Raw genomic sequence first — 56,885 nt, 5'->3', positions numbered from 1 at the left:
CTGGCATTGGGGTTCTCGATCACGAAGCGCGCGCCGATCAGCTCTTCGGTGAAGTCGATCACCGCGTTTTGCAGGAAGGGCAGGGACACCGCATCGACCAGAACCCGCTGGCCGTCTTTTTCGAGCACCAGATCATCCGCCGCCGGATCATCCAGCTTGATTTCATACTGAAACCCCGAACATCCGCCGCCTTCGACGGCCACGCGCAGCGATTTCTGCTCCCCGGTCATCTGGGCAATTTCGGCCAGCCGGGCAAAGGCACGGTCGGTGACGCGCGGATGCAGGGCATCGGGGGGCAGGGTCAGGTCCATGATTTTTCACATATCCTTGGGGTTCATGGTGCAATATAAGGGCGATAGAAGATTTCAACAAGAACGGGCAGTTCCATGCTTGCGCCTTTTGCCTGCCAACCCGATGCCTCCCGCGGTCGCCTGCATGAAGAACGGATGTCGTCCTTTCGCTCGCCCTATCAGCGCGACCGCGACCGGATCATCCATTCATCCGCCTTCCGGCGGCTTAAACACAAGACGCAGGTGTTTGTCGAGCATGAGGGCGATTACTATCGCACCCGCCTGACCCATTCGATCGAGGTGGCGCAGGTCGCCCGCACGATTGCGGGGGTGCTGGGGCTGAACACCGATCTGGCCGAGTGTATTGCCCTTGCCCATGACCTTGGCCACACGCCCTTTGGCCACACCGGTGAGGATGCGCTGGGGGCGCTGATGGCACCCTATGGCGGGTTTGACCACAACGCGCAGGCGCTGCGCATCGTGGCCCGGCTGGAACGGCATTACGCCGATTTTGACGGGCTGAACCTCACATGGGAGTCGCTGGAGGGTATCGCCAAGCACAACGGCCCGGTCATCGGCGAAAATGCCAGTGAAAAGCATGCGGGCCCCTTGCCCTATGCTCTGGCGGAGGTGAATGCCCAATGGGATCTGCATCTGCACACCCATGCGTCGGCCGAGGCACAGGTGGCGGCGATTGCCGATGATGTGGCCTATTCCCACCATGATCTCCATGATGGCTTGCGCTCGGGTCTGTTCGATGCCGCCGATCTGATGGAGCTGCCCGTCACCGGCCCCGCCTTCGCCGAGGTGGATGCGCTTTACCCGGGGTTGGACCCGATGCGGCGGCGCCACGAAGCGTTGCGCCGGGTGTTCGGCCGCATGGTGGAGGATGTGATTGCGGTGGCGCAGGGCCGGCTGGAGGCGGCGCAACCACAATCGGTCGATGATATCCGCCAGATGGGCACCACCATCATCCGCTTTTCCAAACCGCTGTACCAGGAGCTGAAGGCGATCCGCAGCTTTCTGTTCCACCGCATGTACCGCGCGCCTTCGGTGATGGAGGTGCGGGCCAAGGTCACACAGGTGGTGCAGGATCTGTTCGCGGCCTATCTGGCCGACCCGGGCCTGCTGCCCGCCGAATGGGAACATGCGGTACAGGCCTGTAACGATCAGACCGAACTGGCGCGCACGGTGGCCGATTATGTGGCGGGCATGACCGACCGTTTTGCCATTCTCGAACATGGCCGCTTGTGCGGCGGGGTCCTGGTCGAAACCCACACCGGCCCGTCTTTCCCGTCCTAGATTTCAGGCGCGCCGGGCTGCCATCAGCCAGATCCCGGCCAGGCCCAGCGACAGGATCATGTTCCATCCGGCCATCGAAATCCCGGCCAGCGACCAGGCCACCTGATCGCAGCGGGCCGGGGTACCGACGCTTGCAGCCGGGTTGAGCAGATCATCGACGCTGATGCCGGTGATGGCACTGCCGCCACAGGTGGCCAACCCCTCCCACCAGCCATATTCGACGCCCATGTGAAAGCCGCCGATGGCCGCCGTGGTCAGCGCGGCCAAGGCCCCCAACAGCCGAAGGCCGCGATGCGGCACCATGAGCGCCAGAGCCATGATCACCACCGCCGCCGCATGCGGCCAGCGTTGCCACAGGCACAGGGCACAAGGGGCCAGACCGCCGATATGCTGGAACGCAAAGGCCCCGGCCAGCACGGCCGCAGATCCTGCACCCGCAAGAGCAACCAAAGCGCGCGATGACAACCGGACCAGCATCACAAGACCTTCAGCACAACAAACCCGCCGACCAGCAGCAGCATGAACAGCGTGAACATGAGGCCCAGGCGCCGTTCGATGAAATCACGAATGGGTGCGCCATATTTCCACAGCAGGGCCGCCACCACGAAAAACCGGAACCCCCGCGCCACAATCGATGCAATCGTGAACACCACCAGATCCAGCCCGGTCGTGCCCGACAGGATGGTGACAACCTTGTACGGAAAGGGGGTCACGCCTGCGATCAGCACCGACCATGCGCCCCATTCATTGTAGCGGTCGCTGAAGACCTCGAAGTTGTCCGTCTTGCCATAGAATTCCAGCACCGGCAGCCCGACGCTTTCATACAGCACCGCCCCGATCCAATAGCCGAACATGCCGCCCAGCACCGACATGACTGTGGCGACGGTGGCAATCAGGAAGGCGCGGCGCGGCGCGGCCAGAATCATCGGGATCATCAGAATATCGGGCGGGATCGGAAACACCGAACTTTCGACAAAAGCCACAAAGGCCAGGGCCCAGAGCGCACGCGGGTGTTCCGCCAGCCGGATCGTCCAGTCATACAAGGCGCGGATCATCTGGACTTCCCGTTGCTGTCGCGAGGCTTGCATCATGACGGTAGACAAAGGTCAAGAACGCTTTCCGTTCCGCCAGCATCTCGCTACTGTGGGTGTGGAAAATGAGTCAAGGGGGCACGGGAGATGCAGTGGCGTGGGCGGCGGGGCAGCCGCAATATCGAGGACCGTCGCCGCAGCTCTGGCGCAAAAGCAGGCGGTATCGGCGGCGTCGGGGTCATCGCCGTTCTGGTGATCGGCTATTTCCTTGGCATCGACGTCACCCCCTTGTTGCAGCAGACCGGCACCCAATCCTCGGCCCCTGCGGATCTGACGCAAGCCGATATCGCGGCGGGCGAGTTTGTTTCGGTCACCCTTGCCGATACCGAAGAGGTCTGGGCCGAGCTGTTCCGGGCGCAGTTGGGGCGGGACTACCAGCCTGCCACGCTGGTCCTGTTCAAAGGGGCCACTCAAAGCCCCTGTGGTGGGGCCTCGGGGGCCAGCGGGCCATTCTACTGCCCGGGCGACAAAAAGGCCTATCTGGATACGGAATTTTTCACCGTCATGGAAGAAAGGCTGGGGGCAGGGGGGGAGTTTGCCGCCGCCTATGTGGTGGCCCATGAAATTGCCCATCATGTGCAGAACGAGCTGGGCATTCTGGGCCAGGCCAACCAGCTGCGCCAACAGGTCAGCCAGGCCGACAGCAATGCCATCTCGGTGCGCATCGAATTGCAGGCCGATTGTCTATCGGGGGTCTGGGCCCGCACGGCGGCGCGCAATTTTGGCACGATTGACCGCGATGACATTGAAGAGGCGGTAAATGCCGCGCGGCAGATTGGCGACGACACATTGCAACGCGCCGCCGGTCGACGCCCGATGCCGCATACCTTTACCCATGGCACGGCCGAGCAGCGGTCGCGCTGGTTTGTCACCGGGCTGCAATCGGGCCAGATTGCCGCCTGCGATACCTTTGCCACCGACGATCTTTAGCCCGCGCACAGCCTGTTGACGCCGCCCGGCAGGGCGGCTAAACGATGTGCCGAGTGGCCCGAGTGGTGGAATTGGTAGACGCAGCGGATTCAAAATCCGCCGCCGCAAGGCTTGTCGGTTCGAGTCCGACCTCGGGCACCATCCTGTTTTAGTGAGACGATAGCACAGCAACCGCAGGTGCAAGGCGGCACATGCCGGGCCATGCCCTATTGGTGCCGCACGGACGATTCGCGTCAAACCGCTAAAAAAGTGTTAATTGTTGCCATTCGGGAAACCCGCGCTTTGGCGCTAAAGCTGCGGAATGGCAAAAATGCGGCGCGGCGATGCGCGACTTTTTCAGTCGTAAGATTGTTTCTACCTTCTGGGCAAAGCCGCAGTTTGGCGGGTCAGTTCCCTGTGCTGGGCCGGGAAATGGCGCATAATGCGGGCCCAAGCCGGGCCATGCCGTTTCACATCCGGAAACAGGCAGTCTGCGCACGAACGTGCCCGACCCGTGGTTTCTGAGCGCGCGTCGCGTTTTATGCCCTTTTGCGGGCGCATCGTCGCCCCGGAAGTCGCGCATTTTTGCCTTTTTTACTTCCCGTTAGCCTTAATGGATTGTAGGTATTTGATTGTCTTGCTGGGCAGGACAACTGACCGTGGGGGCGGTCGTCTGGTGACAGTGTGCTGCCAAGCATTCTGGACAATGGATCGGATGTCGGGCCGTGGGCAATCGCGGGTCGAAATGCGGAATCATGGCAGTCTCGGAAGGCAGATGCCTTGCGGGGATGCGCATGGTGAACCGGACGTCAGGTCGCGTGGTGAATGCGCAGGGGGGCCTGTGCAGAACGCCAAGGTGCCGGCCCTGTGACAGGGGACGGTGCAAAGTGATCTGTGCGGCGGGATGTCCCGTCCGCTGTAAGGAAACGTACAATGACGATTATCGCACTTTACAACCTGAACGATCCCGCAACCACCGCCACGGACAGCGCAGCAGATGATGGCGCACAGCTTGGCGAATATATCAACGGCGCCTTGTCAGTTGGTGGCCGCGCGGTGTTGGATGGCGTGGACGATATCGTCAAGATTTACGTGGACCCAGCGTTTCAGCTGACCCGCGGCACCTTGGACATTGAGTTCAGCCTGGCAGGCGGCACCACCCTGACCGAACCGCGTACCATTTTGTCGCGCGACAGCGCAGGCGAAACTGCGGGCGGGTTCCGGGTCGAGACCTTGCCCGATGGGGCGGTGCGGATCAGCCATGAAAGCCCCACAGGCACCACGATCTTTGAAACCGCCGCCGGATTTCAGGCCCCGGGTGACACCATCCGCCTGAGCTATTCCTGGGATGCCGCAGGATCGGGCGGCCGGGTGCAGATCGACAACCTGACCACCAGCGGCAGCTTTGCCGATGATGTGCCCGCTGGCCTGACCATGGATATGGGGCCGATCAACCAGAACTGGATCATCGGGGCCGGGCAGTCCACCTCGCCTGCAGGCACCGTGCAGAATGTCGATCAGCACTATGCCGGGGCGGTCGAATTCTTCTCGATCTCGGATTCGGTCGACAACCTGCCGCCAGCGGGTGACCGCGATGGCATCGTGCGCGGCACCGCCGGCAACGACCTGATCGACGTGGCCTATGTCGATCCGTTCGATGGCGATGTGGTCGATGGCAATGATGCGATCCTTGCCGGAGACGGGCCAAATGATGATCGGATCGTCGCCGGCGACGGTGATGACACCATTTTTGCCGGTCTGGGCAATGACCTTGTCTATGCCGGGCCAGGTGATGATGTGGTGTACGGCGAAGACGGCGCTGACATGATTTTCGGCGGTGGCGGCCGCGATGAGGTTTATGGCGGCGAGGGCGACGACCTGATCGACACACGGGCGGATTTTCCGCAGCCCGATATCGACTATCCCGGCCTGTATCCCGCCGACGCCGACCCCTTCAACAACCGAGACTCCGTCTACGGCGGTGCGGGCAACGATACCATCTTCACCGGCGATGATGCCGACCTGATCTATGGCGGCACCGGTAACGACTACATCGACGCCGGTGTCGACAATGACACCGTCTATGGCGGGGACGGCGATGACACCATCATCGGGTCAGAGGGCAATGACAGCATTGACGGCGGGCTGGGCGACGACCTGGTCTATGGCGGCCTCGATTTGTCTTTCCCCGATGCCATCAACATTCCGAACGATGCGGGCGACCTGCGTCCGATGAACAACGCCGATATCATTACCGGCGGCGCGGGCAATGACACCCTCTATGGCATGGATGACAACGACACCCTGTTTGGCGGTGATGGCAATGATCTGCTGTACGGCGGAGTCGACAACGATCTGATCTATGGCGACGCCGGCGATGACACGCTGTACGGCGAGCATGGCAATGACACCCTCTATGGCGGTATTGGCAATGACGGCCTGTTCGGTGGCATCGGCGCTGATCTGCTGGACGGGGGCGCGGGCAATGATCTGCTGGATGGTGGCGAAGGCAACGACATCCTGCTGGGCGGCGATGGCCAGGACACGCTGCTTGGCGCTGCGGGCGATGACACGCTGGAAGGCGGCGCCGGTGATGATCTTATGGATGGCGGCAGTGGCAATGATCTGCTGGTCGGCGCCGAAGGCGCAGACACGCTGATCGGGGGCGACGGTGCCGATGTCCTGTTTGGCGGCGCAGGCAATGATGTCTTCGACCTGGCCGATCCTGCGACCGGCGCGCCCGATGATTTTGCCGATTTGGCCTTTGGCGGCGCGGATCGTGACATCTTTACCGGCGTGGGCATCGGCGACGCGGTGTTCGGCGGGTCCGAAGGGGATGATTTCGACACCCTCGACCTGACGGGCACCGGCCCGCGCAACGTGGTGCGCACCAATGTCGACAGCGACGGCAACGGCTTTGACGGCTATGTCGACTACCTCGACGCAGACGGCAACGTTATTGGCAGATCAACCTTCACAAATATCGAGAGCATCGTGTGTTTTACCCCTGGAACCCTGATCGCCACCCCGAAGGGGGAAATTGCGGTCGAAAATCTGCGGGTCGGTGACAAGGTCATCACCCGTGACAATGGCATTCAAGACATCCGATGGATGGGGGCCAAGCAGATGGGCTGGCATGATTTTGCCGCCAATCCGCATCTGCGGCCGGTGATGGTCAAGGCTGGCAGTCTGGGCAATGGCCTGCCAGAGCGCGACATGATGCTGTCGCCCAACCACCGCGTGCTGGTGGCCAACGACCGGACCGCCCTGTATTTTGACGAGCATGAAGTGCTGGTCGCGGCCAAGCATCTGGTCGGCGGCAAGGGCATTCAGCAGGTCGACTCGGTGGGCACCACCTATGTCCATTTCATGTTCGATCAGCATGAGGTGGTGTTGTCGAACGGGGCCTGGACCGAAAGCTTCCAGCCCGGCGATTACACGCTGCGGGGTCTTGGCAACTCACAGCGCAGCGAGCTGATGGAGCTGTTCCCCGAGCTGAAAGCCCCTGCCGGGGTCGAGGCCTATCAAGCCGCCCGCAAGACGTTGAAAAAGCATGAGGCGCGCCTTCTGGTGCGGTGACACGGCGCTGTAAAGCACGCGTCCTCACCACAGGGTCCGACCGGCAATAGGGCTCTGACTCGGCTCCTTTTACATTGGCGCAGCGGTTGATCCTGATTGTGTCGTTGGCCGCAACAAACCTGGCCTCAGCCACCTTTTGGCCATGTTTTGCCAAAGTCGCGCCGCCTTCCACCTGTATCCACAAATTGAGTAAAATTAAGTGGATACGCCCGAATGGCCAACATCACCGGGACGGGTGGCAACAACACGCTGAATGGCAGCAGTGATGCCGACACGATCAGCGGATTTGGCGGCAATGATGTGGTCAATGCCGGGGGCGGCAATGACACCGTCTTTGGCGGCACGGGCAATGATACGCTCAACGGCCAGGACGGCGACGACAGTCTGCTGGGCGAGGCGGGGGCAGACCGTCTGTTCGGCGGCGCGGGCAACGACTCGCTGTTCGGCGGCAGCGGGGCCGACAGCCTGGAGGGCGGCGCGGGCGATGACCTGCTCGATGGCGGTGCAGGGGATGACACCCTGATCGGGGGCGGCGGCACTGACACCGTCACCTATGCGTCCGAAACCGCTGCGGTGGCCGTGAACCTCAACACCGGAACCGCAACCGGCACCTCTTCCGGCACCGACAGCCTGAGCTCCCTCGAAAATGTCATCGGCACCGGGTTCAACGACACGATCACTGGCAGCAATGAGGCCAATCTGATCGAGGGCGGTGCAGGTGATGACCTGATCGACGCAGGCGCAGGCAAGGACACGGTGTTTGGCGGTGCGGGCAATGACACCCTCATCGGTGGCAATGACTCGGGCGCGCATTACGCCAGCAACGCGCCCTCCTTGACCTACAACCTGATTTCCCTTGGCACCGTTGCGGATATCGATCCGGATGAAGCCAACGGCAGTTCGGAAAATGCCGCAAACCTGCTGACCACCTTCGGCAGCGCCGCCACGCCTTTGTCCGGGGCGATCGTGCGCGCCACCGCCGTCGATCTGAACGGCGACGGCATTCTGGCCGACAATGATGCCAATGCCGCGGGCAATACCGAGCATTTCCTGATCGATGGCGTGCAGGCCTATCTGGATTCCACCCAAGTCTATAACGCGACCGTCACCTTTGCCGATGGCAGCAGCGGTCAGATCACCGCCGTTGTGATCCAGCTTACCGATGGCCGGGTGTTTCTGGCCCCCGAGTTCGAGATCAACGACGACTCGGCCCTGTTGACCAGCGGGCCGATCACCGCGATTCAGCTGACCTCGGTGAACACTGCCGACACCGGGCTTTATGCGGCCCGGTTGGATACCGGCTATCTTGGCACCGGCGATGACGACCTGCTGTATGGTGGCGACGGCGATGACTCGCTCAGGGGCGGCACTGGCGCCGACACCCTTTACGGCGACGCCGGCAATGACACGCTGGAGGGCGGTGCCGGCGATGACCTGCTTTTCGGCGGGGACGGCAATGACACCATCCTGTTCGGCGCGGGCAATGACACCGTCTTTGGCGGCGCAGGCGATGACACGATCGACGATGTCAGTGGCGGGCAATTGTCGGGCGACAACCTGCTGTCTGGCGGCGACGGCAATGACACGATCTGGGCCGGGGGCGGCACAGATACCATCTATGGCGACGGCGGCAATGATCTGCTCTGGGGCGAGGGCGATGACGACCGGATCTATGGCGGGGCAGGCGACGACAGCCTCTATGGCGGCGCGGGCAATGACACGCTTGATGGCGGCGACGGGGCCGACCTGCTTGATGGCGGCGACGGGCGCGATCTGTTCTTTGGCGGCCCGGGCGACACGATCTTTGGCGGCGATGGCGGCGACAACTATGACACGCTGGATCTGTCGTCCTGGGGCAAGAATGCGACAAACATCGTATTCGATGCGGCCAACGGTCAGAATGGCAGGGTCGAATTCCTTGACTCCGATGGCAAGGTTTCTGGCACTCTGTTCTTTTCGGGCATTGAAAATGTGGTGCCCTGTTTCACACCCGGAACCCTGATTACCACGCCGCTGGGGTTGCGCCGCGTCGAGGCTCTGCAGCCCGGTGACCGGCTTCTGACCCGCGACTCCGGGTTTCAGGACATCGTCTGGGTCGGACGGCGCGATCTTGGCGCGGCGGATCTTCTGGGAAATCCGGCGTTGGCCCCGGTGCGGATCGCAGCCGGCGCGCTTGGCGGCGGCTTGCCCCGGCGCGACATGGTGGTGTCACCGCAGCATCGCATGCTGATGGAAGGCGTGCGGGCCGAACTGCTGTTCGGAGAGTCCGAGGTGCTGGTGGCGGCGATCAACCTGATTGGCCTGCCGGGCATTGCCCGGATCGCCGTGCGGCGTGTGAGCTATCTTCATGTGATGTGCAGCCAGCACGAAATCATCCAGGCCGACGGAGCCTGGACCGAAAGCTTTCAGCCTGGCATCGCCACGCTGCGGTCGATGGACCAGGGCCAGCGGGACGAGATGCTGGCCCTGTTCCCGGAACTGGCCGAAGGGACACAGGCCTATCCGGCGGCACGGGCCACGCTGCGCGCGCATGAAGCACGGGTTCTACTCGCGGCCTGACCGCCAGGTGGCCCAGTCTTCGGGCGTATCAAGGTCGGTGGTGGCGTGCCGGTCGGGCAGGGCGATCAGGCGCAGCAGGCCGGCATGGCGGCGCAGCAGGGCGCGCGCGCCGTCATCGCCCGACAGCTGCATCAGCTCGGCCCGAAGAGAGGCGGGAAAGATCACCGGATGGCCGGGCTGGCCGCTGGCATCGGTGGCGCGCAGGATCTGATCCGGCGCATCGGCATAAGCGCGGGCCATCTGCATCAGGTCTGCGGTCGTGATCTCGGGCAGGTCGGCCAGCAGGACCATCACCGCTTGCTGCGGCGGCAGGCTGGCCAGCCCGGCGCGCAGGCTTTGGGCCAGGCCGTCTTGCGCATCGGCGACAGGGATGTGCCGGATCGGCAGGCCGCTCAGCGCTGCAGCGCGGGCGGGGCGGTCAGGGGGAAGGGTGACGGTGACGGCCAGACCAGTGGCAAGCGCCTGACCAGCGATGTGGCGCAAGAGCGGCTGACCTGCCACTGGTTGCAACAGCTTGTCCGTCCCCCGCATCCGGCGCGATGCCCCGGCGGCAAGGATCAGGATCTGCAGGTCGGGCGTGGAGATTGGCATGGATGCTCCGCTGCGACGCAAGCCGGGCTGCGCCTGATGTGGCAAGGGGGGCGGCCTCCTCGATATTTCACGCCACAGCGGGGTCAGGCGCGCATGCGCCCGCCGTCGTCCCACAGCGGTGCAAGCGTCACACGGGCCGGGCGGCGGTGGCCGAGGATTTCGATTTCCACCGCCAGGCCATCGGTGATGCTGCCTTCGGGCAAAAAGCCCATGGCGACCGACTGGCCGGTGGTATGGCTGTAGCCCCCCGAGGTACAATAGCCCTGCACGGTGCCATCCAGCCAGATCGGTTCCCATGCCACCACATCGGCATCGGTGGCGTCAACGATGAACTGGGTAAGCCGGCGTTTGGGGCCACTGGCTTTCTCTGACATCGCAGCAGCCTTGCCGATCCAAGCGGAGGGTTTGTTCCACTGGATGAAGCGGTCAAGGCCGGTCTCTGCCGGTGTGTAATCGGGGCTGAATTCGCGCCCCCAGGAGCCGAACCATTTGTCAAGCCGCAGGCTCATCATGGCGCGCATCCCGAACGGGCGCAGGCCAAGGTCTGCCCCATGGTCATTCAGAACATCCCACAGGTGGCGGACCGACATCTGGTCGGTGTAGATCTCATAGCCCAGATCGGCGGTATAGCTGACGCGCTGCACCAGACAATTGGCCATGCCGATGGTCAGGCGTTTTGCGTCCATGAACCGGAACGCCTCTGCCGAGACATCGGCGCGGGTGACGCGGGACAAAAGCGTGCGGGCGTTCGGCCCCGCGATCTGGAAGCCGGACCGGCTGTCGGAGATGTTCTCGACCGTGACGCCCGGTTCGGCGTTCTGGTCGAACCAGCGGCTGTGCCAGCCTTGCGCGCCATAGCTGGCGGTCAGCTGGAACTCGGTGTCCGACAGGCAGGTGACGGTGAAATCGCCGATGATCTTGCCGGAATGGGCCAGCATCGGCGTCAGTGACAGCCGCCCCGGTTTGGGGATGCGGCCCGCCATGATGCGGTCAAGCCAGTCGCGGGCATTCGCGCCGGTGACCCGGTATTTGCCAAAGTTCTGCAATTCATTGATGCCGACGCCCGTGCGGACGGCCATGACCTCCTGGCGCGTTGCCTCCCAGGCGTTGGAGCGTTTGAAGCTGGGCACTTCATGGCGCGGCTCGTCGGGCAGGGCGTGGTAATTCACCACCTCCAGCCCATATTGCTGGCCCCAGACCGCATTCATCTGGTCAAAGACCGGGTACATCGGCGTGGTGCGGAAGGGCCTTGCTGCGGGGCGTTCCTCATTGGGGTACGACACGTTGAAGCGCATCTGGTAGTTTTCGATCACCTTGGGCACGGTGTAGCCGGGGCTGGTCCAGGTGCCAAAGCGCGCGACGTCAAAACCGCGCGGGTCGCGTTCGACCTCACCCTCGATCATCCATTGCGCCAGGGCCAGACCCATGCCGCCGCCCTGGCTGAACCCGGCCATGACCGCGCAGGCCGACCAGTAGTTGCGCAAGCCCGGCACCGGGCCGATCAGCGGGTTGCCGTCGGGCGCAAAGGTAAAGGGGCCATGGATCACGCGCTTGACGCCAGAACGTTCGAGCACCGGAAAACGGCGGTAGGCGAAGGTCACCGAGTCTTCGATCTTGTCGAACTGTTCGTTCAGCAACTCATGGCCAAAGTCCCATGGGGTGCCGTCTACCGCCCAGGGCTCGCAGGGCTTTTCATAAAACCCGATGCACAGCCCCCGGCCTTCCTGCCGCAGATAGGATTCGCCGCCCGGGTCCATCACATGCGGGAATTCGCGGCCTGATTTCAGGATCTCCATGATTTCGGGAATGTCATCGGTCACCAGATACTGATGCGCCATCGGCAAGAGCGGCAGATAGACGCCGGCCATCGCGCCGATTTCCCGCGCCCAGAGGCCACCGGCATTGACCAGATGCTCGCAAGTGATGGTGCCTTTTTCGGTGACCACTTCCCAGCCGTCGCGGGTGGGGTTCGTCTCCAGCACCCGGTTGTGCAGGATGATTTCGGCCCCGCCCATGCGGGCGGCCTTGGCATAGGCATGGGTGGTGCCCGACGGGTCCAGATGGCCGTCCAGCGGATCATACAGCGCGCCGAGGATGCCTTCGAGGTTGACCATGCCATCGGTCAGCTTGTGGATCTCCTCTGGCCCCAGGATTTCGGTGTCCAGCCCCATGTAGCGGTGCTTGGCGCGTTCGGCCTTGAGCTGTTCAAACCGCGCTTCGTTATCGGCCAGCGTGATGCCGCCCACATGATGCAACCCGCAGGACATGCCGGTGATCTGCTCCAGCTCCTTGTAGAGCCGGATGGTATAGCCCTGCAGCGCCGCCATGTTGGTATCGCCGTTGAGCGTATGGAACCCCCCCGCCGCGTGCCAGGTGCTGCCGGATGTCAGCTCGGACCGTTCGATCAGCGTCACATCGGACCAGCCCAGCTTGGTCAGGTGATACAGGACCGAACAGCCGACGACGCCGCCGCCGATCACCACCACGCGGGTATGGGTTTTCATCTGGGTCCTCCGTTGCCTTTGCCCGCCAGAGTGGCGGGGCCGGACCCGGCTGGCATGTCAGACCGCGACAGGAAATGTCGCGGATGGCTGGTGCGGGCAGAGGTGCTCGCGCGTCTGCGCGCTTGCAGCACAGCTGTGATTGCCCCAGGGGGGCGTGTTTCAGAAAGGCGCAACCCCGACAGGGACTTGCCTCTGTGAAACATACGCCCGCCTAAGACCACCAAGGCGGCTGCGGGTTCAGGCAGGGCGTCGCGCCTATCTCTCCGGCAACAGCCCCTTGGGCGCAAAGCGCAGCACCAGAAGCAGGATCACCCCCATGGTCAGCAGGCGCATATGCGCCGCGGAGTTGATCAGATGGGCTTTGAGCCAGCCATCGGCCATGCCAGAGGTGATCACCACCATCAGCCAGTTGCCGATCGGTTCCACCATCACCCAAAGCCACCAGATCAGGAAGCCGCCCAGCACCGAGCCCCAGTTGTTGCCCGACCCACCCACAATCACCATCACCCAGACCAGAAAGGTAAAGCGCAGCGGTGAGTAAGAGCCGGGGGTCAGCTGCCCGTCGAGCGTGGTCATCATCGCGCCCGCAATGCCGATGACAGCGCTGCCCAGGATAAAGACCTGCAGGTGGCGGCGCGTCACATCCTTGCCCATCGCTTCGGCCGACACTTCATTGTCGCGGATGGCGCGCATCATCCGGCCCCAGGGGCTGTGCAGCGCCGCCTGTGACAGGGCTATCAGCGCCAGCAGCACCACGGCAAACAACCCGGTATACATCAGCCGCACCACGATGGAGGAAGCGGTGACCGGGTCAAACCCCCAGCTCAGCGCCCAGTCAACAAAGCCTTGGCTGCGTTGCAGATCCACCTCATAGGGCACCGGGCGGGGCAGCGAGATGACGTTCTTCACGCCCCGCGCCATCCAGTCTTCGTTTTTCAACACCGCCAGGATGATCTCGGCAATGCCCAGCGTGGCGATGGCCAGATAATCCGAGCGCAGGCCAAGTGCGGCCTTGCCAATGGCCCAGGCGGCGGCGGCGGCCAGCAGGCCCCCTACCGGCCAGGCCAGCAGCACCGGCAGGCCCAGACCGCCAAGGTTGCCATCGGTGGCGGGGTTGTTCGCCTCGACCGCCTGCACCGCGGGGTCAAACACGGCGCGGAACAGGAAAAAACCGATGATCAGGATGGCAGCCACCACCACGGTGCGCCTGCGCCCCGGGCCCATCTTGCTGGCCGCCATGACGGCCGCGGCGATGGTGGCCGCCCCCATTGCCAGACCCAGCACGATACCCGCGCCGCCCGCCGCCCAGCCGCCGGGCGCAGGCGCCGAAGAGATCAGCACCACCGACAAGCCGCCAAGCGCCACAAACCCCATGGTGCCAACCGAAAACAGCCCGGCATAGCCCCATTGGATGTTCACCCCCAGCGCCATGATGGAGGAGATCAGCGCCATGTTCACGATCAACAGCGCCAATGTCCAGCTTTGGAACAGCCCGGTCGCAATGAAGAGCGCCGCCACAAAAGCAGCCAGAAGCAGCCCGCGCCCGGGGCCGGTGCTTGTGGCCTGTGAGGTCATCTGTGCGCCGCTCATATCGATTTTCCCTTGAACAGACCGGTGGGCATCACCAGAAGCACGATGATCAGGATCACGAAGCTGACGGCGAATTTGTAATCGGTGGACATCAGCTGCAACAGCCCGCTGGGGGCCATCTCTTCCGGTACAAGATAGGTCACTACCTTCTTCCAGGCATAGGTCACCATCACCTCGGAAAAGGCGATGACAAAGCCACCCGCAATCGCGCCGATCGGGCTGCCAAGGCCGCCGACGATGGCCGCAGCAAAGATCGGCAGCAAGAGCTGGAAATAGGTGAAGGGGCTGAATCCCTTGTCCAGACCATAAAGCGTGCCTGCCGTGGTGGCCAGTGCGGCCGCCACGATCCAGGTCACCGCCACCACCCGGTCGGGGTTGATGCCCGACAGCAGCGCCAGATCCTCATTGTCGGAAAACGCCCGCATCGACTTGCCGGTCCGGGTCTTCTGCAGGAACCAGAACAAGGCCGCCACCGCGATGATGGCCACCACCAGGGTCACGCCCTGGGTCGTGCGGATCGCCAGCCCCTCGGCCAGACCAGACCATGTGCGGAAATCGCCTGCGGTCAGGATGAAGCGTTCGCCATCAGTGAAACTGATGTCGCTGGTGCCGATGATGAAGCGGGTCACACCGTTCAGGATGAACATCACCCCCAGCGAGGCCATGACAAGGATCACCGGCGCCGCCTTGACGCGGCGGTAATAGCGGTAGACCACGCGGTCTGTCGCCAGCAGCAGCATCGCGGTCAGCGCGATGCCGAAGGGCAGGGCGAGCAGGGCGGTCGGCAACGGGCCAAAGCTGACGCCTGCGCCTTGCATCCCCCAGGTCAGCAGGATCACGAACACGGTGCCGATAGCCATGGTGTCACCATGGGCAAAGTTGGAAAACCGCAGGATCGAATAGATCAGCGTCGCCCCCAGCGCACCAAGCGCCAGCTGCGCGCCATAAGCCACGCCGGGAATGAAGACAAAGTTGAGAAAGGCCACAAGGGCGTTGAGGATATCCATGGCTCAGCCCCCGAGGAATGATTTGCGCACATCCGGGTCGGCCAGCAGGGCCTGTCCCGTGTCGGTAAAGCGGTTGGCACCCTGCACCAGAACATACCCTTTGTCGGCAATCTCCAGCGCCTGACGGGCGTTCTGTTCCACCATCAGGATGGAGATGCCGGTGCGCGCCACTTCGATGATGCGGTCAAACAGCTCATCCATCACGATGGGGCTGACCCCGGCGGTGGGTTCGTCCAGCATCAGCACGCTTGGCTGCGTCATCAGCGCGCGCCCCACCGCCACCTGCTGGCGCTGCCCGCCGGAAAGTTCGCCGGCCGCCTGATGGCGCTTGTCGCGCAGGATCGGGAACAGGGTATAGACCTGCTCCATCGTGGCACGGATGTCATCGCGGCGCAGGAAGGCCCCCATTTCCAGGTTCTCCTCCACCGTCATCGAGGTGAAGATGTTCGAGGTCTGTGGCACGAAGGCCATGCCCTTGGCCACCCGCGCCTGCGGGGTCAGCGCGGTAATGTCCTCGCCCTTCAGGCGGACCGACCCCGCGCGCAGGGTGAGCATGCCGAACACCGCCTTCATCGCGGTGGATTTGCCCGCCCCGTTGGGGCCCACGATCACGGCAATCTGGCCCGGGTCCACCGCAATGGTGCAGGCGTGCAGGATATCCGCGCCACCATAACCGCCGGTCATCGCCTCGCCAATCAGAAAGGGCTCAGCCATGATCTTGCTCATTATCTGTTCCCAAATATCCCGGGGTCCGGGGCAGAGCCCCGGGTGTCTGCCCAGCAGAACGCGGCTCACCCATGCGCGGCTTCCTTCATCTTGTTCTTCAATCCGGTGCCCAGATAGGCCTCGATCACGCGCTCATCATTCTTGACCTCTTCGACCGTGCCTTGCGCCAGAACCTTGCCCTCGGCCATGCAGATCACCGGGTTGCACAGCCGCCCGATGAAATCCATGTCATGCTCGATCACGCAGAACGTATAGCCACGTTCGGCGTTCAGCCGCAGGATCGCATCGCCGATGGTGTTCAGCAGGGTGCGGTTCACCCCGGCACCCACCTCGTCGAGAAACACGATTTTCGCATCCACCATCATGGTGCGGCCCAGTTCCAGCAGCTTTTTCTGTCCGCCCGAGATCTGGCTGGCCTTCTGATCGGCCAGGTGGTCGATGGTCAGGAAGTTCAGCACCTCATGCGCCTTGGCGCGCAGCCGCTCTTCCTCGGCCCGCACCGCGCCGCGGCGGAACCAGGCGTTCCACAGGGTCTCCCCCATTTGCGCGCCGGGCACCATCATCAGGTTTTCCACGCAAGACATCGAGCCGAATTCATGCGCGATCTGAAAGGTGCGCAGCAGGCCCTTGTGAAACAAGTCATGCGGCGGCAGGCCGGTGATGTCTTCTCCCGCCATTTCAACCCTGCCGCTGGTCGGTTTCAACCGTCCGGCGATCACGTTGAACAGCGTGGTCTTGCCCGCGCCGTTCGGACCGATCAGCCCGGTGACAGAGCCGGTGGCGATCGACAAGGATGCGCCGTCCACTGCCCGGAAGCCGCCGAAATGGCGGTGCAGGTTTTCAACCTTGATCATCTGTTATCCCCTGAACCTTCCGTCGCAGGTCCGGATTTTCCGGGCGCGGAGGCTTTGTCTTATGGCAACGGCCCGGATTGCTCCGGGCCGTGCTTGGATGGGTCTGGCTGCGATCAGCGGAACCGCACGGTTTCGATCTTGCCGTCCTTGATCTCGATCTCGCGGTAGTTGCCCGCACTTTCGCCCGGCCCGATCAGTTCCACGGCGGTGGCCCCGATATAGTCGATGTCAGTGCCTGCTGCGATCAGGTCCAGCGCCTTGCCCAGCTCGCCCGGCAGGATCGGCTCGCCCGGCCCATTGGCCAGATCCATCACCTTCGGGGCCCAGTCCTTGGAGTCGGTCGAACCCGCAGCGGCCATGGCCAGCATGATCAGCGCGGCCGCATCATAGGATTCCGGCGCAAAGGCCGAGGTTCCGTCAAAGCCGCCAGCGGTCGCCAGCGTCTGGAACATTTCGGCCCCCTGGCTGTCGGTGCCCGGGTATTGGCCAAAGGAACCGGTCAGCCCGTCGCCGAGGTCATCGACCAGCTTTTGGCCAACCATGCCATCGGGCAGCACGAAGGTCGAGAACGCGCCGGAATCGAGCGAAGCCTGGATGATCGACTTGCCGCCCTTGTCGGTATAGCCCGCCACGACCAGCACTTCACCGCCAGCCGAAGCCAGCGATGCGACCTCTGCCGAATAGTCAGCCTTGTCATCTTCATGCGGGGCATTGATGGTCACGGTGCCACCGGCCTCGGTGAACGCGGCCGAGAAGCTGTCAGCCAGACCTTTGCCGTAATCATTGTTGGTATAGGTCAGCGCAACCGTCTTGATGCCCTTGTCCATCAGGATCTCGGTCATCACCACGCCCTGACGCGCATCGGATGGGGCGGTGCGGAAGAACAGCCCGTCATCTTCGGCGGTGGACAGGGCAGGCGAGGTGGCGGATGGCGAGATCATGCCAACGCCATTGGTGCGGGCGGCGTTCTGCAGGATGGCCCCGGTCACGCCCGAGCAGTCAGCCCCCATGATCGCGGAAATGCCTTCGGCGGTGATCAGACGGTCGGCAGCGGCGGTGGCGGCAGCGGCATCGATGCAGGTGCTGTCGGCCCGGACCGGCACAACGGTGCCAAGGGCGAACTTGCCGGTGGCGTTGACTTCGGCAATGGCCAGCTCGGCCGCGGTCGCCATGTTCGGCGTGATCGATTCCAGCGGCCCGGTGAAGCCAAGGATGATCCCAATTTTCACATCCTGAGCCTGCGCGGCCCCGGCGATCAGCGCGGTGGCGGCACTGGCAAGAAGCAGTTTCTTCATATTTTGTCTCCCATGTCGGACTGTTATCCTGCGCGGCAGGTTAGTTGGCCGTTTGGTAAAAGAAAAGTGCCTTCTGACCGGCAATTTTCCCGGATGACGTTGCGTGAAGCGGGCCGCCTTGCCGCTGGCCCTGCATCACGCCGCATCACGCTTGCGCGACCGGGCCGAAACCCGAAGCAGGCGCTCTATGTTGAGGTGGCCAATGCAAAGCAACAGGAGAGTTCATGTCACGCACGCGCTGCTTCCCCCGTTTGTCCGCCCCCCGTCTGTTCCTGCTTGCCGCGCCGGCGTCTGCCCTCGCGCTGCTGGCAGGCCAGGGCTTTGCGCAGACAAGGCTGGACACCTCTGCCGGTGCGATGCAGATCACGCCGGTCGCAACCGGGTTCGAAGAGCCATGGGCCATCGGCTTTCTCCCCGAGGGCGGGGTGATCGTGACCGAGCTTGCCGGGCGGCTGCTGCGCGTTGATGGGGGGGAGATCACCGAGATCCGTGGCGTGCCAGAGGTTTTTGCCCAGGGGCAGGGCGGGTTGCTGGATGTGATGGTGCCGCGCGATTTTGCGCAGACCCGTGAGATCTGGCTGTCATACGCGGCCCCCGTCGCGGGCGGGGCAGCCACGGCGGTTGGCAAGGGGCGCCTGTCAGACGATGGCACGGCCCTGGAAGGGTTCGAACAGCTTTATGTGGGTGACGGCTCCTCGGGCGGGCGCCATTTCGGCAGCCGGATTGTCGAGGCGCAGGATGGCACCGTGTTCATTACCGCGGGCGACCGGGGCACCGGGCCCGGCGGAATGGAAGCTCAGGATCTGTCGCGGGTTGAAGGATCGGTGATCCACCTGAACCGCGACGGCACGCCCGCCACAAGCATCGACGGCTGGCGGCCGGGGATCTATTCCAAGGGCCACCGCAACGCACAAGGGGCCACACTTGGCGCGGACGGGGCGCTGTGGCTGGTGGAACATGGCGCGCGGGGCGGAGATGAGGTCAACCGGGTGGAGATGGGCCGCAACTACGGCTGGCCGGTGATCAGCTATGGCGTGAATTACAACGGCAACAGCATCGGTGAGGGCACGGCACAAGAGGGGATGGAGCAGCCCGCGCATTACTGGGACCCGTCCATCGCGCCTTCGGGCATGATGGTCTATTCCGGGGCCTTGGTGCCGGAATGGGAAGGTGATATTTTCACCGGGTCGCTGAACACCAGTTTTCTGTCCCGGCTGGACCCGGACACCGCCGCCGAAACCGGCTTTGCCGAAGAGCGGATCGAGGCCGAGGAAACGGGAAGGGTCCGGGATGTGCGCGAAGCGCCGGACGGCTCGATCTGGTTTGTCTCGGTGCTGGAAGGCGCGATCTTCCGCCTCGCCCCGGCCGAGGCCAGCTGACCTGAGCCCTCGCCCGGTTGTCAGATCGACAGCCGGGTGGGGGGCGTCGGCCCTTGCGACCCACGCTCGCGGTAGGGTGTGGTGTTGTAATGGCTGCGGTAGCATTTGGAAAAATGCGACGGGCTGGCAAAGCCGCAGGCCAGCGCCACGTTGATCACGCTCATATCCGTCTGCATCAGCAGATTGCGCGCCTTGCCCAAGCGAAGTTCCATGTAATAGCGCTTGGGGCTGCGGTTGAGATAGCGGCGGAACAGCCGCTCCAGCTGGCGCGTGGACATGTCGACCTGATCGGCCAGATCGGCGGGCGACAGCGGGTCTTCGATATTGGCCTCCATCATCTGGATGACCTGTGACAGTTTGGGATGCCGCACCCCGATCCGGGTTGGGATCGACAGGCGCTGCGTGTCCTGATCGGTGCGGATCGCGGAATAGATCAGCAGGTCGGCCACGGTATTGGCCAGATCCTGCCCGTGATCGGCGGCGATGATCTTGAGCACCAGATCGATCGACGAAATCCCGCCCGCCGTGGTCAGCCGGTTGCCATCCATCACAAAGACCGATTTGGTCAGCTTGACCTGCTCGAATTCCTCCAGAAAGCCATCCTGATTTTCCCAGTGGATGGTGGCCTTCTTGCCGTCCAGCAGCCCGGCTTTGGCCAGTGCATAGGCCCCGGTACACATGCCCCCGATGGTGTTGCCGCGCCGCGCCTCGCGCCGCAGCCAGTTCAGCACCGGTTTGGTGGTGGCGCGCTGGATGTCGATGCCGCCGCAGACCAGAATGGTGTCGTCGCGGTCCACATCGTCCAACCCGATGTCCAGCTTGAAGGTGGCGCCGTTGGAACAGGTCGCCTCCACCCCGCCTTCGCCCGCCAGGATCCAGTCATACAGCGGCTTGCCCGCCACGTAATTGGCCAGCCGCAGCGGCTCGATCGCGCAGGAAAACGACATCATCGTGAAACGGTCCAGCAGCACGAAAACGAAGCGCTTTGTCGCGGGCGTCGCATCGGTTTTCTGGGCGCGGGTGGAGGACGTGGACATCTTGCGACCTGTTCGTGTCGGATATGGACGCATGAGACAGGATTTGTGGCGTTTCGCAAGGGGTCAGATGGGGCGTTTGGGCCTTTGCATCTGAGCCGCCAGACCGTATACAACGGCGCGATACCGCTAACGACCCACAGGTGGGCCCGAATATGGGTAAGGAGAAGGCCATGACCAAAGGCTGGCAAAAATCAGACTGGCGCGCGAAACCGCGGGTGCAGATGCCTGATTATATGGACAGCGCCGCGCTGAATGCCGTCGAGGCGCAGCTGGCCAAGTATCCGCCGCTGGTCTTTGCAGGCGAGGCACGGCGGCTGAAAAAGCAGTTGGCTCTGGCCTCCGAGGGCAAGGCCTTCTTGCTGCAGGGTGGTGATTGCGCGGAAAGTTTTTCCGAATTCAGCGCCGATAACATTCGCGACACCTTCCGCGTGATGCTGCAGATGGCGGTCGTGCTGACCTATGGCGCCAAAGTGCCGGTGATCAAGGTGGGCCGCATGGCGGGGCAGTTTGCCAAGCCGCGCTCGGCCCCGACCGAAGTGATCGGCGGGGTGGAATACCCCAGCTACCGCGGTGACATCATCAACGGGTTCGAAGCCACGCCCGAAGCGCGCCAGCCCGACCCGCAGCGCATGCTGCAGGCCTATACGCAGGCGGCGGCCAGCCTGAACCTGTTGCGCGCGTTTTCCACCGGTGGCTTTGCCGATATTCACCGGGTGCACAGCTGGACGCTGGGCTTTGCCGAGCATGACAAGGCCGATCGCTACCGCGAGCTGTCGAACCGCATTTCCGACGCGCTGGATTTCATGACGGCCGCCGGCGTGAATGCCGACACCGCCCATATGCTGACCACGGTCGATTTCTACACCAGCCACGAAGCCTTGCTGCTGGAATATGAAGAGGCGCTGTGCCGGGTGGACAGCATCTCGGGCCAGAACGTGGCCGGGTCGGGGCATATGATCTGGATCGGCGACCGCACGCGGCAGCCCGATGGCGCGCATGTGGAATTCTGCCGCGGCGTGCTGAACCCGATCGGGCTGAAATGCGGGCCGACCACCACCGCCGAAGACCTCAAGGTGCTGATGGCCAAGCTCAATCCGCAGAACGAGGCGGGCCGGTTGACCCTGATCGCGCGCTTTGGCGCGGGCAAGGTGGCCGAACACCTGCCGCGTCTGGTCAAGGCGGTCAAGGAAGAGGGGGCTAACGTCGTCTGGTCCTGCGACCCGATGCACGGCAACACCATCAAATCACCCTCGGGCTACAAGACGCGGCCGTTCAATGCGGTGCTGTCTGAAGTGCGCGAATTCTTTGCGGTGCACAAATCCGAAGGCACGATTCCAGGCGGCGTGCATTTCGAGATGACCGGCAAGGATGTGACCGAATGCACCGGGGGCCTGCGCGCGGTGACGGATGAGGATCTGTCAGACCGCTACCACACCGCCTGCGACCCCCGCCTGAACGCCAGCCAGTCGCTGGAACTGGCGTTTCTGGTGGCCGAAGAGCTGCTGGCCTTCCGCGATGTCGGCCACCGCGTCGCGCTGTAAGGGCAAGACTTGATTGTAAAGATTTGGGGGGTGGCAGATTGTGCCGCCCCCTTTTTTCTGTACCGTCGCTGGCTCAGGCCTTCACCAGCCGCAGATGCGGCACGCCGGGCCTGGCCCGTGGGGGCGGCGGCGTGGCTGCGCTGTAATCCTGAACCGGCACGCCGCTGCTCAGCGGTTCTTGCGCGCCTTGGGTGATCTCGAACCGGCGTGGCGCCCGGCCGATGGTGCCCACAAGGTCCAGACAGCCGATGGCAAGCGTTGCCTCGCCCTTCTGATCCAGCATTGGCAGAATCTGCATCCGGCCGGACAAGGGGGACCGCATCAGGGTGGATTCGGCCCGCAGTTCCAGCGTCAGGATCGAGGGCGTGCGGAACACGCGTTCCAGATCCAGCGGCAGCCGGTCCCGAGACTGGCCCAGAAACAGGCAAGACAGCGGCATCCCGCGCACATCGAGGCCCATTAGATCGTTGTAGATCATGCCGGCGATGCGGAACCGCGCAATGCCCGATGCGATGCGCTCGACCAGAAAGCTGTGTTCCAGCGCGTCGGACAGGCCGCGCGGATCCACCCGGTCGCGGCGCGGCGGGTCATCGCCGGTGCGCAGCGCCTCCCAATAGGCGCGCAGCTGCGCGATCTTGCCGGGGCCACGGTGATCTGACCCGTTTGAGGTGCGGTCGTTCCAGCCAGATGTCATGTTCCGTTTCCTTGTCCCTGCGTGGGCCGCTCTGGCTGCCCGGTTGCCCCGACCTTTCTGGCCATGCTATGCGGTCCGGACCGTCTGCCGCACGGCGGGGTGACGGTCTGGATGCCGACTCGCTATCCTTACTCAAGTGTTAAGCTACACCAGAAGCCGGTGGCGATGCGCGGGATTCTAGACAAATGGTAAATATCGCCCCCGGGGCGAGGGAGAGCAGATGACCGTTTCCATGACCGGATTTGCGGCCCGCAAGGGCCAGGATGCAGGTTATGTCTGGGTTTGGGACATCCGGTCGGTCAATGGCAAGGGGCTGGATCTGCGGCTGCGGCTGCCCGATTGGGTGGAGGCGCTGGAACTGGCGGTGCGCACCCAGGTGCAACAGGCGCTGTCACGTGGCAATGTCAGCCTGTCGCTGAAAGTCGCGGCAGAAGCCGCCGAGGCGGGGCCGGGCTTGCAGGTGAACGCCGCGGTGCTGGCGGCGGTTCTGGCCGCTGTGCAACAGGTGGAGAACGCCGCGATGCAGGCGGGGGTGACGCTGGCGCAGGCCACGGCCGCCGATGTGCTGGCGGTGCGCGGCGTGCTCGACACCGCAAGTGCCGAGGCGGACACCGCCCCGCTGCGCGCGGCGCTGCTGGCCGATTTGCCCGCGCTGCTGGCCGATTTTGCCGCCATGCGCGCGGCAGAGGGTGCGGCGCTGCACGCTGTGATCAGCGCCCAGCTGGACCAGATCGACGCGCTCACCCGGGCTGCCATCGCCGAGGCTGACCTGCGCCGGGATGCGGCCGCCGATGCCCTGCGCACCGCCCTTGCCCGGGTGCTGGACCATGCCGAGGGCGCCGATGAGGCCCGGGTGGCGCAGGAACTGGCGCTGATCGCGGTCAAGCAGGACGTGACCGAAGAGTTGGACCGGCTGACCGCCCATGTGGCCGCCGCGCGCGCGCTGTTGGCCGAGTCCGGGCCCGTGGGGCGGAAGTTCGATTTTCTGATGCAGGAATTCATGCGCGAGGCCAACACCTTGTGCTCCAAGGCGCAATCTCTGGCCCTGACCCGGATCGGGCTTGACCTGAAAACCGTGATAGACCAGATGCGGGAACAGGTTCAGAACGTGGAGTGACAATGCAGCGCCGTGGCCTTTTGCTGATCTTGTCGTCACCGTCAGGCGCAGGGAAATCGACGCTTGCCCGGCGCTTGATGGATTGGGATCCGACGATCCGGTTCTCGGTTTCGGCCACCACGCGGGCACCGCGTCCGGGTGAGGTGGATGGGCAGCACTATTACTTCCGCGACCGCGCGGCTTTCGAGTCCATGATCGCGGCGGGCCAGATGCTGGAACATGCCGAGGTGTTCGGCAATTTCTACGGCAGCCCGCGCGGCCCAGTGGAAGACGCGATGCGCGACGGGCGCGACACGCTGTTTGACATCGACTGGCAGGGCGGCCAGCAGATCCGCAATTCGGCGCTGGGGCGCGATGTGGTGTCGGTCTTCGTGCTGCCGCCCTCGATTGCCGAACTCGACCGCCGCCTGCGCGGACGCGCCCAGGATACCGAAGAGGTGATCGCCGGGCGGATGGCGAAAAGCCGCGATGAAATCAGCCATTGGGCCGAATATGACTATGTTCTGGTGAACGACGATATTGATAAGTCTTTCCATCAGTTGCAGACCATTCTTGAAGCAGAGCGCATGAAGCGCGACCGCCAGCCGATGCTGGCAGATTTCGTGCGCGGCCTGAACCGGGAGTTCGAGAACCGATGATCTATGCCCTTGGTGATATCGCCCCCGTCCTTGATCCCTCTGCCTGGATCGCGCCGGATGCCAATGTCATCGGGCGCGTGGTGCTGGAGGCGGGCAGTTCGGTCTGGTTCGGCGCAACCTTGCGTGGCGACAATGAGGTGATCCATGTCGGGCACGGATCGAATGTGCAGGAAAATTGCGTGCTGCATACGGATATGGGCTATCCGCTGATCATTGGCGCGCAATGCACCATCGGGCACAAGGCAATGCTGCATGGCTGCACAATTGGCGACGGCACGCTGATCGGCATGGGCGCAACGGTTCTGAATGGCGCAAAGATCGGGCCTGGGTGCCTGATCGGCGCCGGGGCACTGATCACCGAAGGCAAGGAGATCCCCGCGTTCAGCCTGGTGATGGGCAGCCCTGGCCGCGTGGTCCGCGCCTTGGAGGCCGAGGCGCAGGCGGGGCTGTTGCAATCGGCGGAAAGGTACCGCGCCACTGCCGCGCGGTTCCGGGCTGGCCTGCGCCCTGTCGCCTAAAGCACCAGCAGCGACACGGTCATTCCCGGCGCGGCCAGGGCCAGTTCCCGCTCCACCATCCCCGGATCGGGCAAGGGGGGCGCGATGACCACCACGGTGCCGCGATAGCCGGCGGCCGTCAGCTCGGCAAGGATATCGAGCGCATCCACCTCGCTGCCCAAAAGCATGCAGGCGATCAGCGCGTCAGACATCCGGTGCAGGCCCGCCTGCGCAATGTCCTGCGGTGCGACAGAGAACAGCGGACGGGGCCCGGCGCAATGCCTGGCCAGGACTTGGGGCAGGCCAATGCTGATGAACGGGCTGGTTCGCCCGCGCAGGTCAAACCTGTCCGGCACAGATGTGGCAACGCGAACGGGCACGGAAAACTCCTGTAAAAGGCGGCGCTGGTACAAATGGGCCAAGACCCGGAACAAGATGACGTAAGGTAAGTCACCAAAAGAACCTTAGCCGGGAATTGGTTCAGATCAAGCGGGTGTCTCGCATTTCAATGTCAAAGCCGCTATGGAAGGGCGGACACCAAAGCCATTGGGGCAAAAGATGATCGAAGCAGCTGTTCTGGGCGGCGTTCCCTTGCCGGCGCTGATTGTTGGCCCGGATGAACGCATCTCGGTGATGAACCCTGCCGCAGTGGCGATGTTCGGGGCTGCCATGCTGGGGCGGCATCATGCGATTGCGCTGCGCCACCCTGATGTACAGGCCGCCTTGATGCGGGCCCTGCGCTCCAGTGAAGGCAGCGTGGCGCGTCAGGTGGTGCCCGGGCCCTCGCAGGATGCCGTGCACCGGGTGACAGTGACGCCCCTGCCGCGGGAGGCGGGGGTGCTGTGCGTGCTGGAAGACCTGTCCGAGGTGGAGCAGATCGGCCAGATGCGCCGCGAATTCGTGGCCAATGTCAGCCATGAATTGCGCTCACCGCTGACGGCCCTCTCAGGCTTCATTGAAACGCTGAAAGGGGCTGCCAAGGATGACCCGGCCGCACGGGAGCGCTTCTTGCTGATCATGGAGCGTGAGGCAGGGCGGATGAACCGGCTGATCCGCGATCTTTTGCACCTCAGCCGGGTTGAGGCCGAAGAACGCGTCCGCCCGACCGCCCTGGTCGAGATGGTGGAGATCCTGCGCTCGACCAAGACCACCTTGCGCCCCCTGGCCGAAAAGCTGGGTGTGGCGGTGCGGCTGGACATTGCCGAAGACCTGCGCACCCAGGTGCCCGGCGACGCCGATCAGCTGATTCAGGTGTTCCAGAACCTGATGGAAAACGCGGTGAAATATGGCGGCTCTGGCGGCGAGGTGGTCATCCGGCTGACGCCGGACAGCCTGCCGAAATCCGCTGCCCTGCGGATCGAGGTGATCGATCAGGGTGAAGGCATCGACGCGCAGCATCTCCCGCGTCTGACCGAACGCTTCTACCGGGTCGACAGCCATCGCTCACGCGAGAAGGGCGGTACCGGCCTTGGCCTTGCGATTGTCAAACACATCGTGCAGCGCCACCGGGGGCGGCTTCACATCGCCAGTGAAAAGGGCAAGGGCAGCACGTTTTCGGTCATCCTGCCGGTGGAGTGACCCTGCAGGTCAAAGCCGCCCGATGCGTTCAGTCAGCAGCGCAAAAAATCCCTCGGCGTCCAGAGAGTTGATGAACAGCGCATTTCCGGGCCGTTCGGTCACACGCCACCAGTCGGCCACGGTCATGCCCAGGGTCAGCTCTGACTGGGTTTCAATCTCGACATTGATGAAACGTCCCTGAAACAGCTCTGGCCGGATCAACCAGGCAATCACGCAAGGATCGTGCAGCGGGGCACCATCGCTGCCATATTTCTGCTTGTCGAAACGTTCAAAGAAATCGGTCCATTCCGCCACCAGACGCCCGGGCTCTGTCTTCAGGTCACGGAACGCGGCGATGCGCTGCGGGCTGGTCAACGCCTTATGGGTGACATCCAGCGGCATCACGATGATGCAGGCACCAGATTTAAACACGATATCAGCGGCATGTGGGTCAACGTAAATGTTGAATTCTGCCACCGGCGTGACATTGCCCAGTTCGAAATAGGCCCCGCCCATCAGCACGATCTGCTGAATGCGGGGGATGATGTCGGGTGCCCGCTGAAAGGCGGTGGCGATATTGGTCAGCGGCCCCAGCGCGCAGAGCGTGACACTGTGCATAGGTTCGCGGCGCAGGGTTTCGATGATGAAATCAACGCCGTGCTGGGATTGCAGCGCCATGGTCGGTTCCGGCAGCGTCGGGCCGTCCAGTCCGGTCTCGCCATGCACCTGTTCGGCCGTCACCAGCGGGCGCAGCATCGGGCGGTCGCAACCGGCAAAAACACGGGTTTCGGGTTTGCCCGACAGTTCGCAGACGATCCGCGCATTCCGCTCCGTCAGCGCCAGTGGCACATTTCCCGCCACCGCAACCACGCCCAAAACCTCGACCTCGGGGCTGGCAAGCGCCAGCATGATGGCCACGGCGTCGTCCTGCCCTGGATCGGTATCGATGATGATTTTGCGTGGTGCCTCGGTCATCGCCGTCTCCTGTCTGCGCCAGCAGTCAATCCCGACAGGTGTGATTTGTCCAGATGGTAAAACAAACAACTGGATATGTGCCCGCCTGTGCCGCATGGCGGGGGCGATGAAAATGCCAAGGCCCCGGGGTGACCCGGGGCCTTGTTTTTGTGATACGCACCAAAGATTTAGCCGTCGAAGTTTACTTCTTCGATAAGCTTCAGCGCCGCGGGGCGCAGTTTGGCAACTTCGGTCAGCGGTTTGGTGTCAGCGGTGAAGTCGCCCCAGCTTGCCACCAGTTCCGACCGCTCGACCCCGGCCTTGACCGGGAATTCGTAGTTGGTTTCGGCATAAATCTTTTGCGCCGCGTCACTGGTCAGCCATTCCATGAATTTGATGGCATTGTCCTTGTTCGGCGCTGCCTTGGTCAGCGCCACGCCCGAGACGTTTACATGGGTGCCGCCATCGGCGAAGGTCGGGAACACGATGTTCACCGCCTCGGCAGCCGCTTGCTGCTCGGGGTTGGCCAGCATCTGGCCGATGTAATAGGTATTGCCGACCGCAATATCGCATTCACCGGCGGCAATCGCCATGACCTGATCGCGGTCTCCGCCATCGGGTTTGCGGGCGAGGTTGGCTTTCACGCCTTCCAGCCAGGTTTTCGCAGCCTCTTCGCCGTGATGGGCGATGACAGCGGCCGCAAGCGCCACGTTGTAATCATTGGTGCCCGAGCGGATGCAGATGCGGCCCTGCCATTTCGGATCGGCCAGATCTTCATATGTGGTCACTTCGCCCGGTGCCACGCGGTCTTTGCTGGCATAGACGATGCGGGCGCGGGTGGTGACGCCGAACCAGTGGTTGGCCTCGTCGCGCAGCTCTGCCGGGATATTTGCGGCCAGGACCTCGGACTCGACGGGCTGCGTCACACCGGCATCAACCACCTGGGTCAGACGGGCGATGTCCACGGTCAGCACCAGATCGGCGGGCGAACGGTCGCCTTCGGCCACCAGACGTTCCGACATGCCCTTGTCCACAAAGGCGATGTTCACGTCGATCCCGGTTTCTGCGGTGAAGGCGTCGATGATCGGCTGGATCAGCTCGGGCTGGCGGTGGGAATAAATGTTGATCTCCTCGGCCAGCGCGGGCATCGCGACAGAGCCAAGGGCAAGGGCTGCGAGGGAAAGACGGAAGGTCATGGTTGAGTCCTTTGGTCGGAAATTATGCAGCCCATAAAACCGACTATTTTACTTTGGTCAATAGTTGAGTGAAAAACTTTGGTTAACCGCAGGCAGCTTTCCGGGCCTTTTCCTCGGCCTTGGCGCGGTCCCACAGCGCATCCATTTCGGCCAGGTCGGATTGCTCCGGCCTGCGGCCAACTTCCGCCAGCAAATCCTCGATCCGTTGAAACCGGCGCGTAAACTTGGAATTTGCAGCGCGCAGAGCGGCTTCCGGGTCAACCCTCAGGTGCCGCGCGAGGTTGGCCATGACGAACAGAAGATCGCCGAATTCCTCGGTGACCTCGGCTTGCGACAGGGTGTCGCGCGCCTCCACCAGTTCGGCGGCTTCCTCGGCAATCTTGGCGACCACCTGATCGGTTGTCGGCCAGTCAAACCCCACGCGGGCCGCGCGCTTTTGCAGCTTCACCGCCCGCATCAGCGCCGGCAGGCCAAGGGCCACACCGTCCAGCACGCGGGCGGGGCCACGTTCGGCGGCTTTCAGCGCCTCCCAGTCTGCGGTTTGCTGTTCGGCCGATTTTTCGCGCGACTCAGAGCCGAAGACATGCGGGTGGCGCGCCACCATCTTGTCGGAAATGCTGCGGATCACATCCTCAAGGTCGAAATGGCCCGCTTCCTCGGCCATCTGCGCATGGAAGACCGATTGAAACAGCAGATCGCCCAATTCGCTCTGCAGCCCCGGCCAATCCTGCTGCTCGATGGCATCGGCCACCTCATAGGCCTCTTCGATGGTATAGGGCGCGATGGTGGCAAAATCCTGCGCGATATCCCATGGGCAGCCGGTGGCGGGGTCGCGCAACCGGGCCATGATGGCGCGCAGGCGTGGCAGACCACCCTTGGGGTCGTGGATCAGGTCATCTGAGGCAGGGGGCATTGCAGGCACCTGTGTTTTGCGATTTGATCAAAGGCCGCAGTCCAAAGGAGAAGACCCATGCCCGTCCTCAACCGTATCGCGGCTTTTGCCGAAGAAATGAAGGGCTGGCGCCGGCACCTGCACGCGAATCCCGAGTTGGAATTTGACTGCCACAATACGGCGGCCTTCATCGTGGCGCGGCTGCGCGAGATGGGGGTGGATGAAATCCACGAGGGCATTGCGAAAACCGGGGTAGTGGCCATCATCAACGGGCAGGGCGCGGGGCCGACCATCGGGCTGCGCGCTGATATGGATGCGCTGGCGATCCACGAGATCACGGGGGCCGAATATGCCTCGACCAGTCCGGGGCGAATGCATGCCTGCGGGCATGACGGGCATGTGACCATGGCCTTGGGCGCGGCGAAATATCTGGCCGAGACGCGGAATTTTGCGGGACGCGTCGCGATCCTGTTCCAGCCGGCGGAAGAAGAGGGCGGCGGCGGCAATGTGATGGTGCAGGAAGGGGTGATGGACCGCTTCGATATTGCCCGGGTCTTTGGCATCCACAACGCGCCCAACATTCCGCTTGGCCATTTTCAGACCACGCCGGGGCCGCTGATGGCTTCGGTCGATACCGCCTGGGTCACGGTGACGGGAAAGGGCGGGCATGGGGCCACGCCGCATGAGTGCATCGATCCGGTGGTGGCGGTGGTGGCCATGGTGCAGGCGGTGCAGACCATCATTCCGCGCAACGTCTATGCGATGGATGAGGCGGTGATTTCGGTCACGCAGATCCATGCCGGGACGGCATCCAATATCATCCCCGAGGTGGCGACCTTTTGTGCCACGATCCGCGCCTTCAAGCCCGAGGTGCGCGACCTGCTCAAGCGCCGGGTGCATGAGATTGTGGCGGGCCATGCGGCGGCGTTCAATGTGCAGGCCGAGGTGGACTATGACTGGGGCTATCCGGCCACGGTGAACCATGCGGAAGAGGCCGATTTTGCCGCCAGCGTCGCCGCCGAGGTCTCGGGCGCGGCGGCGGTGAATGCGCGGGCCAACCGGGAAATGGGGTCCGAGGATTTCAGCTATATGCTGGAGGCGCGGCCCGGGGCGTATCTGTTCATGGGGATCGGGCCGGGGGCGGGGCTGCACCATGCGGCCTATGATTTCAATGACGAGGCCGCCCCGATCGGAGCCAGCTTCTTTGCCCGGTTGGTGGAACGGGCGCAGCCGCTGGGGTAGCTTGGGCTTCCCCCTGTGTTACACACCTGAAAATGTATAAAAATCAAAGGCATATGCTGCGGGATTTAAGAGTTTGTTAACTTTTTCCGCAGCCCGCCTTGATGCTGTCAGGCGCAGGCCGGGCTTGACAGACAGGTGTTGTCTGGGCATTCAGCGCCATCCGGATCTGGCGCGTCTCCGAGGGACAGAATGACGACCCTGTGGCCAAGGGGAGTTCTGACATGGCTTTGGAAGATGCGAAACACGATGTGGACGGGGCCTTTACCCGCAAGGGGCTGAAGGGTCTCGCCTTTGAAAACGCCTTTGCCGGGGCCACCAGTTTCCTGCGCCGGACCTATACCAAGGATCTGGCGGGGGTGGATCTGGCGATCACTGGCGTGCCCTTCGATCAGGCGGTGACGCACCGGACCGGCACGCGCTTTGGTCCGCGCGCCATCCGCGAGGCAAGCGCCTTGCAGCCCTTTGACCCGCCCTATGGCTGGCCGACCAGCCCGCTGGAAGAGATGGCGGTGGTGGATTACGGCGATCTGGCCTTTGACTACGCCCATACGCCCAGCTTTCCGGGCCTGCTGACCGAGCATATCCGCGCCATTCTGGCCGCAGGTGTGGGTACGGTCACCTTGGGGGGCGATCATTTCATCACTTTGCCGATCCTGCGTGCCTATGCCGAAAAGTATGGCCCGATGGCGGTGATCCATTTCGATGCGCATTCCGACCTGTGGCAGGACGATGACATGGACCGGATCGACCATGGCACCTTTTTCTACAAGGCGGTGAAATCGGGGATCATCGACGCATCGGCGAGCGTTCAGATCGGCATCCGCACCCATTGCGACGATTATCTGGGGGTCGAATACATCGACGCCCGCAGCGTGCACGAGCAGGGCACGGCGCAGGCTGTGGCGCGGGCCAAGGAAATTGTCGGCGACCGCCCGACGTATGTGACCTTTGACATTGATTGTCTGGACCCGTCTGTGGCCCCCGGCACCGGCACGCCGGTCTGGGGCGGCTTGCACAGCTGGCAGGCGGCGGCGTGTCTGCGCGATCTGGCGGGGATCAACATGGTGGGCGGCGATGTGGTTGAGGTGTCCCCGGCCTATGATACCAGCGGGGCCACGGCCATCGCGGGGGCCCATGTGGCACATGAGCTGATTTGCCTGTACCATTGGGCCAAGTTCCGCAGGTGAAAAGGGCATGCGCGCCATGGGTCTGATCTTTGCCATTCTGATCATCGCGGTGCTGGGGCTGATGGCCTTTGTCCGGCTGGCCCCGACCGATCCTGCGCGCTGGCATGTGGCGCAGGAGGATGCAGGCTGGGCGGCCGCGCCATGGGATGCGGTGGTGCCGGAAACCGGGGCGGCGCGGCTGCGCCTGTCTTTGGGCCGGGGTGCGCCCGCCGATCTGCTGGCCCGGCTGGACGGGGTGGCGCTGGCCACGCCACGCACCCGGCGGCTGGCGGGATCTGTGGAGGAGGGGCGGATCACCTATATCACCCGGTCTGCCTTGTGGGGCTTTCCCGATTTCACCACGGCCGAGGCACGCGAAGACGGGCTCTACATCCACGCCCGGCTGCGCTTTGGCCGCGAGGATATGGGGGTGAATGCCAGACGCCTGCAAGGCTGGCAGGCGGCGCTGTGATGGGGTGCAGATGACCTTGATTTTTCGCAAGGCCCGCGCGGAGGATCTGGCGGATATTGTTGCCCTGCTGGCGGAGGATGCGCTGGGGCAGCATCGCGAGGCCGTGTCGGATCTGACGCCATACCGGCGCGCCTTCGCACAGATCGACGCGGACCCGAACCAGTTTCTCTGCGTGGCAGAGCGTGCGGGGCAGGTGGTTGGCACCATGCAACTGACCTTCATTCCGGGGCTGTCGCGCGGTGGCGCAAGGCGGGGTCAGATCGAGGCGGTGCGGGTGGCGCAGGCGCATCGGGGCAGCGGCATTGGTCATGCCATGTTCGACTGGGCCATCGAGACCTGCCGGGCGCAGGGCTGCACCCTGGTTCAGCTGACGACCGACAAGGCGCGGCCCGATGCCCACCGCTTCTATGAGGCGCTGGGGTTCACGGCGTCGCATATCGGCTACAAGCTGCGGCTGGACCCGCCCGCCTAGGCGCGGGCGTCGGGCAAGGGCGTAAGGATTGCCTCTGGCTCGGGATGCGAGACGGGCGTCGCCGGTTCCGGCGCCGGGTCCGGCTCGTCTTCGGCCAGCGGCACCGGGTCGTCGCCGGCCAGGAAGTTGCCCAGCTTTTCCAGCCCCGGCACATGATCGCAGATCACCGAGATCACCACGAGGAGCGGCACCGCGATGATCATGCCGATCACCGACCACAGCCAGGCCCAGAGCGCGACGGTCAGGAACACCACCACCGCATTCATCTGCAAGCGGCGGGCGACGAAATACGGTGTGATCAGCTGCCCTTCCAATGTGGTCAGCGTGAAATAGGTCAGCGCCACCATCACCGGCCAGAACACATCGCTGAAGGTGACCAGTGCCACCAGCAGCGCAATGCCCACCCCGGTGATCGCCCCAAGATAGGGGATGAAGTTGAGCGAGAAGGCCAGGAGGCCGAACAGCAGCGGCGAGGGCATGCCGAGCGCCCACATCGCCAGGCCCACCGCCACGCCCAGACCGGCGTTGATCAGGGTGATGGCCCCCAGATAGCTGCCCAGGCTTTCCTCTATCTCACGCAAGGCAGAATAGGCGTTGCGCTTTTCGCGCAGGGAATCAAAGCTTTGCACGATCTTGAGATACATCAGATCGCCCGAGGCCAGCAGGAAGAACAACAAGAAAAGGGTCAGCGCGACCTGACCCATGATGCCGGGCGTGGTATAGAGCGCATCCAGAATGGCGGTGGCGACATCAAAGCCCGGGGTGTCCTTTTCTTCTGCATCGACTGCGGTCTCTTCCGACCCTTCTTCCATCTGGGTCATCGCAGAATCGATGGTCTCGAACGTGCCGCGCAGGCGTTGCAGCTTTTCGGTCAGGGCCGACTGAATTTCCGGCATATCCGAGATCAGCTGCCCGGCGGGTCCGGATACGGTCCAGCCCAGGGCGATGATGCTGAACAGCAGGCCAAGGACAACGCCGGCTGCGGTCAGGATGGGCGGCACGCCCAGACGCGTCAGGCGGCGGCGCACCGGCACAAAGACAAAGAACAGCAACAGCGCAAAGGTGATGGGCATCAGGAAGTCGCGCGCCAGAGCGATGGCCGCGATCAGGGCCAGAATGAACAACCCCACCACGGGCCAAGAGGGGCGCGGGCTGTCAGGGGCGGGCATGGGCTGGAACGGGAACTTGTGAATCGGCTCATAGCTGGTGCGCGGCATGGCGTCGGATGGTCCCCCCTGGACGGGCCAAAGCTGCACGGGCCCGCGAGACAACGTGCGGCGGCCGCATCGGTTCCCTGCGGTCCATCACAGTTTTGCGCGGCCCCAGCGCAGGCCCGGGCCTTGACCCGCCCGCGCAATCGCGCGACACCGCGCGGATGGTTCCGTTTGACAAACTTGCCCAGATCACCCAGCGGTTCGAGTTTCTCGAAGCGCGGCTGAATGCGGGAGCCTCACCCGGTGAGATTGCCGGGCTGAGCCGCGAATATTCCGAGCTGAAACCGGTGGTCGACCAGATTGCCGCCTATCGCCGCGGACTGGACGATATGGCAGAGGCGGAGGGCTGGCTGGCCGACCCCGAGATGAAGGCGCTTGCCGAAGAGGAATTGCCGCGCCTGCGCGCCCGCATTCCAGAAATCGAACAGGCGCTGCGGGTGGCGCTGCTGCCGCGCGACGCTGCCGATGCGCGGCCCGCGATCCTGGAAATCCGGCCCGGCACCGGCGGAGATGAGGCCGCGCTGTTCGCAGGCGATCTGCTGCGCATGTATCAGCGCTATGCCGAAACCCGGGGCTGGCGGTTCGAGATCCTTGAGCAGCAAGTGTCCGATCTGGGCGGCATCAAATCGGTGACGGCGCATGTGCAGGGCGAGGGCGTGTTTGCCCGCCTGAAATACGAGGCCGGCACCCACCGCGTGCAGCGCGTGCCCGAGACCGAGGCGCAGGGGCGCATCCACACCTCTGCCGCCACGGTGGCCGTGCTGCCCGAAGCGGAAGAGGTCGATCTGGACATTCCCGCCAGTGACATCCGCATTGATACGATGCGCGCCTCCGGTGCGGGCGGCCAGCATGTGAACACCACCGATTCCGCGGTGCGCATCACCCATCTGCCGACCGGCATCATCGTCACCAGTTCCGAGAAGTCACAGCACCGCAACCGCGAGATTGCGATGCAGGTGCTGCGCGCGCGATTGTTCGATCTGGAACGCGAGCGGATCGATGCGGCGCGCTCGGCCGACCGCAAGGCGCAGGTCGGCTCTGGCGACCGGTCCGAACGCATCCGCACCTATAACTTTCCGCAAGGCCGGATGACCGATCACCGGATCAACCTGACGCTTTATGCGCTGGCGCAGGTGATGGCGGGCGATCTGGACGCCATCATCGATGCGCTGCAGGCCGAGGATCAGGCCCAGAAACTGGCCGAGGCCGGGCTGTGACCACGCTGTCCGCCGCTCTGGTGCAGGCGGTGCGGGATCTGCGGGTCGCGGGCGTGCCCGATGCGGCCGGCGATGCCCGGGTGCTGCTGGCCCATGCGGCGGGCATCGCGCCCGATCGGCTGACCCTGCATCTGCCGGAACCCGCGTCAGAGGCCGCGCTTGCGGCCTTTGCCACATTGCTGCGCCGCCGTGCCGCGCGCGAGCCGGTGTCGCATCTGACCGGGGCACGGCTGTTCTGGGGGCGGCGGTTCATCGTGACGCCGGATGTGCTGGACCCGCGCCCCGAGACCGAGACACTGGTGGCCGAGGCGCTGCGCGCTCCCTTTGCCCGCGTGCTGGATCTGGGCACCGGATCGGGGGCAATCCTGCTGTCTCTGCTGGCCGAGCGGCCCGGGGCGCTTGGTCTTGGCGTCGATCTGTCGGCGGCAGCGCTGCTGGTGGCGCAGCGCAATGCGCAGGCGCTTGGGCTGGCAGGGCAATGCCGGTTCGCGCAAGGGTCATGGTTCACCCCGGTGGAGGGGCGCTTTGATCTGATCGTGTCAAACCCGCCCTATATCACAGAAGCCGAAATGGCGGATCTGTCGCCAGAGGTGCGGCTCTATGAGCCGCATCTGGCGCTGACCCCGGGCGGCGACGGGCTGGACGCCTACCGCGCCCTTGCCGCCGGACTGGGGGCGCATCTGGCCGCCGAGGGGCGGGTGCTGCTGGAAATCGGCCCCTCTCAGGGCGCGGCGGTGGCACAGATGATGCGGGCCGCCGGCCTGCGCGATGTCCGGGTGCTGCCCGATCTGGATGGGCGCGATCGCGTGGTATCGGGACAGGCGGCCCCGGCCTGACCGGCATCGCAAGGCGCTTGCGGCCCGTGGAAAACGCCAAAGAAGCGCCGATCCCGTGAAATTGACGCAGAATCGGCTTGTCAGGCGGGCTGCGCCATGATTATTCACTGTCAGGCGTTGTCAAAGCGCGGCGGGCCTTTCAGCCCCCGTTCAGACGGTGCTTAAACCCGACCTTGCCTGTTAGACCCTTATCAGGGATCGCGCCATCCGGGTGCTTCATATCCGGGCAAGTCGGACAGTCGGATCAAAGGACAAGATGCGCTCTTCCAAGTCCCGTTCGCGTTCCAAGCAGAACCGCCCGCGCACGCTCGGCAATATCATCAACCGGGTGTTCGAAAGCTCGGGCCCCGAAGGCAAGGTGCGTGGCACCCCGCAGCAGATCATCGAAAAATACCAGATGCTGGCGCGCGATGCCCAGCTGTCGAATGACCGTGTGGCGGCCGAGAATTTTCTGCAACATGCCGAGCATTACACCCGCATGCTGAGCGAAGCACAGCGCGAAATGGCGGCCGAACAGGAACAACGCCAGCAGCAGTTCGGGCAGAATGGGGGCCAGCAGAATGGCAACCAGACGGGCGGCCAGAACGGCAATACCAATGGCAACACCAATGGCGGCCAGCACGGCAATGCGCAGGGTGGCCATGCCGGCAACCGCGATGGCGGCAACCGTGACGGCCGTGACAGCCGCGATGGCGGCATGCGCGACAGTGGCAATCGTGATGGCGGCAATCGTGATGGCGGCAATCGTGACGGCGGCAACCGCGAGGGCGGCAACCAACGGTCCTGGCGGGATGACCGGTCGGATGCCGGGCAGGGCGACCAGCCCGAAACCGGCCTGATCGACGATCCGCGCGGCGAAGACAGCGGCCTGGTGGAAACGCCCGAGGCCCGGCCTGCCGATGCGCCGCGCCGCGAAGACCGCCCGCGCCGCAATGACCGCCCCGAGGGCGAACGCAACCGCACACGCGACGACACCTCCAACCGCAACAGCCGTGGCCCACGCCCGCCGCGCCCGGAACGGGGTTCCGATGAGCGCGCGGCCGAAGGCTCTGCCCCGCGCGCCGATGCGCCTCAGCCCGAAGCTCCGCAGACCGAGGTCCGGCATGCGTCCGAGCCGCGTCAGGCAGAAGCGGCGGCTGGCGATGCGCCAAAGCACGAGGCAGAGGCAAAGGTGCGCCGCCCGCGCGCGCCGCGCAAGCCCAAGGCCGCCGCCGAGCCGGGTGACAAGCCTGCCGGGGATGACGGCCCGCGCGAAGCCGCAGAGTAACCACACTGCCCGACACGCCGCCCCCCGGGCGGCGTGTCCCGTTCTGGCGGTCGGTTCAGCGCGCGGCCACTGCCCGCGCCAGCGCGCAAAACTGCTCCAGCCCGATCTCTTCGGCCCGCTGGGTGGGCGTGATGCCCACCCCTTCCAGCAAGCCCTCGACATCGCCGCCCAGACCCTTGAGGCTGGACCGCAGCATCTTGCGGCGCTGGTTGAAGGCCATTGCGGTCACGCGGCTCAGCACAGCCGCATCGGCGGGAAAGCGCGGGGCCTCCAGCCGGGTCAGATGCACCACTGCCGAATGCACCCGTGGCGCCGGGGTAAAGGCTTCGGGCGGCAGGTGCATCACGATCTTGGGCTCGGCCCGCCACTGGGCCAGCAGGGCAAGCCGCCCGTAATGGTCGCCGCGCGGCTTGGCCACGATCCGTTCGGCCACCTCTTTTTGAAACATCAGCGTCAGCGAGGTCCAGAACGGCGGCCACAGGGCGGGCGACAGCCAGCGGATCAGCAATTCGGTCCCGACATTATAGGGCAGGTTCGACACCACCCGGATCGGAGCCTTCAGCCGCGCCGCCACATCCAGTTCCAGCGCATCGCCCTGCACGATCTCCAGCCGACCGGGATAGGTCGCTGCAATCTCCTCCAGCGCGGGCACGCAGCGCGGGTCTTTCTCCACCACCAGCACCCGGCGCGCCCCTTCCGCCAGCAGCCCGCGCGTCAGCCCGCCGGGGCCGGGGCCCACCTCCAGCACATCACAACCCGGCAAATCCCCCGCCAGCCGCGCGATCTTGGCGGTCAGGTTCAGATCCAGCAGGAAATTCTGTCCCAGCTGCTTTTTCGCCACCAGATCATGCGCCCGGATCACCTCGCGCAGCGGCGGCAATCCATCTATCGTCGCCATATCCGCGCATCCTTGTTCATTATCTGTTCACAAATATCCCGGGGTCTGGGGCAGAGCCCCAGTCAACACTCACCCCAAACGCGCCGCCGCCATGTCCCACGCCAACCGGCAGGCCGCAACCAGAGACTCCGGCAGGGCCAGCCCCTTGCCGGCAATGTCGAAGGCCGTGCCATGATCGGGCGAGGTGCGCACGAAGGGCAGGCCCAGGGTCACATTCACCCCGCCATCGAAATCCAGCGTCTTGATCGGGATCAGCGCCTGATCGTGATAGGCGCAGATCGCCGCATCATATTGCGCCCGGGCACGGGGGTGGAACAGGGTGTCGGCGGGCAGCGGGCCTGTCAGTTCCATCCCTTCGGCCTGCAGCCGGGCGATGACGGGGGCGATCACGCTTGCGTCTTCATGCCCCATCGTCCCGCCTTCGCCGGCATGGGGGTTGAGCCCCGCAACCGCGATGCGCGGGGTCGACAGGCCGAAGTCGCGGATCAGCCCGGCATGGGTCAGGCGGATCACCTGGTCCAGCAGCTCCGGGGTCAGGGCGGCAGGCACCTGCGCCAGCGGGATATGGATGGTGGCGGGCACCACCCGCAGCAGCGGCGAGGCCAGCATCATCACCACCGGCACGTCCCCCGCCAGATGGGCCAGATATTCCGTATGGCCGGGAAAGGCAAAGCCCGCGCCATCCTTCAGCACTTTCTTGTTCAGGGGCGCGGTGACAATGCCCGAGGCCGCCCCCGCTTGCACCAGTGCCACGGCGCGGGCGATCACCTCGATCACGCCGGCGGCATTGGCGGGGTCGGGCTGGCCCGGGGTGACGGCGGCGGCAAAGCGGTGGGGCAGCACGGGCAGGCGGCCTTCGGCCACATTGGCGGCGGCTTGCGGCGTATCGACCGCGATCCAGTCGGTGCCGGGCGGCAGGTGGCGCGGGTCGCCCAGCCAGACAAAGGGCACGGCAGCGCCCAGGATCGCGCGCGCGCGCACGGCCAGCTCCGGCCCGATGCCGGCCGGTTCGCCACAGGTCATGACAAGCGGGGCGCGGGTCACGGCGTGGAGATGATGGCTTCCGAGCGCAGCTCTTCCAGATACGCTTCGGCCAGCAGGGTCAGCCGGCGCGAGGTGAGCTGTTCCCGGATCGACTCGCGGTTGATCCCGCCTTCGACAACCGGCGCGCGGCTGCACAGCATCAGAAACACGCGGGCCCCACCACGGGTCAGGGCGGCGGAATATTCGCCCGGATCAAGCTGCGCCAGCAGCAAGGCCAGATCGCCGGGCACGGCGGCCGCAGGCTGGGTTTGAACCGTCAGCCGGTCGGCGGGCAGGCCGCGTGCTTCGGCCTGCAGATCGGCGCAGGTGTCGATCCTTGCGTGCAAGGCTGCGGCCTGCGCCAGCACATCGGGGGTGTTGGGCAGCAGGAACTGGGCATATTCCAGCTGCACCTCTGGCGCCTCAGCGGTCTGGTCTTCGGTCACGTCGCGCAGCTGGAACACCGCCACCGCATTGGGCAGCGTCACCGGTTCAGACACCTGACCGGGGCCAAGCGCCAGCACCAGCTCCACGATCTGCGGCGGCAATTGGGATGTCGGCGTCCAGTCCAGCCGCCCGCCACGACCGGCAGAGGGCGAGGCGGAATAGCGCCGGGCCGCGGCGGCAAACCCGTCTTCGGTGCTGATCTCGGCGCGCAACTGCCGCGCCAGCGCCTGCTGCGCCTCGGGATCGCCGTCAACCGGCAGGATGATTTCCGACAGCAGAAGCTGCATGGCGGTGTTCTGGGTGCCGCTGGCGATGGCGCGGTCAATCTCGGCATCGCTGATGGTGAAAGACCCGGCAAAACGCCCGCGCACCAGATCACGCCACAAAATGCCATTGCTGGCAAAATCGCGGAAGGTTTCCATTTCCACCCCGGCTTGCGCTAGGGCCTCGATGAATTGATCGGTGGTCAGGTTGGCGCGGCCGGCAAATTCCTCCATCCCGGCGGCGATCTGTTCCGGGGTCAGGCGCAGGTTGAAGCGCTTGGCCTCGGCCATGGCCAGCCGGTCCTGCGTCAGGCCCTTGAGCGCCTCGGCCTCCGGGTCGCCGGGTGCGCGCAGAAGTTTGAGAAACAGTTTGCGCTGCTCCAGCTCATAGCGGGTGATCACCGAGTCATTGACCCGGAGCACCGCTTCGAAAGGGGAGCCGCTCTGCGCCAGAGCGCCATGCGGAAGCGCCACCATCGGCACGCTCAGCGCCGCCGACAGGCAAAGCACCCGGAGGAGGGAGGAGAAGGGTCTGGTCATGCGGTCTGCCGTCACTGCTCTTGCGCCTTTCTGCGTCTTGCGCCCGATTGGTCTGCCCTGCGGGGGGGGATGATGCCCGCCCGGTCCCTAGCGTCTGCAGCTTCGGGACGGGCCGGCAGCGGTTCCGGCCCCAAAGCCGACCAGATCGACCGAAAGGCCGAAATCCGTTGTCGGCCTTACATTAGTCGAGGATGTGAACCGACGCGAGAGAGAAAGATCGACCGAAACGCATTCGTTGCGGAACTGAACCCCCAGCCCGGCGCGGTTGGCACGGTCGGCTTCGATATCATAGCGGGCCCCGGCGCGGGCGGTCCAGACATCGTTGATGCGGTAGCTGCCATCAAAGGCCAGTTCGGCAATATCGGCGGGGCGCTCTTCCACCGGATCGGCGGACAGAAAGACGTAACTCCCCGACAGCCCATAGCGGTCGCCGGCCAGCGCCAGCCGGGTTTCCGATTTTGTCAGCGTCATGTCATCGTCGATCAGCACACGCTGGGTCAGGCCCAGACCCATCGGCAGGTTCAGCTGCGCCGCCGCCAGCCAATCGGACCGGCGGCCATTCAGCCCCGAGGCCTGGGTGAACTGACCCAGATCTTCGGTGCGAAACACCCGGCCAAGGGCGGTGGACAGGGTCCATCCCGCCGGATCGACGCGGGTATAGGACAGGCCAAGGTTCACCCGCCCGCCCCGTTCGGTGGCATCCGACCCCGGATAGCGGTTGATGGAAAACAGATTGCCCTCGTCAAATTCGACCAGCACCGAATCTTCATTGGGCAGGACTTCGGTGCCCTTGGGGGCCCAGACAAACTGCACCACCGGTTCGATCACATGCCCTACGCCCCCCGCACCGGATTTGGCCCAGGGCCAGCGCAGTTCCACCGCAACCCCGCCATGCAGCCGGGTCGGCCTGCCGGCAAAACTTTCGTCATCGCCGATGCGATAGGTATCGGCGGTCACCTCGCCCAGGGTGCTGGCCAGCATGCCCATCGGCAAAGTCCAGTTGCGCCGCCAATCCAGCCGCAGGGACGCGCGGGTGACATCGCGGCCAAGGGCGGGCAGGGGGCCAGCCGCACCATCGGGATCGGTGGGGTCGGTCGAGCTGCGGTAATGGCCATGGGTCTGGAACCGCATTCCGGCCTCGCCGCCCAGCGGTCCGCCGGAAAAGCGGCGATGCCAGGTCAGATCGGCGATCAGTGTCGGCAGGGTGGAGTTCACCTCTCCCTCACGGATGGAGCGATAGCCGATCAGGCGCCCGGCGATATGTTCGTTGCGCTGTGTGCGGCTGATGGCAATCACACTGGCCAACCGGTCGGTTTCGGGCAGGGCGTAATCCACCAGATAGGCCGGGTCGCTGACCAGGATGCCCAAAGCATAGAGGTTGAAGCCACGGGGCAGGGCAAACTGCCCGGTGCCGTTCAGGTAATAGCGGGTGTCGCCGGGAATCAGCTGGTCGCGCGAGACCGAGCCGTTCAGCGTGAGCGTGCCGGTGGCAAAGGCCTGACGGTAACGCAATTCCACCGTGCGGCCGGATTTGGTGGACAGATAGGGCGTGATCGTCAGATCGCGGTGCGGCCCCAGGGTCAGGAAATAGGGCAGCTTGATCCCGGTGCCCAGACCCGAGGTGGTGCGGATGGTCGGGGCCAGCACGCCCGATGTGCGTTCCAGCGTCGGGTCGGGCATGCGCAGGCGGGGGAAATACACCACCGGCACCCCCGCCACGCGGAATTGCGCGTGGTCAAAATAGATCTGGCGTTCCTGTTGATCATGCAGCACACGCCGCGCCCGGATTTCCCACAAGGGCGCTGCGGTGCTGCAGATCTTGCACGAAGAGGCGACGGTGTTGTCAAGCTGGGTGTAGCGGCCGCCGATCCGCTGAATCTGGCTGGCGGCCAGTTGCAATTCGCGGTTCAGCACCAGCCGCGCGCTGGTCAGCACGCCTTCGGTCAGATCGGCGGCAAGCTCGGCCTGATCGGCCACAAGGATGGTATCCGCGCCATCGACCAGCACGATGGGGCCGGTGATGGTCAGCCGGTCGCCCGCGCGGTCATAGGTGATGCGCGCGGCCGACAGCGTCCGGCCCTGATAGAACACCTCGACCCCGCCTTCGGCGATCAGCTGGCCCCCGGCGTCGATGCGCACGGAATTGGCCACAAGCGCCGCCATGTCCTGCGCCCGGCTGGTATCGACCGGGGCCAGCGCCAGCAGGGCCCCGATGGCAAGCCCGGCCAGCAGGCGGCGCAGGTTGCGATCCTTGCGGGAGGGCACAGGCATCAGCCATCCTCCAGATGCAAAAGCAGGCCCAAGGCCAGGAAGACGGCGGCAACCGGGGCGGCCCATGCCGAAAGCAGGATCGGAATTTGGCCATTGTTGCCAAGAACCTGCGCGAAGTTTCGCAAAAAGAAGATGAAGAAACCGCCCAGAATGGCCAGCAGCACATAAACCCCGGTCTTGCCAAAGCGCGCATGTCGCATGGTAAAGCCTGCGGCGATCAGCACCATGGCGGCCAGAAGCAGCGGCTGCGCCAGTTCCATCTGATACCAGACCCGATGCGCACGCGCCGAAAAGCCCGCCCGTTCCAGCCCGGCGATATAGGCGGGCAGAGCCCAGAACGCCACCGCTGACGGCTCGCCAAAGCTGTCGCGGATGCCGGCGGCGGTCAGGTTCGAGGCAAGGGTGGCATCGGGGGGCAAAAGGATCGCCTCGCGTTCAGGGTTCGCGCCCGACATGTCCCAACGCTTGGCCCCCGTCAATGCCCAGGCGCCGGTGCCAAGGCGGGCGCTCTCGGCCTCGACCCGGTCCACCGGCAGACCTTCGGCCCCGAAGCGCAGGAAGGTGACGCCGTACAGCTCGGTCCCGTCAACATTCGACCGGATGGCGCGGATCACGGTCTGGCCTTCATCGGTGCCCTGACGCAGCCAAAGCCCGGTATCGGCCAGCGACAGGGTGCTGACCGCGCCATCCGCCGCAGCCGCCCAGAGCCGGTCATATTCTTTTTGCGTGGCGGCCACGAGCGGGTTGAACACGGCGATCGTGACCCCGCCGATCAGCAGGGCCATCAGCACCGGGGCCAGCAGGAAGCGCAGCGCCGAGCGGCCCGCCGCCCGGATCACCACCAGTTCCGATGACCGCGCCAGCGACAGGAACAGGGCAATCGCGGCCAGAATGGTGATCAGCGGCAGAATGCGGTACAGGCTGGCAGGCGTGTTCATCGCCGCCAGGTGCAGCGCACCCGCCGTGCTGATGCCTTGCGAGGAAAAGCGGCGCAGCTGTTCGACCATGTCGATCAGCATCATGATCGCCCAGAAACTGCCAAGCACCTGCAGGTAAACCCAGAGAAAGCGCAGCGCGATATAGCGGGACAGGATCATGCGCCACTGCCTTCCATTGCGCCACCGCCCAGCGGCGCGCGCTGCGCCCGGCTGAGCCAGCGCGGACGTTGTGACATCCACAACAGCCCGACGCCGATGGCCATGCCAACAAGGGGGGCGGCATAGACGGCGGGCCATGCCGCCTCGGACCGGATCGCCAGCCCGGTGCCTTGGGTGTTGATCATCTGCACCACGATCAGCAGCACCACCGCCACCCCGATCTGGCGCCACAGACCAAATCGGCTGAAGGCGCCCAACAACAGCGCGCCAAAGCCGATCAGCGCCGCCGCGACCGCGAGGAAAGGCTGGGCGATGCGGCTGTGACCTTCCTGCAGCAGGTTGGCACGGGGCGAGCGCAGCTCGTCGCTGAGCGCAGGATCGGCGCGCAACAGCTCCAGCGTGCTGGCCTCGTCTATGCTGCGCGCCTCCTGGCTGCCATCGCCCAAGAGGCCGCCCAGATCATAGGTCACATCGGCAAAGCGGGTGACAGACAGGCGGCGGCTGGCCTGATCCAGTTCCTGGGTCATGCCTTCGAACATCAGCAGCTTGGCGCCGTCCTCGCTGCGCGCGAGCAGCGCGCGCCGGGCCGTATAGGTCAGGGTCTGGCCCGCTGTGCGATCATCGGACAGGAAGATATCGCGCAATTCGCCGGTCTCGGTGATGTCGCGGATATAGAGCGTCAGCCCGTCGGCCGGATGCAGGAACTGACCGCTGCGCAAAAACCGGGCGGTGACGTTTTCGGCAATCTCGGCACTGCGTTCGGACAGGGCGGCCCGGCTGGCGGGCACCAGAACATGGGTCAGCACCGACATCATCAGCATGACCACAAGGCCGAACAGAAAGACGGGACGTGCCAGCCGGAAGGACGAAAATCCGGTCGCCTGCATCACCACCAGCTCTGAATCCTTCATCAGCCGGTTGGCCACGTAAACCGCTGCCACAAAGGTCGAAATCGGCAGCACCAGCCGGATCACATTGGGCAGGGTCAGCAGCGAGAATTCCACAAACACCAGCGCCGACTGCCCGTCGCCGATCAATTGGTCAAACAGGCCGACGGCGCGGTTGATCCAGTAGACCGATACCAGCAACAACGAAAAGAAGCCGAACAGCGCAAGAAGTTGCGACAGCAGGTATCTGTCAAATCTTGGCACGGCCTGCGTCGCTCCCTCACCCGAGTTGCCGACAAACTAGGCCATAAGTGCGGCGTTGAAAACCGGTATCTGGCAGCAGGGATCGGCGGGTCTTTGCCCAAGTGGTCTCTGGTCTTTACCCGAACTGCGGGCTAGCCTTCGGCTTTTGCGGCGCATCCGTGCCAGACACCAGCCCGAGGACGACCATGACCCAACCCGTGCCGATCAAGTTCCGTGACAGCGATGCCGATGCCCTTGCCACCCAGCCGGGGCGGATTGCGGTTCTGGCCGATGCCGGGGCCGCGCTGTCGCCGCTGGCCCGCAAGCTGGACAAGCTGACGCGGGGGGCAGTGACGCGGGCGGTGGGATCGGACGCGTTTGACAAGCTCAAGCCCGGCGAGTCGCTGGATCTGGCCTTTCCCGCCGGGCTGATGGCCGAAAGCCTGCAGATCCTGCGCCTGCCGCGCAAGGCAGGCCAGGATCAGGCGCGCAAGGCCGGGGCCGCGGTGGGGCGGGCGCTGTCAGGGGTGGAAACGCTGGTGTGCGCGGAAAACCACCCGCGCGCGGCGGACATCGCCTTTGGTCTGGCGATGCGCGCCTATGATTTTACCCCGCACAAGACGGCTGCGCCAAAGCCGGTGGGACCGGTGACGGTGATGGTCAGCGCGCCCGAACAGGTGGCGGCGGCGGCAGGGGCGGGGGCTGCGGTTACCGAAGGGGTGTTCTTTACCCGCGATCTGGTGAATGAACCTGCCAATGTGCTGACCACAGATGATTTTGCCGCCCGTCTGGCCGCAATGCAGGAGCTGGGGCTGGAGGTCGAGATCCTGGAAGAGGACGACCTGCTCAAACTGGGCATGGGCGCGCTGCTGGGGGTCGGTATGGGGTCGGAGACGCCCTCAAAAGTCGTGGTGATGCAATGGAACGGCGGACCAAAGGGCGAGGCCCCGTTTGCGCTGGTCGGCAAGGGGGTGGTGTTCGACACGGGGGGCATTTCCATCAAGCCTGCGGGCGGGATGGAGGACATGACCATGGACATGGGCGGTGCCGCTGTGGTGGCAGGCGTGATGCGCACGCTGGCGCTGCGCAAGTCAAAGGCCAATGTGGTGGGGCTGGTCGGTCTGGTGGAAAACATGCCCGATGGCCGCGCCCAACGCCCCGGCGATGTGGTGAAATCCATGAAGGGCGATACCATCGAGGTGATCAACACCGATGCCGAGGGGCGGTTGGTGCTGGCCGATGTGCTGTGGTACGCGCAGGACCGGTTCAAGCCATCGGGCATGATCGACCTTGCCACGCTGACGGGTGCGGTGATCGTGGCGCTGGGGCATGAGAATACCGGCGTGTTTTCCAACAATGATGCCTTGTGCGATGCGTTCCTTGCGGCGGCCAAGGCCGAAGGCGAAGGCGCATGGCGCCTGCCGATGGGCGAGGCCTATGATGCCAAGCTGAAATCGCGCATTGCCGACATGATGAATGTGGGCGGGCGCGATGGCGGGGCGATCACGGCGGCGCAGTTCCTTGCGCGCTTTGTCAAACCCGATGTGCCCTGGTGCCATCTGGACATCGCGGGCACGGCGCTTTTGAAGGCCGACAGCACGCTTGCGCCCAAAGGGGCCACCGGCTGGGGTGTGATGGCGCTGGACCGGCTGATCCGCGACCGGTTTGAAGCGAAGTAACACGCGTGGGCACCGTGATGTTCTACCATCTGACGCAGTCCAGCGCGGAACAGACCGCGCGGGTGCTGCTGACGCGCGCGCTTGCGCAGGGCTGGCGGCTGATGATCCGGGGCACCGAGATGGCCGCGCTCAAGCGTCTGGATGCAAGGCTGTGGGAAATCCCGCCCGAGTCTTTCGTGCCGCATGGGATGGAGGGTGGGGCGCAGGATGCGCGCCAACCGGTGCTGCTGGGCACCGGGCCGGTGACCAACGGGGCCCGCGGCCTGCTGCTGATCGACGGGGCCGAGGTGGACCTGGACGAGGCGGCGGGGCTGGAACGGGTCTGGATCCTGTTCGACGCCGACAACCCCGAGCGTCTGGCGCAGGCCCGCGGCCAGTGGAAGGCGCTGACCGCTGCCGGTTTGCCTGCGCAATACTGGTCGGAAGAGTCCGGCAAATGGGAAAAGAAGGCCGAGAAGGTCTGATCTTGATCCAGGATGCCTGCAGCTGCTCCGCAGCGCCGCTGCTGCGGGGTCAGCGCCGCAAGATCATCTCGCCGCCGGTGATTTCCACCGAATAGCGGCCAAGGTAGGCCATGCCCAAGAGCGATGTGTCCAGATCGCCCTCATTCACCACGGCGCTGATGCGCGGGTCGGAATGCGGGCCAAGGGTCACGTCGGTCAGGGTGACGCGCGCGGTACGCACGATGCCATTGGCGGTGCGGGCCTGGCCGATGAAGGCGAGCGAGGCCGGGTCCAGCCCCAGGCGGCGCGCGTCCTCAAGGCTCAGCACCATGTCGCTGGCGCCGGTGTCGACCATGAAGGGCACATCCACGCCGTCAATCGTCAGGGTCAGGTAGTAATGGCCATCGGGCGCGCGGGGCAGGCGGATCTCACCGCCGTCAACCACCGATTGCCGGGGCAGGATGTCGCTGCGCAGATCCTGCCACAAGCCATACCCTGCCATCAGCCCGACCACGATCAGGCCCCAGGCGGCGGCGGTGCGCAGGGCTTGTCCCATGCGACCCCGAAACTCCACGATGATATAGCCGCCGACCGCCGCCAGCAGCAGCCCAAGATAGGCCAGTCGTGCGATGATGTCGCCGTCCATTCGGGGTCCTTTCGCTCCTGCTCAAGCTAGGGGCGGGGGGCCGGGACTGCAATCGCTGCGCGGTCAGATCAGCCCGGTCTGGCGCACACCGTCGATCACGAATTGTACGGATAAGGCCGCCAGCAGCATGCCCAAGAGCCGGGTGATCACAATGGTGCCGGTGCGGCCCAGCATCCGTTCCAGGGGTGGCGAGGCCAGCAGGAACAGAAAGGTGACAAAGATCATCCCCCAGGTCAGGCCCAGCACGGCAAAGGTCGCAGGCCAGTCGCCGCCGCCTTGCCCGATCAGCAGGATGATCGAGGCAATGGCACCCGGCCCCGCGATCAGCGGTGTGGCGAGCGGGAAAACCGATGGGTCGTGGTATTCATCCACGGTCTGGCCTTCGCGCCGCTGGGTGCGGCGTTCAAACAGCATGTCGAGCGCGGTCAGGAACAACAGGATGCCGCCCGCGATGCGGAAGGCCGACATCGAGATGCCGATGAAGCCCAAGATCGCCTCTCCGGCCAAGCCGAACAGCGTGAGCAGGGCCGCCGCGATCAGACAGGCCCGCTGCGCCATGGCCCGACGCTGCTGCGCGCTCATCCCCCGGGTGAGGGCGATGAACAAGGGCACCAGCCCCGGCGGGTCGATCACCACGAACAGCGTGGCAAAGGCGGTGATGAGGAAAGCGGTTTCCATGCGGGCAGGCTATCCGCACGCGCTGCGCTTGCAAAGCGGTGTGCAGGGCAAAGCCCGAAAAATCATGCGGCTCAGACGATCCTTGGCCCGAGGGTGGCGGGGTCGGTGCCGGGGGTGGACCAGAACTCGGTGGCAAAGGCCGGGAGGGTGGCGATAACCCGTTCGAGATCGGCACGGGGCACGCATTTGCGCAAGGCGATGGCGGTGGCCAGGATGCAGGTCTCGGGCGTCAGATTGTGGTGTGGGCGCAACGCCTGTGCCTGCGTCGTTCAGTCGGCGCGTGTGCCAGGGGGCAGGGGCGGCGCCACCTGCCACTGCGCGACAAAGATCGCGCGCAGCACCGAAGGCAGCACCTGCGCGAAATCCAGCGCCTCTTGCACCGTCAACCGGTCACGGAACGCGCGCAGCACGCCTTCTACCGCCGTAAAGGCCATGTTGTCGCTGACCAGCCCCATCTCTGCGCGCACATCTGCCAGAAAGGCCTGCCATTCGCGCGTTGCGTGACGGTAGGTCCAGGGCATCGGCATCGCTCAGGCCGCGTCTTCCAGTTTTTCCTGTGCGGCCAGCCAGAGCGCCTCGGCCTTGTCGAGGGCGTTCATCACCTCGGCGTATTTCTTGTTCCAGGTTTCCAGCTCGCCGATGCGGGCGGCTTCATAAAGCTCGGGGTCGGCGAGTTTCTTGGCCAGCTTGTCGCGCATGTCGTTGAGCTTGGTCAGGCGCTCTTCGCATTTGCGGACCTCGGCGCGCAGGGCGAGCACCTCGTCTCGGCTGGCTTTCTTCGGCTTTTCGATCACCTTTGCCGCAGGCTTTTCGGGTTCATCCCCGGCCAGCAGCATCTTGCGATAGGCTTCGAGGTCTTCGGTGTAAGGCGTGACCGCGCCGCCCTTGACCAGCCACAGGCGGTCGGCGACGAGGGAGAGAAGGTGCATGTCGTGAGAGACAAGGATCACCGCACCGGAATATTCGGTGAGCGCCTCGACCAAGGCCTCGCGCGATTCGATATCAAGGTGGTTGGTCGGCTCGTCGAGGATCAGCAGATGCGGCGCATCCAGCGTGGCCAGCAGCAGCGACAGGCGGGCCTTCTGCCCGCCCGACAACCGGCCCACCACCGTTTCGGCCTGATCGGCCATCAGGCCAAAGCCAGCCAGCCTTGCGCGCAAGCGGGGTTGGCCTTCCGCCGGGCGTTGGCGTTGTAGATGTTGCAGCGGGGTTTCGTCGATATAAAGCTCATCCACCTGATGCTGGGCGAAATAGCCGATGCGCAGCTTGGTAGAGCGGGTGATCTTGCCCGTCATCGCGTCAAGCTTGCCCGCCAGCAGTTTGGACAGGGTCGATTTGCCTTCACCATTGCGGCCCAGAAGGGCGATGCGGTCGTCCTGGTCGATCCGCAGGGACAGGTTTTTCAGGATCGCCGGGCCGCCATAGCCCACGGCCGCCCCTTCCATATTGATGATGGGGGGCGACAGTTCCTCGGGCGCGGGGAAGGTGAAGACCACCTTCTTCGCATCCTCGGGGGCGGTAATCGTCTCCATCTTCTCCAGCATCTTCACGCGGGACTGCGCCTGCACGGCCTTGGAGGCCTTGGCCTTGAAGCGGTCGACGAAGGATTGCAGATGGGCGCGGCGGGCTTCCTGCTTTTTCGCCTCGGCCTGCAGCACGGCGCGGCGTTCCGCCACTTGGCGCGCGAACTGGTCATAGGGGCCGGACCAATAGGTCAGCTTCTTCTGGTCCAGATGTAGGATGCCGGTGACGGCGCGGTTCAAAAGCCCCCGGTCGTGGCTGATGATCAGCACGGTATGGGGGTATTTGGTCAGGTAGGATTCCAGCCAGAGCGCGCCTTCAAGGTCGAGGTAGTTGGTCGGTTCGTCCAAGAGCAGGTAATCGGGCTGCGCGAACAGCACGCCCGCAAGCGCCACGCGCATGCGCCACCCGCCCGAAAAATCGGAACAGGGGCGCTTTTGCGCCTCGGCGTCAAAGCCAAGACCCTTGAGGATGGAGGCCGCGCGGCCCTCGGCCGACCAGGCGTCGATGTCGGACAGGCGGGCCTGCACCTCGGCAATGCGATGCGGGTCGGTGGCGGTTTCCGCCTCGGCCAGCAGGGCGTTGCGCTCGGTATCGGCCTCCAGCACGGTATCCAGCAGCGAGGTGGAGGAGGACGGCACCTCTTGCGCCACCCCGCCGATGCGGGCGCGGTTGGGCAGGCTGATGGTCCCACCCTCCAGCGCCAGCTCGCCCCGGATCAGGCGGAACAGCGTGGTCTTCCCCGCGCCGTTGCGCCCGACAAGGCCGACCTTGTGGCCGGTGGGAATGGTGGCCGAGGCCCCTTCAAACAAGGGGCGGCCTTCGACGTTATAGGTGATGTCTTCGATGCGTAACATGGCGGGGGGATGCCCTAGCCCCGGTCAGAGGTCAAGCGCCAGATTGCGGCAAGGTTACAGCGTGACCCGGCGCCTGTGCCAGACATACCAGGTGAGCGCGGCCATGGCAGCGGCGGCGGCGGCGGCGGTGGTGGCCACCAGCAGATTGGTGTCGGCATTGCTGACAATGATCCCGACCAGCGCCCAGACCACGGTGATGCCATAGACGGGCATATAGGGCCGCAGCCATTGCACCATCCCGGCCACCGCGACCACGACCCCGATCATCACCACTGCGCTGGCACTGTCGCCCAGCAGCCCATAGCCCGCGAGCGCCACGCCCACCGAAACGGCCGATGCGGCAGACAGCCAGCCCGCATAGATCGCCAGCGGGGCCGACAGCATCCAGCGGTCATAGAATTCATCCGCCTGCAAGAAGGCGACCATGGCGGTGGCCAGCATGAACAGGATGCCGATGGTTGCCAGCAGCGGGAAGGCATTGGCGATGGCCAGCCAGACCGTGCCGATCAGCAAGGACACGATCAGGGGCACGCGCACCTCATCCCAATCGGCGCTATGGGCGCGTTTCCAGAAGCCGTAGATGGCGTGCGCAATCAGCCACAGATAGATCACCGACCAGATCGAGAAGGCATAGCCCGCCGGTTGCACCGCCGGGTCCACGATCTGCACCGGGAAATCGCTGGGGTCATAGCCGGTGAAGGGCGGTGTGACGAAGGGGGCGATGCCAAAGGCGATGGCGGCAAGGATCAGGAAGAGCGCGCGAAGGGTCATGGCTGGCCTTGTCGTAAGAAGGAAGTTGTCCTGTGACAAACGCTGCCACCGCGGTTTGGTTTCACGCCAGCGTGCCGGTGGCGGTGATTTTTGTGCGCCCCCCCAGATAGGGGTGCAACACGGCCGGCAGATCGACCGAGCCATCGGCCTGTTGGCCGTTTTCCAGCACCGCAATCAGGCAGCGGCCCACGGCAAGGCCTGAGCCATTGAGGGTGGCCAGGAACTCGGGCTTGGCCGCGCCGCCTTCGGCCTTCGTGGGCCGGTAGCGGGCGTTCATCCGGCGCGCCTGAAACTGGCCGCAGGTGGAGACGGAGGAAATTTCGCGATAGGTGTTCTGGCCGGGCAGCCAGGCCTCCAGATCAAAGGTGCGCTGCGCGCCAAACCCCATGTCGCCGGTGCACAGCACGACCGTGCGGTAGGGGATGTCCAGCTTTTCAAGAATCGCCTCGGCGCAACGGCGCATCCGGTCCTGTTCCTCCAGATGGGTGTCCGGCGTGCAGATCGTGACCATCTCCACCTTTTCGAACTGGTGCTGGCGCAGCATGCCGGAGGTGTCCTTGCCTGCTGAGCCTGCTTCGGACCGGAAGCATTGGGTATGGGCGGTCATGCGGATGGGCAGGGCGCTTTCCTCCAGAATGTCGCCCGCAACCGTATTGGTCAGGGTGACTTCGGAGGTGGGGATCAGCCACCAGCCATTGGTGGTCTGATAGCTGTCTTCGGCGAATTTCGGCAGCTGGTTGGTGCCATACATCGCGTCGTCCTTGACCAGCACCGGGGTCCAGGTTTCCTGCAACCCGTGTTCTTCGACATGCGTGTCCAGCATGAACTGCGCCAAGGCCCGGTGCACGCGGATCACGGCCCCCTTGAGCACCACAAAGCGGCTGCCAGACAGTTTGGCGGCGGTTTCAAAATCCATGCCGGGTTTGACGCCTGCAATCTCGAAATGTTCCTTGGGCGGGAAGTCAAAGGCGCGCGGGGTGCCCCAGCGGTGCACCTCGACGTTGTCGGCCTCGTCCTTGCCCTCGGGCACTTCGGGCAGCGGCAGGTTGGGGATGCCCATCAGCAGGTCGCGCAGGGCGATGTCCTGTTCGCCCGCCTCGGCTGTCAGGCGCGCGATGTCGGCCTTGGTTTGCGCGACCAGCGCGCGCAGCCGCTCAAATTCAGCGTCATCGCCGCGCGCTTTGGCGGCCCCGACCTCTTTGCTGGCGCGGTTCTGCTCGGCCTGCGCGGTTTCTGCCGCCACGATTTTGGCACGACGATCCGCATCCAGCGCCAGAATGTCCGACGACATCGCGGACAATCCCCGGCGGGCCAGTGCGGCGTCGAACGCTTCGGGGTTTTCGCGGATGGCTTTGATGTCGTGCATGATGGCCTCTTGCTGTGTCTGGCGCGCTTATGCCCCAAATGGGCACCCGGAAAAAGGGGGTGCGAAAAGCGTCCCATGGGCCTACCAATTGGCGCACACCCCGCATATATGGCAGGCCAAGGGTCGCAGACGGGCCCGTCTTGCACCCGTGCGCCCCGATATGTAGGGTGCGCGGCAATGAAATCCGGGGGTTTTCCCCGCCGACAGTGATGAGGATGCCCATGTTCGCAACCCCCGCCTTTGCTCAGGCCGCCGGTGGCGGCGCTGCTGCCTTTACCAGCTTTGTGCCGCTGATCCTGATTTTCGGGATCATGTATTTCCTGCTGATCCGCCCGCAGCAGAAAAAGCTCAAGGAGCACAAGGCGCTGGTCGAGGCGCTGCGCCGGGGCGATCAGGTGCTGACGCAAGGCGGCATCGTGGGCAAGGTGACCCATGTGAACGAAGATGGCACCATCATCGTCGAAATCGCCGATAACGTGAAGGTCAAGATCGTCAAGGCGACGATCGTTTCGGTCATGAACAAGACCGAACCAGCTGCCGCCTGAAGGGAACGCCCGCGATGAACGCCATGCCGCTGTGGAAGCGTGTGATTATTCTTGCCATTTGCGCATGGGGTATCGTCGCGGCTGCACCCAACTTGAACTATGCCAATATCGAGCGTCACAATGACGCGCGGGCGGCGGTGGAAGCCGCCGGTGGCACCGCGACCCCGGATCAGCAGGCCGATCTGGACCTGTGGCCGAACTTCCTGCCGTCCTCGCTGGTGAACCTCGGGCTGGATCTGCGCGGCGGCGCGCATCTGCTGGCCGAGGTGCAGGTGGCAGATGTGTACAAGGCGCGGATGGATGCGCTTTGGCCCGACGTGCGGGATGCCTTGCGCGATCAGCGCGACGCGGTTGGCAATGTGCGCCGCCTGCCCAGCCCGGACGGCACCTTGCGGGTGGCGATTTCCGAACCCGGCGGCATGGCTGCGGCGCTGGAAGCAGTGCGCGCCCTGGCCACGCCGGTGGTGAGCCTGACCGGCGTAGGCCAGAATGACATTGATGTCAGCGCCGAAGGGCTGGAAATCGTGATCCAGCTGTCGCAGGCCGAACGCACGGCCACGGATGACCGCACCATCCAGCAAAGTCTTGAGATCGTGCGCCGCCGGGTCGATGAGGTGGGCACGCGCGAACCCACGATCCAGCGGCAAGGCGCGGACCGCATCCTGATTCAGGTGCCGGGCATCGGCTCGGCAGCAGAGCTCAAGGCGCTGATCGGCACCACGGCCAAGCTGACCTTCAACCCGGTGGTCGGGCGGACAACGGATGCAGGGGCCAGCCCCGGCGCGCGCAATCTGCTTTTGCCGTCGATGGATGAGCCGGGCACCTTCTTTATCGTCGAGGAGTCGCCGGTGGTGACCGGGGAAGAGCTGGTCGATGCGCAACCCGCCTTTGACCAGAACAACCGCCCCGCCGTGAACTTCCGCTTCAACCCGCAAGGTGCGCGCAAGTTCGGCGATTACACGGCGGCCAATATCGGCGCGCCCTTTGCCATCGTGCTGGACGACGAGGTGATTTCCGCCCCCACGATCCAAAGCCATATCGCCGGCGGATCGGGCATCATCACCGGGTCATTCACGGTTGAGGAAAGCACGGAACTGGCCGTGCTGCTGCGGGCCGGAGCCCTGCCGGCCGAGCTGACCTTCCTCGAAGAACGCACCATCGGCCCCGAACTGGGGCAGGACAGCATTGATGCGGGTCAGACCGCAGCACTGATCGCCATGGGGGCGGTGGTGTTCTTCATGATCGCCAGCTACGGGTTGTTCGGGGCCTTTGCCACCGTGGCGCTTGGCATCAACGTGGCGCTGCTGTTCGGCGCTTTGTCCACCATTGGCGGCACGCTGACACTGCCGGGTATTGCCGGGATCGTGCTGACCATCGGCATGGCGGTGGATGCCAATGTGCTGGTGTTCGAACGCATCCGCGAAGAACTGCGCAACGCGAAAAATCCGGCCCGTGCGGTTCAGCTGGGCTATGAAAAGGCGCTGTCGGCGATCATCGACGCCAATATCACCACTTTCATTACCGCAACCGTGCTCTTTGCCGTAGGCTCTGGCCCGGTGCGTGGCTTTGCCATCACGCTGGGTATCGGGATCATCACCTCGGTCTTCACCGCATTGTTCGTGACGCGGGTGCTGGTCGAGATGTGGATCGGCTGGCGCCGGCCCAAGACCATCATCGTGTAAGGGAAGAAAACCATGGCTTTTCGTCTGCGGCTTGCGCCCGAACACACCAACATCAACTTCTTTGCCTATCAGCGCCTGACGCTGGCGATTTCTGCCCTGATGATGGCGGCGTCGGTGGCGCTTTGGGCGGTGATGGGGCTGAATTTCGGCATCGATTTTCAGGGCGGCACCACGATCCGCACCGAAAGCAACCAGCCGGTCGATGTGGCCGCCTATCGCACCGCGATGGCCGGGCTGGAGCTGGGCGATGTGGCGATCACCGAGGTCTTCGACCCCAGCTTTGACGATGACCAGTTCGTGGCGCAGGTCCGCATCGCGGCACAGGACGGGTCTGAGGCGGTGACGCCCGAGACGATTCAGATTGTCGAGGAGGCGCTGAAAACCGTTGATCCGTCGATCACCTTTCCTTCGGTGGAATCGGTGGGGCCAAAGGTGTCGGGCGAGCTGATCCTCAGCGCCATTCTGGCGGTTCTGGGGGCGTCGGGGGCGATCCTTGTCTACATCTGGCTGCGGTTTGAATGGCAATATGCGGTGGGTGCAGTGGCGGCGCTGGTGCATGACATCATCATCACCATCGGGGTGTTTGCGCTGTTCCAGATCAAGTTCGATCTGGCCATCGTGGCGGCACTGCTGACCATTCTGGGCTATTCGATCAACGATACGGTGGTGATCTTTGACCGGCTGCGCGAGAATATGATCAAGTTCAAGACCATGCCGCTGCGCGATGTGATGAACCTTTCGGCGAATGAAACGCTGTCGCGCACGTTGATGACCACCGGCACCACATTGATCGCGCTGATCGCCATGCTGATCTTTGGCGGCGACGTGATCCGTGGCTTTGTCTTTGCCATCACCTTCGGCATCGTGATTGGCACTTACTCCTCGGTCTATGTCGCCAAGAATCTGGTGCTGCTGATCGGGCTGGACCGGAGCGACAAGCCGAAGAAGAACGGCACCCCGGACGAATACGCCAATATCGACGCGTGACGCCATGCGATTGACCGAAATCAGCTACGGCACGGCAAAGGCGATTGACGGCTATGGCCCCGGGTTTTTTCGGGTGAATGGTCATGTGCTGCGCGGGGCCTGCCTGATCACGCCCTGGGATGCCGGGCTGTGGGGCGGGTTTGACGATACGGAAACGCCGCTGTCGCTGGCGGGACGGATCGACGTGCTGTTTGTCGGCACCGGGGCGGAAATCGCGCATCCGCCCGTTGCCTTCCGCACCTTGCTGGAAGCCTCTGGCATCGGGGTGGAGGTGATGAATTCGCCTGCCGCCTGCCGCACCTATAACGTGCTGCTGTCCGAAGGCCGCCGCATCGCCGCCGCCCTGTTGCCGGTTG

At 64.4% G+C, this 56,885-nt stretch carries 52 protein-coding genes, 1 tRNA gene and 1 pseudogene (2 of these 54 cut by a window edge); 24 read left to right on the top strand and 30 right to left on the bottom strand.

Translation table 11 applies throughout. The features are described 5' to 3' along the window. A protein-coding gene (locus CXR43_RS08860) for a HesB/IscA family protein (RefSeq protein WP_103333618.1) crosses the window boundary here: on the bottom strand, positions 1–311 show its 5' portion. The gene continues 37 nt to the left of window position 1, outside the view; 311 of the gene's 348 nt are visible here — the first part of the coding sequence; it begins with the start codon at positions 309–311; the stop codon falls past the left edge of the window. A gap of 75 nt (positions 312–386) precedes the next feature. Between CXR43_RS08860 and CXR43_RS08855 the strand changes: the two genes are divergently transcribed. After that, positions 387–1,592, top strand: a complete 1,206-nt coding sequence (locus CXR43_RS08855; RefSeq protein ID WP_103333617.1) for a deoxyguanosinetriphosphate triphosphohydrolase — start codon at positions 387–389, stop codon at positions 1,590–1,592. 3 nt (positions 1,593–1,595) lie between these two features. On the opposite strand, the gene CXR43_RS08850 is transcribed toward CXR43_RS08855, so the two are convergent. Together CXR43_RS08850 and CXR43_RS08845 are read right to left on the bottom strand one after the other, a co-directional pair. Further along, positions 1,596–2,069: a disulfide bond formation protein B gene (locus CXR43_RS08850; RefSeq protein WP_103333616.1), complete on the bottom strand. Its 474-nt coding sequence runs from the start codon at positions 2,067–2,069 to the stop codon at positions 1,596–1,598. Next, entirely contained in the window at positions 2,069–2,647 is a 579-nt protein-coding gene (locus tag CXR43_RS08845; RefSeq protein ID WP_103334139.1) for a YqaA family protein, read from the bottom strand. Before CXR43_RS08845 ends, CXR43_RS08850 begins: the two co-directional genes overlap by 1 nt. A gap of 123 nt (positions 2,648–2,770) precedes the next feature. Between CXR43_RS08845 and ypfJ the strand changes: the two genes are divergently transcribed. The 4 genes from ypfJ to CXR43_RS08825 all read left to right on the top strand — a co-directional run bounded on the left by ypfJ (position 2,771) and on the right by CXR43_RS08825 (position 9,730). Next, a complete protein-coding gene (gene ypfJ / locus CXR43_RS08840) occupies positions 2,771–3,613 on the top strand; it encodes a KPN_02809 family neutral zinc metallopeptidase (RefSeq protein WP_103333615.1) in 843 nt (280 codons plus the stop codon). Between the two features lie 56 nt (positions 3,614–3,669). Further along, a tRNA-Leu gene (locus tag CXR43_RS08835) sits at positions 3,670–3,754 on the top strand. A 771-nt stretch (positions 3,755–4,525) separates the two neighbouring features. Continuing rightward, positions 4,526–7,171, top strand: a complete 2,646-nt coding sequence (locus tag CXR43_RS08830) for a Hint domain-containing protein (RefSeq protein WP_103333614.1) — start codon at positions 4,526–4,528, stop codon at positions 7,169–7,171. 213 nt (positions 7,172–7,384) lie between these two features. After that, positions 7,385–9,730: a Hint domain-containing protein gene (locus CXR43_RS08825; RefSeq protein ID WP_103333613.1), complete on the top strand. Its 2,346-nt coding sequence runs from the start codon at positions 7,385–7,387 to the stop codon at positions 9,728–9,730. Here CXR43_RS08825 and CXR43_RS08820 read toward each other — a convergent pair. The 7 genes from CXR43_RS08820 to CXR43_RS08790 form a co-directional block, all read right to left on the bottom strand. Further along, a complete protein-coding gene (locus CXR43_RS08820) occupies positions 9,716–10,321 on the bottom strand; it encodes a nucleotidyltransferase family protein (protein ID WP_103333612.1) in 606 nt (201 codons plus the stop codon). The two genes, CXR43_RS08825 and CXR43_RS08820, sit on opposite strands and share 15 nt — an antisense overlap. 83 nt (positions 10,322–10,404) lie before the next feature. After that, positions 10,405–12,825, bottom strand: coding sequence for a GcvT family protein (locus CXR43_RS08815; protein WP_103333611.1), 2,421 nt, complete (start codon positions 12,823–12,825; stop codon positions 10,405–10,407). A gap of 255 nt (positions 12,826–13,080) precedes the next feature. Next, positions 13,081–14,415 carry a branched-chain amino acid ABC transporter permease gene (locus CXR43_RS08810; RefSeq protein WP_435530790.1) on the bottom strand — a complete coding sequence of 445 codons (1,335 nt, stop codon included), beginning with the start codon at positions 14,413–14,415 and terminating at the stop codon, positions 13,081–13,083. Beyond that, entirely contained in the window at positions 14,412–15,422 is a 1,011-nt protein-coding gene (locus CXR43_RS08805) for a branched-chain amino acid ABC transporter permease (protein WP_103333610.1), read from the bottom strand. The genes CXR43_RS08810 and CXR43_RS08805 overlap by 4 nt, the downstream gene beginning before the upstream one ends. Positions 15,423–15,425: 3 nt before the next feature. After that, positions 15,426–16,136: an ABC transporter ATP-binding protein gene (locus tag CXR43_RS08800; RefSeq protein ID WP_103334137.1), complete on the bottom strand. Its 711-nt coding sequence runs from the start codon at positions 16,134–16,136 to the stop codon at positions 15,426–15,428. A gap of 77 nt (positions 16,137–16,213) precedes the next feature. Next, a complete protein-coding gene (locus CXR43_RS08795) occupies positions 16,214–17,002 on the bottom strand; it encodes an ABC transporter ATP-binding protein (protein ID WP_103333609.1) in 789 nt (262 codons plus the stop codon). Between the two features lie 113 nt (positions 17,003–17,115). Then, positions 17,116–18,297 carry an ABC transporter substrate-binding protein gene (locus CXR43_RS08790; protein ID WP_103333608.1) on the bottom strand — a complete coding sequence of 394 codons (1,182 nt, stop codon included), beginning with the start codon at positions 18,295–18,297 and terminating at the stop codon, positions 17,116–17,118. A gap of 224 nt (positions 18,298–18,521) precedes the next feature. On the opposite strand from CXR43_RS08790, the gene CXR43_RS08785 reads away from it, so the two are divergent. Next, complete coding sequence (locus CXR43_RS08785; protein ID WP_103333607.1) at positions 18,522–19,676, top strand: PQQ-dependent sugar dehydrogenase; 1,155 nt, start codon at positions 18,522–18,524, stop codon at positions 19,674–19,676. 20 nt (positions 19,677–19,696) lie between these two features. On the opposite strand, the gene CXR43_RS08780 is transcribed toward CXR43_RS08785, so the two are convergent. Beyond that, positions 19,697–20,713, bottom strand: a complete 1,017-nt coding sequence (locus CXR43_RS08780; protein WP_103333606.1) for a GlxA family transcriptional regulator — start codon at positions 20,711–20,713, stop codon at positions 19,697–19,699. A gap of 170 nt (positions 20,714–20,883) precedes the next feature. Between CXR43_RS08780 and CXR43_RS08775 the strand changes: the two genes are divergently transcribed. Next, the gene (locus CXR43_RS08775) at positions 20,884–22,254 is read left to right on the top strand and encodes a class II 3-deoxy-7-phosphoheptulonate synthase (RefSeq protein ID WP_103333605.1); all 1,371 of its coding nucleotides are present in this window, start codon (positions 20,884–20,886) and stop codon (positions 22,252–22,254) included. Between the two features lie 73 nt (positions 22,255–22,327). On the opposite strand, the gene CXR43_RS08770 is transcribed toward CXR43_RS08775, so the two are convergent. Next, a complete protein-coding gene (locus tag CXR43_RS08770; protein ID WP_103333604.1) occupies positions 22,328–22,948 on the bottom strand; it encodes a PAS domain-containing protein in 621 nt (206 codons plus the stop codon). A 220-nt stretch (positions 22,949–23,168) separates the two neighbouring features. Here CXR43_RS08770 and CXR43_RS08765 point away from each other — a divergent pair, with 220 nt between their 5' ends. Genes CXR43_RS08765 through CXR43_RS08755 form a run of 3 tightly spaced genes read left to right on the top strand, consistent with a single transcriptional unit; the run spans position 23,169 to position 25,221 of the window. Continuing rightward, on the top strand, positions 23,169–24,065 hold the full coding sequence (locus tag CXR43_RS08765) for a YicC/YloC family endoribonuclease (protein WP_103333603.1): 897 nt from the start codon (positions 23,169–23,171) through the stop codon (positions 24,063–24,065). A 2-nt stretch (positions 24,066–24,067) separates the two neighbouring features. Continuing rightward, the gene (gene gmk / locus CXR43_RS08760; RefSeq protein ID WP_103333602.1) at positions 24,068–24,703 is read left to right on the top strand and encodes a guanylate kinase; all 636 of its coding nucleotides are present in this window, start codon (positions 24,068–24,070) and stop codon (positions 24,701–24,703) included. Beyond that, a complete protein-coding gene (locus CXR43_RS08755) occupies positions 24,700–25,221 on the top strand; it encodes a gamma carbonic anhydrase family protein (RefSeq protein WP_103333601.1) in 522 nt (173 codons plus the stop codon). The genes gmk and CXR43_RS08755 overlap by 4 nt, the downstream gene beginning before the upstream one ends. Here CXR43_RS08755 and CXR43_RS08750 read toward each other — a convergent pair. After that, a complete protein-coding gene (locus tag CXR43_RS08750) occupies positions 25,218–25,580 on the bottom strand; it encodes a hypothetical protein (protein WP_146036497.1) in 363 nt (120 codons plus the stop codon). The genes CXR43_RS08755 and CXR43_RS08750 overlap by 4 nt on opposite strands. Positions 25,581–25,758: 178 nt before the next feature. Between CXR43_RS08750 and CXR43_RS08745 the strand changes: the two genes are divergently transcribed. Then, positions 25,759–26,778: an ATP-binding protein gene (locus CXR43_RS08745; protein WP_103334136.1), complete on the top strand. Its 1,020-nt coding sequence runs from the start codon at positions 25,759–25,761 to the stop codon at positions 26,776–26,778. Positions 26,779–26,787: 9 nt separating this feature from the next. Here CXR43_RS08745 and CXR43_RS08740 read toward each other — a convergent pair whose 3' ends face one another. From CXR43_RS08740 to mazG, 3 genes are all read right to left on the bottom strand, one after another. Continuing rightward, positions 26,788–27,732, bottom strand: coding sequence for a nucleoside hydrolase (locus CXR43_RS08740; protein ID WP_103333599.1), 945 nt, complete (start codon positions 27,730–27,732; stop codon positions 26,788–26,790). Positions 27,733–27,899: 167 nt separating this feature from the next. After that, positions 27,900–28,907, bottom strand: a complete 1,008-nt coding sequence (locus CXR43_RS08735; protein WP_103333598.1) for a Fe(3+) ABC transporter substrate-binding protein — start codon at positions 28,905–28,907, stop codon at positions 27,900–27,902. Between the two features lie 82 nt (positions 28,908–28,989). Continuing rightward, positions 28,990–29,820: a nucleoside triphosphate pyrophosphohydrolase gene (mazG, locus tag CXR43_RS08730; RefSeq protein WP_103333597.1), complete on the bottom strand. Its 831-nt coding sequence runs from the start codon at positions 29,818–29,820 to the stop codon at positions 28,990–28,992. A 57-nt stretch (positions 29,821–29,877) separates the two neighbouring features. On the opposite strand from mazG, the gene CXR43_RS08725 reads away from it, so the two are divergent. From CXR43_RS08725 to CXR43_RS08710, 4 genes are all read left to right on the top strand, one after another. After that, positions 29,878–31,041, top strand: a complete 1,164-nt coding sequence (locus tag CXR43_RS08725; protein ID WP_103333596.1) for a M20 aminoacylase family protein — start codon at positions 29,878–29,880, stop codon at positions 31,039–31,041. A 221-nt stretch (positions 31,042–31,262) separates the two neighbouring features. Further along, the gene (gene speB, locus CXR43_RS08720; protein WP_103333595.1) at positions 31,263–32,228 is read left to right on the top strand and encodes an agmatinase; all 966 of its coding nucleotides are present in this window, start codon (positions 31,263–31,265) and stop codon (positions 32,226–32,228) included. Between the two features lie 7 nt (positions 32,229–32,235). Then, positions 32,236–32,679 carry a DUF1499 domain-containing protein gene (locus tag CXR43_RS08715; protein ID WP_103333594.1) on the top strand — a complete coding sequence of 148 codons (444 nt, stop codon included), beginning with the start codon at positions 32,236–32,238 and terminating at the stop codon, positions 32,677–32,679. 10 nt (positions 32,680–32,689) lie between these two features. After that, entirely contained in the window at positions 32,690–33,151 is a 462-nt protein-coding gene (locus tag CXR43_RS08710) for a GNAT family N-acetyltransferase (protein WP_103334135.1), read from the top strand. Here CXR43_RS08710 and CXR43_RS08705 read toward each other — a convergent pair. Continuing rightward, entirely contained in the window at positions 33,148–34,368 is a 1,221-nt protein-coding gene (locus tag CXR43_RS08705; protein ID WP_103333593.1) for an AI-2E family transporter, read from the bottom strand. The two genes, CXR43_RS08710 and CXR43_RS08705, sit on opposite strands and share 4 nt — an antisense overlap. Positions 34,369–34,526: 158 nt before the next feature. On the opposite strand from CXR43_RS08705, the gene prfA reads away from it, so the two are divergent. From prfA to CXR43_RS18265, 3 genes and pseudogenes are all read left to right on the top strand, one after another. Continuing rightward, positions 34,527–35,582 (top strand): peptide chain release factor 1, encoded by a 1,056-nt coding sequence (gene prfA / locus CXR43_RS08700; RefSeq protein WP_103334134.1) that lies wholly within the window; start codon positions 34,527–34,529, stop codon positions 35,580–35,582. Next, positions 35,579–36,418 (top strand): peptide chain release factor N(5)-glutamine methyltransferase, encoded by an 840-nt coding sequence (prmC, locus tag CXR43_RS08695; RefSeq protein WP_103333592.1) that lies wholly within the window; start codon positions 35,579–35,581, stop codon positions 36,416–36,418. The genes prfA and prmC overlap by 4 nt, the downstream gene beginning before the upstream one ends. 256 nt (positions 36,419–36,674) lie before the next feature. Continuing rightward, a pseudogene (locus CXR43_RS18265) lies at positions 36,675–36,953 on the top strand (DUF4167 domain-containing protein); the annotation flags it as partial. 787 nt (positions 36,954–37,740) lie between these two features. On the opposite strand, the gene rsmA reads toward CXR43_RS18265, so the two are convergent. The 6 genes from rsmA to lptF form a co-directional block, all read right to left on the bottom strand. Continuing rightward, positions 37,741–38,583 (bottom strand): 16S rRNA (adenine(1518)-N(6)/adenine(1519)-N(6))-dimethyltransferase RsmA, encoded by an 843-nt coding sequence (rsmA, locus tag CXR43_RS08685; protein ID WP_103333590.1) that lies wholly within the window; start codon positions 38,581–38,583, stop codon positions 37,741–37,743. A 69-nt stretch (positions 38,584–38,652) separates the two neighbouring features. Beyond that, positions 38,653–39,627 (bottom strand): 4-hydroxythreonine-4-phosphate dehydrogenase PdxA, encoded by a 975-nt coding sequence (gene pdxA / locus CXR43_RS08680; protein ID WP_267134635.1) that lies wholly within the window; start codon positions 39,625–39,627, stop codon positions 38,653–38,655. After that, on the bottom strand, positions 39,624–40,856 hold the full coding sequence (locus CXR43_RS08675; protein ID WP_103333588.1) for a peptidylprolyl isomerase: 1,233 nt from the start codon (positions 40,854–40,856) through the stop codon (positions 39,624–39,626). The genes pdxA and CXR43_RS08675 overlap by 4 nt, the downstream gene beginning before the upstream one ends. 87 nt (positions 40,857–40,943) lie before the next feature. After that, positions 40,944–43,127 carry an LPS-assembly protein LptD gene (locus tag CXR43_RS08670; RefSeq protein ID WP_103333587.1) on the bottom strand — a complete coding sequence of 728 codons (2,184 nt, stop codon included), beginning with the start codon at positions 43,125–43,127 and terminating at the stop codon, positions 40,944–40,946. Further along, positions 43,127–44,224, bottom strand: a complete 1,098-nt coding sequence (lptG, locus tag CXR43_RS08665; RefSeq protein ID WP_103333586.1) for an LPS export ABC transporter permease LptG — start codon at positions 44,222–44,224, stop codon at positions 43,127–43,129. Before lptG ends, CXR43_RS08670 begins: the two co-directional genes overlap by 1 nt. Next, a complete protein-coding gene (lptF, locus tag CXR43_RS08660) occupies positions 44,221–45,375 on the bottom strand; it encodes an LPS export ABC transporter permease LptF (protein WP_103333585.1) in 1,155 nt (384 codons plus the stop codon). Before lptF ends, lptG begins: the two co-directional genes overlap by 4 nt. 185 nt (positions 45,376–45,560) lie before the next feature. On the opposite strand from lptF, the gene CXR43_RS08655 reads away from it, so the two are divergent. Next, positions 45,561–47,033 (top strand): leucyl aminopeptidase, encoded by a 1,473-nt coding sequence (locus CXR43_RS08655; protein ID WP_103333584.1) that lies wholly within the window; start codon positions 45,561–45,563, stop codon positions 47,031–47,033. Between the two features lie 17 nt (positions 47,034–47,050). Continuing rightward, the gene (locus tag CXR43_RS08650) at positions 47,051–47,497 is read left to right on the top strand and encodes a DNA polymerase III subunit chi (protein WP_103334133.1); all 447 of its coding nucleotides are present in this window, start codon (positions 47,051–47,053) and stop codon (positions 47,495–47,497) included. A 49-nt stretch (positions 47,498–47,546) separates the two neighbouring features. Here the strand turns inward: CXR43_RS08650 and CXR43_RS08645 are convergent, their stop codons facing one another. The 7 genes from CXR43_RS08645 to serS all read right to left on the bottom strand — a co-directional run bounded on the left by CXR43_RS08645 (position 47,547) and on the right by serS (position 53,315). Continuing rightward, positions 47,547–48,122, bottom strand: a complete 576-nt coding sequence (locus CXR43_RS08645; RefSeq protein ID WP_103333583.1) for a retropepsin-like aspartic protease family protein — start codon at positions 48,120–48,122, stop codon at positions 47,547–47,549. 63 nt (positions 48,123–48,185) lie between these two features. After that, on the bottom strand, positions 48,186–48,800 hold the full coding sequence (locus CXR43_RS08640) for a MarC family protein (RefSeq protein ID WP_103333582.1): 615 nt from the start codon (positions 48,798–48,800) through the stop codon (positions 48,186–48,188). A gap of 71 nt (positions 48,801–48,871) precedes the next feature. Beyond that, on the bottom strand, positions 48,872–49,051 hold the full coding sequence (locus tag CXR43_RS18050; protein ID WP_246831318.1) for a DUF2267 domain-containing protein: 180 nt from the start codon (positions 49,049–49,051) through the stop codon (positions 48,872–48,874). Positions 49,052–49,069: 18 nt separating this feature from the next. Continuing rightward, positions 49,070–49,321 (bottom strand): DUF2267 domain-containing protein, encoded by a 252-nt coding sequence (locus CXR43_RS18045; RefSeq protein ID WP_246831317.1) that lies wholly within the window; start codon positions 49,319–49,321, stop codon positions 49,070–49,072. Positions 49,322–49,330: 9 nt separating this feature from the next. Next, positions 49,331–51,178, bottom strand: coding sequence for an ABC-F family ATP-binding cassette domain-containing protein (locus tag CXR43_RS08630; RefSeq protein WP_103333581.1), 1,848 nt, complete (start codon positions 51,176–51,178; stop codon positions 49,331–49,333). 54 nt (positions 51,179–51,232) lie between these two features. Further along, entirely contained in the window at positions 51,233–51,949 is a 717-nt protein-coding gene (locus CXR43_RS08625; protein WP_103333580.1) for a TspO-related membrane protein, read from the bottom strand. A gap of 61 nt (positions 51,950–52,010) precedes the next feature. Continuing rightward, entirely contained in the window at positions 52,011–53,315 is a 1,305-nt protein-coding gene (gene serS, locus CXR43_RS08620; protein ID WP_103333579.1) for a serine--tRNA ligase, read from the bottom strand. A 221-nt stretch (positions 53,316–53,536) separates the two neighbouring features. Between serS and yajC the strand changes: the two genes are divergently transcribed. The 4 genes in view from yajC to CXR43_RS08600 are tightly spaced (at most 14 nt apart) and all read left to right on the top strand, a layout consistent with a single transcriptional unit that may run on beyond the window. Further along, complete coding sequence (gene yajC, locus CXR43_RS08615) at positions 53,537–53,860, top strand: preprotein translocase subunit YajC (protein WP_103334132.1); 324 nt, start codon at positions 53,537–53,539, stop codon at positions 53,858–53,860. A gap of 14 nt (positions 53,861–53,874) precedes the next feature. After that, entirely contained in the window at positions 53,875–55,542 is a 1,668-nt protein-coding gene (secD, locus tag CXR43_RS08610) for a protein translocase subunit SecD (protein ID WP_103333578.1), read from the top strand. Between the two features lie 12 nt (positions 55,543–55,554). Then, the gene (secF, locus tag CXR43_RS08605) at positions 55,555–56,529 is read left to right on the top strand and encodes a protein translocase subunit SecF (protein ID WP_103333577.1); all 975 of its coding nucleotides are present in this window, start codon (positions 55,555–55,557) and stop codon (positions 56,527–56,529) included. A gap of 4 nt (positions 56,530–56,533) precedes the next feature. Continuing rightward, positions 56,534–56,885: the 5' portion of an Mth938-like domain-containing protein gene (locus tag CXR43_RS08600; protein ID WP_103333576.1), read on the top strand. It continues 17 nt past the right edge of the window; the window shows 352 of its 369 coding nt (coding positions 1–352); its start codon is at positions 56,534–56,536; its stop codon lies off the right edge, out of view.

This window comes from Pseudotabrizicola formosa, assembly GCF_002900965.1.
In the GTDB taxonomy this organism is placed as follows: domain Bacteria; phylum Pseudomonadota; class Alphaproteobacteria; order Rhodobacterales; family Rhodobacteraceae; genus Pseudotabrizicola; species Pseudotabrizicola formosa.
This window is presented reverse-complemented; position numbering and strand designations above follow the sequence as displayed.

Coding starts and splice junctions, on each gene's coding strand:
- CXR43_RS08850 (WP_103333616.1), bottom strand. CDS start 2,069: ATGCTGGTCCGGTTGTCATCGCGCGCTTTGGTTGCTCTTGCGGGTGCA.
- secD (WP_103333578.1), top strand. CDS start 53,875: ATGAACGCCATGCCGCTGTGGAAGCGTGTGATTATTCTTGCCATTTGC.
- CXR43_RS08725 (WP_103333596.1), top strand. CDS start 29,878: ATGCCCGTCCTCAACCGTATCGCGGCTTTTGCCGAAGAAATGAAGGGC.
- secF (WP_103333577.1), top strand. CDS start 55,555: ATGGCTTTTCGTCTGCGGCTTGCGCCCGAACACACCAACATCAACTTC.
- CXR43_RS08655 (WP_103333584.1), top strand. CDS start 45,561: ATGACCCAACCCGTGCCGATCAAGTTCCGTGACAGCGATGCCGATGCC.
- CXR43_RS08815 (WP_103333611.1), bottom strand. CDS start 12,825: ATGAAAACCCATACCCGCGTGGTGGTGATCGGCGGCGGCGTCGTCGGC.
- CXR43_RS08715 (WP_103333594.1), top strand. CDS start 32,236: ATGCGCGCCATGGGTCTGATCTTTGCCATTCTGATCATCGCGGTGCTG.
- CXR43_RS08795 (WP_103333609.1), bottom strand. CDS start 17,002: ATGATCAAGGTTGAAAACCTGCACCGCCATTTCGGCGGCTTCCGGGCA.
- CXR43_RS08670 (WP_103333587.1), bottom strand. CDS start 43,127: ATGCCTGTGCCCTCCCGCAAGGATCGCAACCTGCGCCGCCTGCTGGCC.
- CXR43_RS08755 (WP_103333601.1), top strand. CDS start 24,700: ATGATCTATGCCCTTGGTGATATCGCCCCCGTCCTTGATCCCTCTGCC.
- CXR43_RS08645 (WP_103333583.1), bottom strand. CDS start 48,122: ATGGACGGCGACATCATCGCACGACTGGCCTATCTTGGGCTGCTGCTG.
- lptG (WP_103333586.1), bottom strand. CDS start 44,224: ATGATCCTGTCCCGCTATATCGCGCTGCGCTTTCTCTGGGTTTACCTG.
- mazG (WP_103333597.1), bottom strand. CDS start 29,820: ATGCCCCCTGCCTCAGATGACCTGATCCACGACCCCAAGGGTGGTCTG.
- CXR43_RS08780 (WP_103333606.1), bottom strand. CDS start 20,713: ATGTCCACGTCCTCCACCCGCGCCCAGAAAACCGATGCGACGCCCGCG.
- prfA (WP_103334134.1), top strand. CDS start 34,527: ATGGTTCCGTTTGACAAACTTGCCCAGATCACCCAGCGGTTCGAGTTT.
- ypfJ (WP_103333615.1), top strand. CDS start 2,771: ATGCAGTGGCGTGGGCGGCGGGGCAGCCGCAATATCGAGGACCGTCGC.
- CXR43_RS08740 (WP_103333599.1), bottom strand. CDS start 27,732: ATGACCGAGGCACCACGCAAAATCATCATCGATACCGATCCAGGGCAG.
- serS (WP_103333579.1), bottom strand. CDS start 53,315: ATGCACGACATCAAAGCCATCCGCGAAAACCCCGAAGCGTTCGACGCC.
- gmk (WP_103333602.1), top strand. CDS start 24,068: ATGCAGCGCCGTGGCCTTTTGCTGATCTTGTCGTCACCGTCAGGCGCA.
- CXR43_RS08675 (WP_103333588.1), bottom strand. CDS start 40,856: ATGACCAGACCCTTCTCCTCCCTCCTCCGGGTGCTTTGCCTGTCGGCG.
- rsmA (WP_103333590.1), bottom strand. CDS start 38,583: ATGGCGACGATAGATGGATTGCCGCCGCTGCGCGAGGTGATCCGGGCG.
- CXR43_RS08790 (WP_103333608.1), bottom strand. CDS start 18,297: ATGAAGAAACTGCTTCTTGCCAGTGCCGCCACCGCGCTGATCGCCGGG.
- CXR43_RS08830 (WP_103333614.1), top strand. CDS start 4,526: ATGACGATTATCGCACTTTACAACCTGAACGATCCCGCAACCACCGCC.
- CXR43_RS08630 (WP_103333581.1), bottom strand. CDS start 51,178: ATGTTACGCATCGAAGACATCACCTATAACGTCGAAGGCCGCCCCTTG.
- CXR43_RS08800 (WP_103334137.1), bottom strand. CDS start 16,136: ATGGCTGAGCCCTTTCTGATTGGCGAGGCGATGACCGGCGGTTATGGT.
- CXR43_RS08650 (WP_103334133.1), top strand. CDS start 47,051: ATGTTCTACCATCTGACGCAGTCCAGCGCGGAACAGACCGCGCGGGTG.
- CXR43_RS08705 (WP_103333593.1), bottom strand. CDS start 34,368: ATGCCGCGCACCAGCTATGAGCCGATTCACAAGTTCCCGTTCCAGCCC.
- CXR43_RS08710 (WP_103334135.1), top strand. CDS start 32,690: ATGACCTTGATTTTTCGCAAGGCCCGCGCGGAGGATCTGGCGGATATT.
- CXR43_RS08785 (WP_103333607.1), top strand. CDS start 18,522: ATGTCACGCACGCGCTGCTTCCCCCGTTTGTCCGCCCCCCGTCTGTTC.
- CXR43_RS08745 (WP_103334136.1), top strand. CDS start 25,759: ATGATCGAAGCAGCTGTTCTGGGCGGCGTTCCCTTGCCGGCGCTGATT.
- CXR43_RS08765 (WP_103333603.1), top strand. CDS start 23,169: ATGACCGTTTCCATGACCGGATTTGCGGCCCGCAAGGGCCAGGATGCA.
- yajC (WP_103334132.1), top strand. CDS start 53,537: ATGTTCGCAACCCCCGCCTTTGCTCAGGCCGCCGGTGGCGGCGCTGCT.
- CXR43_RS08640 (WP_103333582.1), bottom strand. CDS start 48,800: ATGGAAACCGCTTTCCTCATCACCGCCTTTGCCACGCTGTTCGTGGTG.
- CXR43_RS08855 (WP_103333617.1), top strand. CDS start 387: ATGCTTGCGCCTTTTGCCTGCCAACCCGATGCCTCCCGCGGTCGCCTG.
- CXR43_RS08845 (WP_103334139.1), bottom strand. CDS start 2,647: ATGATCCGCGCCTTGTATGACTGGACGATCCGGCTGGCGGAACACCCG.
- CXR43_RS08735 (WP_103333598.1), bottom strand. CDS start 28,907: ATGACCTTCCGTCTTTCCCTCGCAGCCCTTGCCCTTGGCTCTGTCGCG.
- CXR43_RS08625 (WP_103333580.1), bottom strand. CDS start 51,949: ATGACCCTTCGCGCGCTCTTCCTGATCCTTGCCGCCATCGCCTTTGGC.
- CXR43_RS08805 (WP_103333610.1), bottom strand. CDS start 15,422: ATGGATATCCTCAACGCCCTTGTGGCCTTTCTCAACTTTGTCTTCATT.
- CXR43_RS08770 (WP_103333604.1), bottom strand. CDS start 22,948: ATGACATCTGGCTGGAACGACCGCACCTCAAACGGGTCAGATCACCGT.
- speB (WP_103333595.1), top strand. CDS start 31,263: ATGGCTTTGGAAGATGCGAAACACGATGTGGACGGGGCCTTTACCCGC.
- CXR43_RS08775 (WP_103333605.1), top strand. CDS start 20,884: ATGACCAAAGGCTGGCAAAAATCAGACTGGCGCGCGAAACCGCGGGTG.
- CXR43_RS08810 (WP_435530790.1), bottom strand. CDS start 14,415: ATGAGCGGCGCACAGATGACCTCACAGGCCACAAGCACCGGCCCCGGG.
- CXR43_RS08820 (WP_103333612.1), bottom strand. CDS start 10,321: ATGCCAATCTCCACGCCCGACCTGCAGATCCTGATCCTTGCCGCCGGG.
- CXR43_RS08825 (WP_103333613.1), top strand. CDS start 7,385: ATGGCCAACATCACCGGGACGGGTGGCAACAACACGCTGAATGGCAGC.
- CXR43_RS18045 (WP_246831317.1), bottom strand. CDS start 49,321: ATGCCCTGGACCTACCGTCACGCAACGCGCGAATGGCAGGCCTTTCTG.